The organism is Microbispora sp. NPDC046973 (genome assembly GCF_040644495.1).
Lineage (GTDB): Bacteria > Actinomycetota > Actinomycetes > Streptosporangiales > Streptosporangiaceae > Microbispora.
Map to the genome: position 1 here is coordinate 1 of NZ_JBEYWQ010000023.1, position 57671 is coordinate 57671.

Annotated in this window: 46 protein-coding genes and 1 pseudogene (1 of these 47 running past the window's edge); 27 read left to right on the forward strand and 20 right to left on the reverse strand. The window is 72.4% G+C overall.

Annotated elements, in window-relative coordinates; genetic code table 11:
* A pseudogene (locus tag ABZ860_RS32060) lies at positions 1 to 94 on the reverse strand (DNA-binding response regulator); the annotation flags it as partial.
* Positions 95 to 188: 94 nt separating this feature from the next.
* Here ABZ860_RS32060 and ABZ860_RS32065 point away from each other — a divergent pair.
* The 3 genes from ABZ860_RS32065 to ABZ860_RS32075 are packed head-to-tail and all read left to right on the forward strand — an operon-like array spanning position 189 to position 4480.
* On the forward strand, positions 189 to 2636 hold the full coding sequence (locus tag ABZ860_RS32065) for a cation-translocating P-type ATPase (RefSeq protein WP_357227242.1): 2448 nt from the start codon (positions 189 to 191) through the stop codon (positions 2634 to 2636).
* Entirely contained in the window at positions 2633 to 3478 is an 846-nt protein-coding gene (locus ABZ860_RS32070) for a universal stress protein (protein WP_357227245.1), read from the forward strand. The genes ABZ860_RS32065 and ABZ860_RS32070 overlap by 4 nt, the downstream gene beginning before the upstream one ends.
* 15 nt (positions 3479 to 3493) lie before the next feature.
* Entirely contained in the window at positions 3494 to 4480 is a 987-nt protein-coding gene (locus tag ABZ860_RS32075) for a lactonase family protein (RefSeq protein WP_357227248.1), read from the forward strand.
* 13 nt (positions 4481 to 4493) lie between these two features.
* On the opposite strand, the gene ABZ860_RS32080 is transcribed toward ABZ860_RS32075, so the two are convergent.
* From ABZ860_RS32080 to ABZ860_RS32090, 3 genes are read right to left on the reverse strand one after another with little or no spacing between them, the layout of a single operon-like run.
* Positions 4494 to 5342 carry an SAM-dependent methyltransferase gene (locus tag ABZ860_RS32080; RefSeq protein ID WP_357227251.1) on the reverse strand — a complete coding sequence of 283 codons (849 nt, stop codon included), beginning with the start codon at positions 5340 to 5342 and terminating at the stop codon, positions 4494 to 4496.
* Positions 5343 to 5358: 16 nt separating this feature from the next.
* A complete protein-coding gene (locus ABZ860_RS32085; RefSeq protein ID WP_357227254.1) occupies positions 5359 to 6174 on the reverse strand; it encodes a DUF4253 domain-containing protein in 816 nt (271 codons plus the stop codon).
* Positions 6175 to 6223: 49 nt separating this feature from the next.
* Positions 6224 to 7195: a LuxR C-terminal-related transcriptional regulator gene (locus ABZ860_RS32090; protein ID WP_357227257.1), complete on the reverse strand. Its 972-nt coding sequence runs from the start codon at positions 7193 to 7195 to the stop codon at positions 6224 to 6226.
* 120 nt (positions 7196 to 7315) lie between these two features.
* Here ABZ860_RS32090 and ABZ860_RS32095 point away from each other — a divergent pair, with 120 nt between their 5' ends.
* The 5 genes from ABZ860_RS32095 (at position 7316) to ABZ860_RS32115 (ending at position 14351) form a co-directional block, all read left to right on the forward strand.
* Positions 7316 to 8911 carry an ABC transporter substrate-binding protein gene (locus tag ABZ860_RS32095; protein WP_357227260.1) on the forward strand — a complete coding sequence of 532 codons (1596 nt, stop codon included), beginning with the start codon at positions 7316 to 7318 and terminating at the stop codon, positions 8909 to 8911.
* Between the two features lie 7 nt (positions 8912 to 8918).
* The gene (locus ABZ860_RS32100) at positions 8919 to 9848 is read left to right on the forward strand and encodes an ABC transporter permease (protein ID WP_357227263.1); all 930 of its coding nucleotides are present in this window, start codon (positions 8919 to 8921) and stop codon (positions 9846 to 9848) included.
* Positions 9835 to 10674, forward strand: a complete 840-nt coding sequence (locus ABZ860_RS32105) for an ABC transporter permease (protein ID WP_357227265.1) — start codon at positions 9835 to 9837, stop codon at positions 10672 to 10674. Before ABZ860_RS32100 ends, ABZ860_RS32105 begins: the two co-directional genes overlap by 14 nt.
* A gap of 115 nt (positions 10675 to 10789) precedes the next feature.
* Positions 10790 to 12973: a tetratricopeptide repeat protein gene (locus tag ABZ860_RS32110; protein ID WP_357227267.1), complete on the forward strand. Its 2184-nt coding sequence runs from the start codon at positions 10790 to 10792 to the stop codon at positions 12971 to 12973.
* An 88-nt stretch (positions 12974 to 13061) separates the two neighbouring features.
* The gene (locus tag ABZ860_RS32115; RefSeq protein ID WP_357227269.1) at positions 13062 to 14351 is read left to right on the forward strand and encodes a hypothetical protein; all 1290 of its coding nucleotides are present in this window, start codon (positions 13062 to 13064) and stop codon (positions 14349 to 14351) included.
* Positions 14352 to 14357: 6 nt separating this feature from the next.
* Here the strand turns inward: ABZ860_RS32115 and ABZ860_RS32120 are convergent, their stop codons facing one another.
* From ABZ860_RS32120 to ABZ860_RS32130, 3 genes are read right to left on the reverse strand one after another with little or no spacing between them, the layout of a single operon-like run.
* Positions 14358 to 15638 (reverse strand): M20/M25/M40 family metallo-hydrolase, encoded by a 1281-nt coding sequence (locus tag ABZ860_RS32120; RefSeq protein ID WP_357227272.1) that lies wholly within the window; start codon positions 15636 to 15638, stop codon positions 14358 to 14360.
* Entirely contained in the window at positions 15635 to 17464 is a 1830-nt protein-coding gene (locus tag ABZ860_RS32125; protein ID WP_357227275.1) for a prolyl oligopeptidase family serine peptidase, read from the reverse strand. The genes ABZ860_RS32120 and ABZ860_RS32125 overlap by 4 nt, the downstream gene beginning before the upstream one ends.
* Positions 17461 to 18582, reverse strand: a complete 1122-nt coding sequence (locus tag ABZ860_RS32130; RefSeq protein ID WP_357227278.1) for a C39 family peptidase — start codon at positions 18580 to 18582, stop codon at positions 17461 to 17463. Before ABZ860_RS32130 ends, ABZ860_RS32125 begins: the two co-directional genes overlap by 4 nt.
* 160 nt (positions 18583 to 18742) lie before the next feature.
* Between ABZ860_RS32130 and ABZ860_RS32135 the strand changes: the two genes are divergently transcribed.
* The gene (locus tag ABZ860_RS32135; protein ID WP_357227280.1) at positions 18743 to 19450 is read left to right on the forward strand and encodes an alpha/beta hydrolase; all 708 of its coding nucleotides are present in this window, start codon (positions 18743 to 18745) and stop codon (positions 19448 to 19450) included.
* A gap of 17 nt (positions 19451 to 19467) precedes the next feature.
* Here ABZ860_RS32135 and ABZ860_RS32140 read toward each other — a convergent pair whose 3' ends face one another.
* Complete coding sequence (locus ABZ860_RS32140) at positions 19468 to 20589, reverse strand: DUF5925 domain-containing protein (protein WP_357227283.1); 1122 nt, start codon at positions 20587 to 20589, stop codon at positions 19468 to 19470.
* A 162-nt stretch (positions 20590 to 20751) separates the two neighbouring features.
* Between ABZ860_RS32140 and ABZ860_RS32145 the strand changes: the two genes are divergently transcribed.
* From ABZ860_RS32145 to ABZ860_RS32170, 6 genes are all read left to right on the forward strand, one after another.
* Positions 20752 to 21537 (forward strand): N-acetylmuramoyl-L-alanine amidase, encoded by a 786-nt coding sequence (locus ABZ860_RS32145; RefSeq protein ID WP_357227285.1) that lies wholly within the window; start codon positions 20752 to 20754, stop codon positions 21535 to 21537.
* Positions 21538 to 21944: 407 nt separating this feature from the next.
* Positions 21945 to 24587 (forward strand): RICIN domain-containing protein, encoded by a 2643-nt coding sequence (locus ABZ860_RS32150; protein ID WP_357227287.1) that lies wholly within the window; start codon positions 21945 to 21947, stop codon positions 24585 to 24587.
* 105 nt (positions 24588 to 24692) lie between these two features.
* The gene (locus tag ABZ860_RS32155) at positions 24693 to 26534 is read left to right on the forward strand and encodes a methylmalonyl-CoA mutase family protein (RefSeq protein ID WP_357227290.1); all 1842 of its coding nucleotides are present in this window, start codon (positions 24693 to 24695) and stop codon (positions 26532 to 26534) included.
* Entirely contained in the window at positions 26531 to 28672 is a 2142-nt protein-coding gene (gene scpA, locus ABZ860_RS32160) for a methylmalonyl-CoA mutase (protein ID WP_357227293.1), read from the forward strand. The genes ABZ860_RS32155 and scpA overlap by 4 nt, the downstream gene beginning before the upstream one ends.
* Entirely contained in the window at positions 28672 to 29673 is a 1002-nt protein-coding gene (gene meaB / locus ABZ860_RS32165; RefSeq protein WP_357227511.1) for a methylmalonyl Co-A mutase-associated GTPase MeaB, read from the forward strand. Before scpA ends, meaB begins: the two co-directional genes overlap by 1 nt.
* Positions 29674 to 29772: 99 nt before the next feature.
* On the forward strand, positions 29773 to 31737 hold the full coding sequence (locus ABZ860_RS32170; RefSeq protein WP_357227295.1) for a CehA/McbA family metallohydrolase: 1965 nt from the start codon (positions 29773 to 29775) through the stop codon (positions 31735 to 31737).
* A gap of 27 nt (positions 31738 to 31764) precedes the next feature.
* On the opposite strand, the gene ABZ860_RS32175 is transcribed toward ABZ860_RS32170, so the two are convergent.
* The 5 genes from ABZ860_RS32175 to efeU all read right to left on the reverse strand — a co-directional run bounded on the left by ABZ860_RS32175 (position 31765) and on the right by efeU (position 36789).
* Complete coding sequence (locus tag ABZ860_RS32175; RefSeq protein ID WP_357227298.1) at positions 31765 to 32889, reverse strand: MFS transporter; 1125 nt, start codon at positions 32887 to 32889, stop codon at positions 31765 to 31767.
* A gap of 102 nt (positions 32890 to 32991) precedes the next feature.
* On the reverse strand, positions 32992 to 33468 hold the full coding sequence (locus tag ABZ860_RS32180; protein WP_357227301.1) for an Rrf2 family transcriptional regulator: 477 nt from the start codon (positions 33466 to 33468) through the stop codon (positions 32992 to 32994).
* Between the two features lie 46 nt (positions 33469 to 33514).
* Positions 33515 to 34798 (reverse strand): iron uptake transporter deferrochelatase/peroxidase subunit, encoded by a 1284-nt coding sequence (gene efeB, locus ABZ860_RS32185; RefSeq protein WP_357227303.1) that lies wholly within the window; start codon positions 34796 to 34798, stop codon positions 33515 to 33517.
* Positions 34795 to 35931 (reverse strand): iron uptake system protein EfeO, encoded by a 1137-nt coding sequence (gene efeO / locus ABZ860_RS32190; RefSeq protein ID WP_357227306.1) that lies wholly within the window; start codon positions 35929 to 35931, stop codon positions 34795 to 34797. The genes efeB and efeO overlap by 4 nt, the downstream gene beginning before the upstream one ends.
* 15 nt (positions 35932 to 35946) lie before the next feature.
* Positions 35947 to 36789, reverse strand: a complete 843-nt coding sequence (efeU, locus tag ABZ860_RS32195; RefSeq protein WP_357227309.1) for an iron uptake transporter permease EfeU — start codon at positions 36787 to 36789, stop codon at positions 35947 to 35949.
* A 411-nt stretch (positions 36790 to 37200) separates the two neighbouring features.
* Between efeU and ABZ860_RS32200 the strand changes: the two genes are divergently transcribed.
* Together ABZ860_RS32200 and ABZ860_RS32205 are read left to right on the forward strand one after the other, a co-directional pair.
* Complete coding sequence (locus ABZ860_RS32200) at positions 37201 to 38784, forward strand: ABC-F family ATP-binding cassette domain-containing protein (protein WP_357227312.1); 1584 nt, start codon at positions 37201 to 37203, stop codon at positions 38782 to 38784.
* Positions 38785 to 38827: 43 nt separating this feature from the next.
* A complete protein-coding gene (locus ABZ860_RS32205; protein WP_357227315.1) occupies positions 38828 to 39793 on the forward strand; it encodes a hypothetical protein in 966 nt (321 codons plus the stop codon).
* Between the two features lie 79 nt (positions 39794 to 39872).
* Here ABZ860_RS32205 and ABZ860_RS32210 read toward each other — a convergent pair whose 3' ends face one another.
* The gene (locus ABZ860_RS32210; RefSeq protein WP_079319226.1) at positions 39873 to 40130 is read right to left on the reverse strand and encodes a zf-TFIIB domain-containing protein; all 258 of its coding nucleotides are present in this window, start codon (positions 40128 to 40130) and stop codon (positions 39873 to 39875) included.
* A 19-nt stretch (positions 40131 to 40149) separates the two neighbouring features.
* Positions 40150 to 40995 (reverse strand): phosphotransferase, encoded by an 846-nt coding sequence (locus tag ABZ860_RS32215; RefSeq protein ID WP_357227319.1) that lies wholly within the window; start codon positions 40993 to 40995, stop codon positions 40150 to 40152.
* 23 nt (positions 40996 to 41018) lie between these two features.
* Between ABZ860_RS32215 and ABZ860_RS32220 the strand changes: the two genes are divergently transcribed.
* Positions 41019 to 41912 (forward strand): TIGR03619 family F420-dependent LLM class oxidoreductase, encoded by an 894-nt coding sequence (locus ABZ860_RS32220; protein WP_357227322.1) that lies wholly within the window; start codon positions 41019 to 41021, stop codon positions 41910 to 41912.
* 106 nt (positions 41913 to 42018) lie between these two features.
* On the opposite strand, the gene ABZ860_RS32225 is transcribed toward ABZ860_RS32220, so the two are convergent.
* Together ABZ860_RS32225 and ABZ860_RS32230 are read right to left on the reverse strand one after the other, a co-directional pair.
* Positions 42019 to 42339, reverse strand: coding sequence for a hypothetical protein (locus ABZ860_RS32225; RefSeq protein ID WP_357227325.1), 321 nt, complete (start codon positions 42337 to 42339; stop codon positions 42019 to 42021).
* A gap of 131 nt (positions 42340 to 42470) precedes the next feature.
* Positions 42471 to 43532 carry an LLM class flavin-dependent oxidoreductase gene (locus ABZ860_RS32230; protein ID WP_357227328.1) on the reverse strand — a complete coding sequence of 354 codons (1062 nt, stop codon included), beginning with the start codon at positions 43530 to 43532 and terminating at the stop codon, positions 42471 to 42473.
* Between the two features lie 89 nt (positions 43533 to 43621).
* Between ABZ860_RS32230 and ABZ860_RS32235 the strand changes: the two genes are divergently transcribed.
* Both ABZ860_RS32235 and ABZ860_RS32240 read left to right on the forward strand, forming a co-directional pair.
* On the forward strand, positions 43622 to 44401 hold the full coding sequence (locus ABZ860_RS32235; RefSeq protein WP_079319985.1) for an HAD-IIA family hydrolase: 780 nt from the start codon (positions 43622 to 43624) through the stop codon (positions 44399 to 44401).
* Between the two features lie 41 nt (positions 44402 to 44442).
* Positions 44443 to 45078 (forward strand): hypothetical protein, encoded by a 636-nt coding sequence (locus ABZ860_RS32240; RefSeq protein WP_357227331.1) that lies wholly within the window; start codon positions 44443 to 44445, stop codon positions 45076 to 45078.
* A 9-nt stretch (positions 45079 to 45087) separates the two neighbouring features.
* On the opposite strand, the gene ABZ860_RS32245 is transcribed toward ABZ860_RS32240, so the two are convergent.
* Positions 45088 to 46269, reverse strand: coding sequence for a helix-turn-helix domain-containing protein (locus ABZ860_RS32245; protein WP_357227334.1), 1182 nt, complete (start codon positions 46267 to 46269; stop codon positions 45088 to 45090).
* Positions 46270 to 46391: 122 nt separating this feature from the next.
* Here ABZ860_RS32245 and ABZ860_RS32250 point away from each other — a divergent pair, with 122 nt between their 5' ends.
* From ABZ860_RS32250 to ligA, 6 genes are all read left to right on the forward strand, one after another.
* Complete coding sequence (locus tag ABZ860_RS32250; RefSeq protein WP_357227337.1) at positions 46392 to 46958, forward strand: urease subunit gamma; 567 nt, start codon at positions 46392 to 46394, stop codon at positions 46956 to 46958.
* Positions 46955 to 48622 (forward strand): urease subunit alpha, encoded by a 1668-nt coding sequence (locus tag ABZ860_RS32255; protein ID WP_357227340.1) that lies wholly within the window; start codon positions 46955 to 46957, stop codon positions 48620 to 48622. Before ABZ860_RS32250 ends, ABZ860_RS32255 begins: the two co-directional genes overlap by 4 nt.
* A gap of 19 nt (positions 48623 to 48641) precedes the next feature.
* Positions 48642 to 49931: an MFS transporter gene (locus tag ABZ860_RS32260; RefSeq protein WP_357227343.1), complete on the forward strand. Its 1290-nt coding sequence runs from the start codon at positions 48642 to 48644 to the stop codon at positions 49929 to 49931.
* Positions 49932 to 49952: 21 nt separating this feature from the next.
* The gene (locus ABZ860_RS32265; protein WP_357227346.1) at positions 49953 to 51587 is read left to right on the forward strand and encodes an amidohydrolase; all 1635 of its coding nucleotides are present in this window, start codon (positions 49953 to 49955) and stop codon (positions 51585 to 51587) included.
* A 269-nt stretch (positions 51588 to 51856) separates the two neighbouring features.
* Positions 51857 to 52843 (forward strand): endonuclease/exonuclease/phosphatase family protein, encoded by a 987-nt coding sequence (locus ABZ860_RS32270; protein WP_357227513.1) that lies wholly within the window; start codon positions 51857 to 51859, stop codon positions 52841 to 52843.
* 50 nt (positions 52844 to 52893) lie between these two features.
* Positions 52894 to 54987: an NAD-dependent DNA ligase LigA gene (ligA, locus tag ABZ860_RS32275; RefSeq protein WP_357227349.1), complete on the forward strand. Its 2094-nt coding sequence runs from the start codon at positions 52894 to 52896 to the stop codon at positions 54985 to 54987.
* 44 nt (positions 54988 to 55031) lie between these two features.
* On the opposite strand, the gene ABZ860_RS32280 is transcribed toward ligA, so the two are convergent.
* The gene (locus ABZ860_RS32280) at positions 55032 to 56246 is read right to left on the reverse strand and encodes a histidine kinase (protein ID WP_357227352.1); all 1215 of its coding nucleotides are present in this window, start codon (positions 56244 to 56246) and stop codon (positions 55032 to 55034) included.
* Between the two features lie 264 nt (positions 56247 to 56510).
* On the opposite strand from ABZ860_RS32280, the gene ABZ860_RS32285 reads away from it, so the two are divergent.
* The gene (locus ABZ860_RS32285) at positions 56511 to 57371 is read left to right on the forward strand and encodes a helix-turn-helix transcriptional regulator (protein WP_357227354.1); all 861 of its coding nucleotides are present in this window, start codon (positions 56511 to 56513) and stop codon (positions 57369 to 57371) included.
* 4 nt (positions 57372 to 57375) lie between these two features.
* Here ABZ860_RS32285 and ABZ860_RS32290 read toward each other — a convergent pair whose 3' ends face one another.
* Positions 57376 to 57671: the final stretch of a hypothetical protein gene (locus ABZ860_RS32290; RefSeq protein WP_357227357.1), read on the reverse strand. The gene runs 1954 nt beyond the window's last position; 296 of the gene's 2250 nt are visible here — the last part of the coding sequence; its start codon lies off the right edge, out of view; it ends in the stop codon at positions 57376 to 57378.

Sequence of the window (57671 nt, forward strand, 5' to 3'; positions counted from 1 at the left end):
CGCCGACGACCTCGATGTCGTCCTCGGCGTCCAGCAACGCCGCCACACCACGCCGTACGACCTCGTGATCGTCCACAAGAAACACCCGAATCATGTATCCACGCTAAGCCGTCGGCGGGCCGAAGGTCCCGCAGGCCGGTGGCTTTCGCCCGGCGTCCCCGCCGGGGCCCGGGTGATCTGCTGGGGACATGGAATCCGCTGTGCGCACGCTGCGCGGGCTGCCCGAGGAGGAGGCCGCGCGCCGGCTGGCCGAGCACGGGCCCAACGAGATCCCCCAGCCCCGGCCGCCGGCCCTGCCGGTGCGGGCGGCGCGTCAGGTGGCGGATCCGCTGTCGATCCTGCTGCTGGTGGCCGGCCTGGTCACGCTCCTCGTCCTCGGCGAGGTGCCCGAGGGCATCGCGATCCTGGCGATCCTGCTGGTGAACGTGCTGATCGGGACCGGCCAGGAGACCAGGGCCGACAGGGCCGTGCGTGCGCTGCGCGCGCTCACCGCGCCCATGGCCACGGTCGTGCGCGGCGACGCCGTACAGCGGGTGCCCGCGGCCGAGGTGGTCCCCGGCGACCTCGTCGTCGTCGCGGCCGGCGACCGGGTGCCCGCCGACGCCCGGCTGGTCGAGGCCGAGGCGCTGGCGGTGGACGAGGCGCTGCTGACGGGGGAGTCGCTGTCGGCGGCCAAACGGGCGGGCGGCCCCGGCGGCCCGGACGTGCCGCTGGGCGACCGCGACGGTGAGATCTTCTCCGGCACGCTCGTCGTCCACGGCCGCGGGACGGCCGAGGTGCTGCGCACCGGCGCCGCGACCGAGGTCGGCCGCATCGCCTCGGCCCTGCACGGCGGCGGCAAGGGACCGCTGGAGGTCGAGCTCGGCCAGGTGTCGCGCCGCGTCGGCCTGCTCGCGGTGGCGGCGGGAGCCCTGATGATCCTGATCGGGCTCACCCGGGTCAGCCGGGGCGAGGCGTCGCTGGTCGACATCATCCTCGCGGGGGTGGCGCTCGCCATCGCCGCGGTGCCGGAGAGCATGGCCGCCGCCGTCACCACCGCGCTGGCGCTGGGCGCGCAGCGGATGGCCCGGCTGGGGGTGATCGTGCGCAGGCTGCCCGCCATCGAGACCATGGGCGCCACGACCGTCATCGCCGCCGACAAGACCGGCACGCTGACCACCGGCCACCTCACCGTGGCCGAGCACGTCGCCGCGCCGGAAGCCGGCGCCGCCGAGCTGTTGCGGGCCGCGCTGCGCTGCAACGACGCCCACGACGGGCTGGGCGACGCCGTGGACGTCGCGCTGGCCGCCGCGGCCGCCCGCGAGGGCGTACGACTGCCGGCGGGGGAGACCCGGCTCGGCACCCGTCCCTTCGACGCCGAGACCCGCTCGATGGCGGTGGTCACCACCGTGGACGGGGCGGGCCCGCTGCTGACGGTCAAGGGCGCCCCGGAGGTGGTGCTGGCCCGCTGCGCGCCCGGCGCGCCGGCCGACCGGCTCGCGGAGGCCGTGCCCGGCCTGACCCGCCGCGGGCTGCGGGTGCTCGCGCTCGCCGAGGGGACGACCGGCGACCCGGACGCCACCGGGCTGCGCCCGCTCGGCCTGGTCGCGCTGCGGGACGAGATCCGGCCCTCCGCGCGCCGGGCCGTGGCCGACTGCCGGGACGCGGGCATCCGGGTCGTGATGGTGACCGGCGACCACGCCGACACCGCCCGCGCGGTCGCCGCCGAGGTCGGCATCGACCCCGACGCCGTGGTGGCCCGGGTGGACCCGGCCACCAAGCTCGGCCTCGTACGCGCGCTGAAGGAGCGCGGCGAGGTGGTGACGATGACCGGCGACGGCGTGAACGACGCCCCGGCCCTGCGGCACGCGGACGTCGGGGTCGCGATGGCCGGGGACGAGGGCACCGACGTGGCCCGCGAGGCCGCCGCCGTCGTGGTGACCAACGGCGAGCTCGGCACGATCGTGACCGGCGTGCGCGAGGGCAGGCGGCTGCGCCACAACGTGTCCTCCATGATCGGCTATCTGCTCGCCGGCAACCTCGCGGAGATCCTCATCGTCCTGACCGGTTTGATCGTCTGGCCCGACCTCGTCGTGCCGCTGCTCCCGGTGCACCTGCTCTGGATCAACCTGGCCCTGGACGGGATCCCCGCGATCGCGCTCGGCGTCGACCGCCCGGCGGGCGACCCCCTCACGCTGCGGGGGCGCGAGGCGCTGCTGTCGTGGGGAGTGCTGACCCGCATCGGGATACGCGCCGTGGTCGTCGCGGTGCTCGTCTTCGCCGTGGTGGAGACGGCACGCAGGCTCGGCTGGAGCGACGAGCAGGTCCGCGCGCAGGCCGTGCTCGCGCTCGTCTTCGCCCGGCTGACCCTGGCGTACGTGACCCGGGCGCGCCGCGCGACCTTCGAGCGCGGCTGGTGGCGGGGCCGCCCGGTGCTCGTCGCGGTGTCGGCCACGCTGGCCCTGCAGACCCTCGTCACCGCCGTGCCCTTCCTGGGTGCGCCGCTCGCGCTCGTGCCGCTGCCGCCGCTCGGCTGGGCGATGGCCCTGGGCGCGGCCGTGCTCACCGTGGCACTGTGCGACGCGTTGGCACTGTGCGACGCGTTGCGACGCGTTGCGGCGCGCTGCGGCGCCCCGGACCGGGACGTGATGCGATGAAGCAGGAGATCGTGGTCGCCTACGACGGCACGCGGCAGAGCCGGGCCGCGATCGAGTGGGCCGCGGCGGAATGCCGGGTCCGCCACCGTGCGGGCGTCACGGTCTGCCAGGTGTGGAACGGCCCCTACCCGGAGCGCGCCGAGGCCGTCGCCGCCGAGGAGCGCCGCCTGGCGGGGCTGCGGCTGTTCGAGGGGGTACGGCTGGCCGAAAGCCTGCTGCCGGGCCGTGAGGTCCGCCCCGTGCTCGTGCGGGGGGACCCCAAGGACACGCTGGTCAGCGTGAGCAGGAACGCCGCGATGCTGGTCCTGGGCCACCGGAGCGTGAGCGGGCTGGCCGGGCTGCTGCGCGGCTCGGTCAGCGCGTACGCGGCGGCGCACGCCGCCTGCCCGGTCGTCGTGGTCGGCGCGCAGGCGTCCGCGCCGCCCGGCGGCGGGGTGGTGGCGGGGATCGACGCGGCGCGGCAAGCCGGTCCTGAAGCGGACTCCGTCCTGCGCTTCGCCGTGGAGGTCGCCCGCGGCAGGTCGCTGCCGCTGACCGCCGTGTACGCCACACGAGGGCGGGAGCCGGAGGGCGAGCGGGCGCTGGCACGGATCGTCGAGCCGTGGCGGCTGCGCTGCCGAAGCCGGCCCGCGATCGAGACCAGGGTCGTCGAGGCGCCGGCGCTGCCCACCCTGGTGGCGTGCGCCCGGGAGGCCGGGCTGCTGGTCGTGGGTGCGCACAGAACAGAGGCCCGGCTGCTCGGTTCGGTCGGGCAGGGCCTGCTGCGGCGCGCCCCCTGCCCGGTGGCGGTCGTCCACCCGGCCCCCGTCTGGCCGATACCATGCGATATCCCGACGGTCTGAGCCTATGGAGCGCGAATGTCCCGACCCGGTCTGGTGATCGGCGGATACACCCCCGACACGGAGGGGTCGGGCCCCGGCCTGACGGTGGCCCGGGCGCACGCGGACGGACGGCTGGAGGCGGTGGCCGAGACGAGCGTGTCCGGGCCGTCGTTCGTCGTCGCGCACCCGCGGCTGCCGCTGCTGTACGCCGTGCTCGAACGCGCCGCGGACGGGGGGCTCGCGGTCTTCGCCGACGACCCCACACCCCGGCTGCTGGCCGAGCACCCCAGCGGCGGCTCGCTGCCGTGCCACCTGGCGGTCGACCCGGAGGGCCGGTGGCTGGCGATCGCCAACTACGGCGACGGGACCGTCACGGCCTACCGGCTGGGTGAGGACGGGATGCCCGAGCCCGGCCCGCTGACGTTCCCCCACGAAGGCCGCGGTCCCCACCCGGAGCGGCAGGAGGGCCCGCACGCGCACCAGGCGGTCTTCGGGCCCGGCGGCGTGCTGCACGTGACCGACCTCGGCACCGACGAGGTGCGCCGCTTCCTGCCCGGCATGCGCCCGCACCCGGACGGCCCCGTACGGCTGGTCTCCGGCAGCGGCCCCCGGCACTTCCTGCACCACGAGGGCCACTGGTACGTCACCGGCGAGCTCGACGGCACCGTGCGCGTCTACGACGGCGAGTGGCGGGAGGCGGGCGCGGTGCGGGCGAGCGGCGCCGAGGGCGACAATCTGCCCTCCCACATCGCGCTGTCCGCCGACGGCCGCCACCTGTACGTCGCCAACCGGGGGCCGGACACCGTGGCCGTCTTCGAGGTGGACGGGCCGCGCCTCACGATGGCGGCCGAAGTGCCGTCGGGCGGAAGCTGGCCACGCCACTTCGCCGTCGACGGCGACCGCCTCTACGTCGCCAACCAGCGCTCCGACTCCGTCACCGTGCTGGCGCTCAAGGACGGGCTGCCAGAGCCGGCGGCTCAGGCGCTGGCGGTGGGCACCCCCTCGTGCGTGCTCATCCGATAGGCCGGGGGACGGGTCAGGAGACGCGGCCGACGCCGCCGACGATCCACACCCGCTGGGCCTGCCCGGTGGTCTGCGGGACGTCCGGCCGCCACTGGCGGATGTAGACGAGGCCGGGATCGACGAGTTCGGTGCCGTCGAAGAAGCGCAGCACCTTCTCCCGGTCCCGCGTCGCGTCGTCGGCCTGCGGCACGATCTGCCGGAACAGATCGACGATCGGCGCGGCCAGCTCGGGACGGCTGTCGAAGACGGCGTGACCGATGGCCAGGTAGCTGCCCCGGGCGAGGTGGTCGCGCACGTGGGCCACGCACTTGTACGGCTCGACGGCGTCGGGGAGGTACTGCAGCCGGGCCGGGATCAGCACTCCGACCGGCCGCTCGAAGTCGATGAGCCGGACCATCTCGGGGTCGGCCAGCATCTCCGCCGGGCGCAGGATCGAGCCGTCGACCACCCCCGTGCCCGGGTTGCGGGCGAGCATGGCCCGCGCGTGGTTGAGCACCACCGGGTCGTCGTCGACGTACACCACGCGGGCGTCGGGCGCGAGCTCCTGGGCGACCTCGTGTGTGTTGCGCCGGGTGGGCAGCCCGGACGCCACGTTGAGAAACTGCCGCACGCCCTGCTCGACGAGGAAGCGCACCACCCGCTCCAGGAACTCGCGGGTGTCCACGGCCATCGTCTTGACCTCGGGCGCGATGGCCGTCAGCTGCTCGGCGAATCGCCGGTCGGCGGCGAAGTTGTCCTTGCCGCCGAGCAGATAGTCGCTCATCCGGGCGATGTTCGCGGTGCTGGTGCTGAGGCCCGCCACCTTGGCGGGCTGTTCGCCCCCGCCCAGCTCCGTGCCGCCCAAACCGCTTCCCTCAGTCACACGGGTAATTATCGTCTTAATCCCACCAGAACGACCATGCGTTCTGGCCAATGATCTGCTCGGCGTAGTCGGCCAGCGTGCCCGGGCCCTGCAGGACGCTGTCGGGGCAGAACGTCCAGTGCTCCGCCGCCACGTGCAGCGCGTGCGCGGGGGTGGCGGGCGGCGCGGCGACGCTGAGGTCCAGCGTGTTGAACCCCATGCCGACCACCCGCGCCCCGAACCGCTCCTCCCAGCTGCGCACGACGGCCGCCAGGGGCACGGTCCACTCGTTGTGGTGCAGCGCCCCCTGCCAGCCCATGGCGACCATCGCGTCGGCGCCGCGGTTCACCGCGGCGAGCCCCAGCGGCGTCATCCGCTCGGCCACCACGTCCGCGTACCAGTCGGCGACCACGTCGGGGTCGGCCACGAGCGCGGCGGGCGGCGCGATCCCCGGGCACTCGGCCCCGAACGGCGCGAGGTACGCCTCGTGGCCCAGCAGCAGGTCCTGCCACGCCTCGGCCATGAACCCGGCCGCGCTGTAGTAGTCGACCTGGGCGGGCGAGTCGGGCGCGATCTGCCCGGCCGACCAGGGCTGCACGCCGTCCTCCAGCAGCACCGGCCACAGGCCCGACCGGGGGTGCTCGGCGCGAAGCCGGGCCCACAGCCCGGCCGGCACCGGCTCGTCGCTCAGCCAGAACGAGGGGCGGTGATGGGTGCGCAGCCTGTCGTAGTCGGGGTCCGGCCACACGAGGGACCCGGACGGCAGCTCGACGGACAGCACCCGGTCGTCGCCGCCGTCACCGAACAGCAGCTCCAGGCCCGTGGGGAGCCGCCGACGCTCGTGAACCGACATGCGCCAATAATGTCGGACCCGGCCTCGGCGCGTCCCGTGAGGGCGATCATTACGGGATGTCGAGCCGGCACAGCCCCTCGGCGAGAACCTTCGTGGTCAGGCGCGTACGGCTGTCGCAGCCCAGCTTGGCGAAGATGTGCTCCAGATGGGTGGTCACGGTGCGCACGCTCAGGACGAGCGCGGCGGCGATCTGCGGGTTGGAGTCGCCCTGCGCGACCCGGGTGAGCACCTCGATCTCCCGCGAGGTCAGGTCGTACGGCAGGGCGCACGGGCGCTCGGCGATGACCGCGCCCTGGATGGAGCCGTGGAAGCCCACGCCGGCCCGGTGGAGACGCAGCTCGCGCCACTGGCCGGTGCCGTCGAGCCACAGCCCCCGGCGCGACAGCTCGCGCGAGTCGATGAACGCCCTGGCCAGCTCCGCCATCACCGGCTCGGCCGCGAGCGCCTCCGACGGGGGCCAGCCGGCCACGTCCCTGCGCCGCCCGCCCCGTTCGTACGCCACGGCGTGGAAGCCGGGCGGCAGGCCGAGCGGGTCGATGACGCAGCGGGTCACGTCGGTGAGGTGGGCCAGGGCGGGGGAGACCGCGCTGATCACCGCGGGCGCCTCCGGCGGCAGGTCCGCGCGTGAGCTGACGTGCAGCAGCCCGGTGTAGCGTCCTCCGGTCAGGAACAGCGGCGTCGTGATCCCCGTGCGCCAGCCGTACGGCTCGAGGTGGCGGCGGAAGTAGCGCTCGGTGCCGGGGGAGCCCATGACGACGGGCGTGCGCAGCGACATGGCCCGGCGGTAGGCGTCGAGCCGGGCGTACTCCTCGGCGGCGTCGTCGTCCACCCGCGTGTACCCCGACGACACCAGCGAACGGTGCCGGCCGGTCGCCGGGTCGAACGCGACGAACTCGTAGGCCTCCACGGGGACGACCTCGCCCAGCGCGGTCATCGCCCCGTGCGCCCCCTGCCGGGCCACCTGGAAGCCCAGTTCGGCGACGGCGTGCAGGCTCCGCGCGCTGAGGCTGATTGCATTCATGGATCCTCCATGCTCAGCGTGCCGGGTAAAGGTTGTGCAAGGAATACGTAAAGTCTCCGATGCAGTCGGCGGCCCCGTTTCCTACCCTCACCCGCAACACGACGGAGAGGCGGAGGACCAGTGAGGGTCACGAGAAGCCGGGCGGCCGCCCTCGCTGTGGCGGCCATCATGCTGAGCGGCGGGTGCGGGGGAGGATCATCGCCGGCGGGCGGCGGCAAGGAGGCGAACGCGTTCTCCGTCGCGCTGACGGAACCCGACCATCTCACCCCGGGCAACACCTCCAGCGATTACTCGATCACGGTGCTGGACGCGCTCTTCGAGACTCCGGTCTCCATCGACGCCGCCAGCGGCAAGCCCGTGATGCGGGCGGCCGAGTCGGTGAACAGCACCGACCAGAAGGTCTGGACGATCAAGTTCAAGCCGGGCCAGAAGTTCAGCAACGGCGAGCCGGTCACGGCCCAGAGCTTCGCCGACTCCTGGAACGCCACGGCCTACGGCCCCAACGGGTGGACCAACAACTACTACTTCGCCAACATCGAGGGCTACGACAAGCTCAACCCCGAGAAGGGCGACCCGTCCACGGACAAGATGAGCGGCCTCAAGGTGGTGGACGACACCACGCTCGAGGTGACGCTCACCGCGCCGTTCAGCCAGTTCCCGATCACGCTCGCCTACATCGCGTTCGCGCCGATGCCGAAGGCGGCGTTCAGCGACCTCAAGGCGTTCGACCAGGCCCCGGTCGGCAACGGCCCGTTCGTGCTCGACGGCGCCTGGGAGCACAACAAGCAGATCAAGCTCAAGCGGTCGGCGTCGTACGCGGGCGAGCGCAAGGCCAAGGCCGACGCGGTGACCCTCAAGATCTACGCCAGCCGCGACACGGCGTGGACCGACCTGCGGGCCGGCCGGGTGGACCTGATGACGACGGTCCCGCCGGCCAGCACCGCCGAGGCCAAGCGGCTGCTCGGCGACCGCTTCGTGCAGACCCCCGACGGCACGATGGACTACCTGGGCTTCCCGACCTTCGACAAGCGGTTCGCCAACGCGGACCTGCGCAAGGCGTTCTCCATGGCCATCGACCGTCAGGCCATCGTGGACGCGGTGTACGACGGCGCGTTCAAGCCGATGTCGTCGCTGCTGGCGCCGCTGGTGCCCGGCTACCGGGAGAACGCCTGCGGCGAGGCCTGCACCTACGACCCGGCCAAGGCCAAGGCGCTGTTCGACCAGGCCGGCGGCTTCAGCGGCACGCTGAACCTGTGGTTCTCCAACGCCGACCCGAGCTACGAGCAGTGGATGACCGCCGTCGCCAACCAGCTGAAGCAGAACCTCGGCATCTCGGACATCAAGTTCCGCAAGATCCCGGCCGCCGACTACCTGTCGACCCTGCGCCAGCGCAAGGAGGACGGTCCGTACCGCAACAACTGGGTCATGGACTACCCGAGCCCGCAGGACTACCTCGAGTACATGTGGGGCGCGGGCAACCGGATGGGCTGGGAGAACAAGGAGTTCGACGACCTGATCAAGCAGGCGAACTCGGCGCCCAGCCTGGACGCGAGCCTGCCGCTCTACCAGAAGGCCGAGGACGTCGCGCTGGCCGAGATGCCGATGATCCCGCTGTGGAACTGGCAGAACCAGATCGGCTTCACCAGCCGGCTCACCGGCGTGAACGTGACCCCGTACAGCAAGAACCTGTACACGATCAGCGTGAAGCAGGGGTGACACAAGGGTGAGGTACGCCGCGCAGCGCCTGGCCCAGGCGATCCCGGTGTTCTTCGCGACCACCTTCCTGATCTACACGATGGTGTTCGCGCTGCCGGGCGACCCGATCCTGGCGCTCGCGGGCGACAAGCCGGTGCCCGCGCAGGTGCTCGCGGTCATGCGGGCGCGCTACCACCTGGACGACCCCCTGCTCGTGCAGTACGGCCGCTACATGCTCGGGGTGTTCCAGGGCGACCTGGGGGAGACCTTCACCGGCCAGCCGGTGAGCGAGCTCCTCCAGGACCGGTGGGCGGTCACCGCGCAGCTCGCGCTGACCGCCTGGGTCTTCGAGCTCGTCGTCGGCATCGGCCTCGGCGTCCTGGCCGGGCTGCGCCGCGGCGGGGTCGCCGACACGGCGGTCCTCGCCGGGACCACCTTCGTCATCGCGGTCCCGGTGTTCGTCGTCGGGTACACGGCCCAGATCGTGCTGGGCCTCAATCTGGGGCTGTTCCCGACCGCGGGGACCGAGGAGGGCTGGCCGGGCAGTTACCTGCTGCCCGGCATGGTCCTCGGCTCGTTCGGCCTGGCGTACGTGGCCAGGCTCACCCGCACCTCCCTCGTGGAGAACCTGCGCGCCGACTACGTCCGCACGGCGACCGCCAAGGGCCTGACCCGGCGGCGGGTGGTGGGGCTGCACGCGCTGCGCAACTCGCTCATCCCGGTCGTGACCTACCTCGGCGTCGACTTCGGCAACCTCATGGCCGGTGCGGTCGTCACCGAGGGCATCTTCAACCTGCCCGGCATCGGCCAGCAGGTGTTCCAGTCCATCCAGCTCCAGGAGGGTCCCGTCGTCGTCGGCGTCGTCACCCTGCTCGTCATGATCTTCATTCTCGCCAACCTGGCCGTCGACCTGCTGTACGGCGTGCTCGACCCGAGGATCCGCCGTGCTCGCGCGTGACGCCTGGCTGGAACTGCGCGGCCGGGTGGTCTTCTGGTTCTCCGCGGCCGTCCTGCTGGTGGCCGTGGCGATGGCGGCCTTCCCCGGGCTGTTCGCCCGCCTCGGCCCCAACGAGGCCTGCGACCTGCGCATGTCGAAACGCGGCCCGGCGAGCGGCGCGCTGTTCGGGTACGACCTGCAGGGCTGCGACTACTGGTCGCAGGTGGTGCACGGCACCCGCGCGTCCATCGTGGTCGGGGTCTCGGTCACCGTCTTCGCCCTGCTCATCTCCATCCTGCTGGGACTGGTGGGCGGCTACTACGGGGGCGTCGCCGACGCGCTCATCTCCCGGCTCACCGACGTGTTCTTCGGCATCCCGTTCGTGCTGGGCGCGACCGTCGTGCTGGTCGCCTTCCCCGACCACGGGATATGGGCGATGACGCTGGTCCTCGTGCTGCTCGGCTGGACGACCATGACCCGGCTGATGCGCGGACAGGTCATCGCGGTCAAGGACATGGACTTCGTCGCCGCGGCCCGCATGCTGGGCGCGAGCGACCGCAGGCTCATGCTGCGGCACATCCTGCCCAACTCCGTCGCGCCGGTCATCGTGGTGGCCATGCTGAACGTCGGGAACGTCATCGCGGGGGAGGCGACCCTCGACTACCTCGGCGTCGGCCTGCAGTACCCCGACGTGTCGTGGGGCCTGCAGCTGAACATCGCCCAGACCTTCTTCGCCGAGCATCCCCACCTGCTGGTCTTCCCCGCGCTGTTCCTCACCGCGACCGTGCTGAGCTTCCTCATGCTCGGCGACGTGGTGCGCGACGCCCTCGACCCCCGCCTGCGCTGAGCCGTCGCGTGGCGGCGGATGCCAACTTATCCGTCGAAGCGTACGGTATTCTCCGTCATTCGTCGTGAATCGCTGCCTGCTTGTACCCGAACAACGACGTCTTTAGCCTGGCATGGTGGACGCTGGACTGTTGTTGACGCTAATCGGGACGGCGGCCGGCGTGATTGCCGTGATACCGGCATTCCTGCAGCTCAGGCGGCATAACTCGGAGAAAGCGACCAAAGTAGAAGTTGCGGATGGCGACGCTGTCGGGAGCGCGGCGCTGGACCCGCGGACGATTCTCAGGCCACCCGTGGGGCGGCTGCCCAAGGTATTCAGAGACCGGGAGACCGTGCGCCGGCGGCTTCGGCAGATCGTGCGGCGGCCCGACGGAAAGGCTCACCTGCTGTACGGCCTGGGCGGTTCGGGCAAGACGGCGATAGCCATCAAGACGGCCCAGGAAGCCGCCGACAGGGGGCGGATGGTGTGGTGGGTCTCGGGCGTGTCCTCGTCGGAATTCGTCACCTCCATGGTGCACATCGCGCGAGCGCTCGGGGCGAGGGAAAGCGAAATCCAGGAGGTGCTGGCGGGGCGCGGCAAAACGCCCGACCTCGTCTGGAAATATTTGGAGCAGCAGGAAAAGTGGCTGCTGGTCATCGACAACCTCGACGACATACGGGTCCTCGACGTGGCCGACACCAGGGCGCGCGACGGGAACGGCTGGCTCCGCCCGACGAGAAAGGGCGTCGTGCTCGTGACAAGCCGGCTGGGTGACCTGTCGCAGTGGGGAACCTTCACCAGAGCCCATGAGATCGGGCCGCTCGATCCGCGCGACGCGGCGCTGATGCTGCGGGACCTCGCGCCGTCGTCGGGTTCCTACGAGGAGGCCGAGACGCTGGCCGGCAGACTGGGGTTCCTCCCGCTGGCCCTGCACCACGTCGGCTCGCTCCTGTCGTCCCCGTTCTCGCCTGAGCGGACTTTCGCGGCCTACTCGTCCTCGCTGAAGAGCGGCTTGGCCGCACTGATGAAACGAGGCGAGGACGATCGCGACGTCCTGGCCAGAACCTGGGAACGATCGCTCGACATGCTGACCGCGCAGGGAAGGAGTCAGGCCCGTCAGATCCTGCGAACTCTGTCGTGTTTCGCGCCTTCGATACCGATTCCTGGCGTCATGCTGGACAATGCCATCCTGGCGGACCTGTCCGGAGGGGATGCCGAAGCCGCGGTTGAGGGGATGCGGGCGCTCAAATCGGTCGGGCTTATCGACATACCGGAAGGGCCCTCGGCCGACGGCCTCGCCATCCAGGTCCATCCGCTCATCGCGGAGGCCAACCGCCTCCATCTGGACGAGGGGCAGGACACCCTGCGCGTCACGGGAGTCTCCGTCGCGCTCGTCCTTCGTGCCGTCGAAGGGCTGAAGATGGAGGACCCTCTCGACTGGCCCCGGTGGTTCGAGATCCTGCCCCACGCGATGTCCGTGCTGGAGCAGATCGGCCGGCGTCCGGCGAGCGGGTATCTCCGCGAGGCGGCGAAGTGCGTGGCGCGCGCGGCCTCCGCTCTCGTCTACGCGGGCCACTACACGACCGCGCTCGATGTCACGCGGGCCGCGCTCTCGCACGCGAGCGGGCTCGGCGAACTCGATCCGGGGCTTCTGGACCTCAGGCACGAGCTGGCGGGGGCGCTGTATTTCACCGGGAACGCCGCCGATGCGGAGCGGGAATACCGCGCTGTGGCCGAGGCCAGGTCCAAGACATTCGGCGAAGAACATCCGCAAACGCTGATCAGCCTGTTCCAGGTGGCGTATGTGCTGGCGATGACGGAGCGGCTCGACGAGGCCGAGAAAGTCGCTCGACGGGTGCTCGAGATCAGGGTCAGGGTGCTCGAACCCGGCGATTACTATACGCTCGTCACGCGTTACATACTCGATTACATATTTTTCCGGCAGGGGAAAATAGAGAAATGCCGGCAGCGCTGTGTCACGTTGCTCGATGATGTGCGCCAATTCCTCAGCGCCGACCATTTCCTGGCCGTCACCACGCAGCATCTTCTCGCGCGTGTGCTTCTCGAGCAGGGGGAATTGCGGGAGGCGGAGGCGGAGCTGCGCGCGGTGCTGAACACCGGGCGCGGGACGCTCGGCGACAGGCATCCCGAAATGCTGAGCACCCGGCTGACGTTGGCGCGCACGCTGGCGTTGACGGGACGGAAGAGGGACGCCCGGGCCGAACTCGATCGTGTCCTCACCATGATGGGCGGTTCGGTCGCGGAAGCTCACCCGCTGTTCGAAGATTTTCGGCTCGCGGGAGACGCCCTGGAGCGGTGACCCGGGTTCGACTCCCGCCTGCGCTGAGGCTCCAGCTTCGTCACCTGAAGTAGCGAAATGGACACGGTAGGTGAGTTAACGTGCGCCCGTGTCCACCGATCTTCCCGCCCGGCACGACCCGGGCGCCTTCGACCTCGCCAGGGACGCGGCCCCCGGCCTGCCGCTGACGCTGATCGAGCAGTGGCGGGCGAGCGGCCGTACCGCCGCCGACGCCCGGCGCCTGCTCGGCGCGCACGTCACGACCGGATACAGCGTGGTGTCGGACTCGGCCGGGCTGACCAGGCTGAGCCGCAGTCTCGGCCTGCTGGAGGTGCTGGCGCTCATCGACGGCCCGAAGCGGGTCCTGCACGCGTACGCGACCGGCGTGGGCGGCCGGGCCGTGGGCGTCTGGGCGGCCGACAACGCGCAGATGTTCCATCCCGCCACGACCGACGCGGGAACGCTGCTGTCGGCGCTGCTGCGGGCGCAGGACGAGATCGCGCGCACCTGCCGGATCCGCGTCGGCATCGGCGTCCACCACGGCGACTACTACGACCTCGACGGCGGCCTTTACGGCGCCGAGGCCGACGCGATCGAGCACCTCGCGGAGAACGACACCGAGGGCGGCGAGATCGCGGTCACGGAGGCGGTGGCCGAGCGGCTGCCCGCCGGCCACGGCTTCGTCCTGCGCCGCAAGGAAAGGCAGGACAGGCAGGGCGGGCACGATGGGAAGGACGGGCCTCTGGGCGCCGTCTACCGGGTGCTCGACGGCCCGCGCGCCGGCGACGCGACGCCCCCCGGCGGGTGGTACCCCATCCCCTATCCGGCCGCCTTCTACGAGGACCTGCTGCGCCTCGATCCACAGGACGCCGGGGCACAGGACGCCGGGTTCGCCGCGACGCTGGCGGAAAAGCACCTGCGGGAGCGGACGGTGGTCCTGGTCGAACGCGGCGAGGCCGGGACGGGGAACGGCGTCTCCGAGGTCGAGCTGCTGCGGAGTCTGGACCTGTCGGCCCGGATGCGGGAGCTCGGCCTGCGTCTCCTGCCCGACGAGGGCGCAGTCGAGGTCAAGGTCGCGGGCCCGCTGGCCATCTACCTGTTCGACGATCCCCGCCCCGCAGTGCCCTTCGCCCTGCAGTTGCGCGCCGCCCTCGCCGACGCCGGGATGACCTGCCGCATCGGGCTGGACAGCGGGCCGGTGCTGTCCGGGCGGACGCCGGGCGGCGGCCGCGACGTGGCCGGCGCGCCGGTGAACCAGGCCTCCAAGATGGCCCAGGACCTCGCCGCTCCCGGTCTGGTCTGCCTGAGCGAGGCGGTCGCCGCGCACGCCGACCTGGGCGGGTTCGCGCTCGTCCGGCACACCGTCTCCGGCGTGGACCTCATCTTCTACCAGGGCTGACAGGCTCTACGACGGCGCGACGAGCAGCCGGTCGAGGACGCGGACGCCGAACTCCAGGCCCTCGACCGGCACGCGCTCGTCGAGACCGTGGAACATCCCGAAGTAGTCGAGGTCCGGCGGCAGCAGCAGCGGCGCGAAGCCGTACCCCCTGATGCCGATCCTGGCGAACCACTTGGCGTCGGTGCCGCCGGTCATCACGTACGGCACCGGCCTGCCGGCGGGGTCCTCGGCGAGCAGGGCGGCCGTGAGCTCGTCGAACAGTCCTTCGGCGGGGGAGGAGACGGCCTCCTCGAAGCTGACGAACTCGCGCGTGACCTTCGGCCCGAGCAGCCGGTCGACGGTCTCCAGGAACTCCTCGCGCTGCCCCGGCAGGAACCGGCCGTCCACGTGGGCCTCGGCCGTGCCGGGGATGACGTTGACCTTGTATCCCGCGTCGAGCATCGTCGGGTTGGCCGAGTTGCGCAGCACGCCCTTGAACAGGGCGGCCGCGCGGGGGATCCGCTCGAACTCCTCCTCCAGGCGGTCGACGTCGATCGGCCGGCCGAGCGCCCGCGCCAGCTCGTCGATCAGCCGGGCCACCTCGGGCGTCAGCCGTACGGGCCAGGGGTGGTCGGCGAGGCGGGCGAGGGCCCGGGCGAGCTCGGCCACGGGGTTGTCCACGGCGGGCTTGGACCCGTGACCGGGCACGCCGCGGGCCGTCAGGCGCATCCAGGCGGTGCCGCGCTCACCGACGGCCACCGGATAGATGCGGACGTCGCCCTCATACCAGGAGAAGCCGCCGGACTCGCTGATCGCCTCCGTGCAGCCCTCGAACAGGTCGCGGTGCCGCTCGACCGCGTGGCCCGCGCCGTACTCGCCGGTGGACTCCTCGTCGGCGAGGAACGCCAGCACGAGGTCGCGCCTGGGGCGCACGCCCCCGCGCGCGTTCTCGCGGGCCCAGGCGAGGGTCATGGCGAGCGTGCCCTTCATGTCGACCGCGCCCCGGCCGTGCACGCAGCCGTCCTCGATCTCCCCCGAGAACGGGTGCGTACGCCATTCGGCCGGGTCGGCGGGCACGACGTCGAGGTGCCCGTGCAGGAGCAGCGCGTCGGGGCTGTCACCGGGGATGCGGGCCACCACGCTGGTGCGGCGCGGCGCCGACTCGAACACCACCGGCTCGATGCCGACCTCGGCGAGCAGGGACGCCACGTATTCGGCGGCCCGCCGCTCGCCCGGCCCGTCGCCGGACCCGTCGTTGGTGGTGTCGATCCGCAGCAGTTCCGAGCAGATCTCGGCGACCTCGCTCATGCCATCTCCCCGTCGTGCAGCTTCAGGGGCGGGACCTCCGGCGTCGGGAAGCCGAAGACGATCCCGTAGAAGGCCAGCTCGGCCTCCAGAGCCCGGACGATGGTCTCCTCACGCCGCCACCCGTGCTGTTCCCCCTCGAACGTGAGGTACGCCCACCGGTGCCCGTGGCGGGCCAGTGCGGCGGCGAAGCGCTCCGACTGCGCCGGATCGACCACCTTGTCCTCCAGGCCGTGCAGGAGCAGGGCCGGGCCGGACGCCCGCTCCGCGTGGAGTTCGGGCGACCTGTCCACATAGCGCTGCCGGGTCTCGGGGAGCGGGCCGATCAGACCGTCGAGGTAGCGCGACTCGAAGTCGTGCGTCTCCGCCGCCCAGTGCGCGGGGTCGGAGATGCCATAGTGGGACACCGCGCCGCAGAACACGTCGCTGTGGACGAGCGCGGCCATCGACGTCCAGCCGCCCGCGCTGCCGCCTCTGATCGCCACCTTCTCGGCCCGCCCGCTGTCCAGCAGCCACCGCGCCACCGTCTCGCAGTCGCGCACGTCCACCACGCCCCAGCTGTGGCGCAGCCGCTCCCGGTAGGCCCGGCCGTAGCCGGTGGAGCCGCCGTAGTTGACCTCGGCGACACCGATGCCCCTGCTGGTGAAGTAGGCGATCTCCAGGTCGAGCACCGGCGGGGCCGAACTCGTCGGCCCGCCGTGCACGAACACCACGTACGGCGCGGGCCCGCCGCCCGCCGGGGCGTACAGGTGCGCGTGGACCCCCTCGACGGTGACCGCCTCGGGCGTGGGCAGCTCGGCGTCCTCGGGCAGCGGCTTGCCCGGGGACAGCACCTCGTGCGCCCCCGTGTCCAGGTCGACCCGCACCACCTCGTACGGCCGGTGCGGCGAGGCCGCGACGCCCACGACGTGGGAGCCCCGGGCCGACAGGGCCGCCGCCCAGTAGGTGTAGCCGCCGCCGACGTCCCTGAGGGAGCCGGTCGCGGCCGGGTCGTCGAGGACCCCGAGCCGCCGCTCGTCGGCCGTGCCGTACACGGTGGCGATCCGCCCGTCGGCGACGGAGAAGAACGTGCCGCCGATCTTCCAGGTGGCGTCGCCGAACTCCAGCGCCACCGGGGTCAGGTCGCGCGCCGTGCCGTCCAGGCCGACCAGGTGGATGTTCCACCAGCCGGTGGGGTCGGTGACGGCGTACAGGCTCTCGTCGTCGCGCCACTCGGCCTGGCAGGTGGACGCGCCGGACAGCAGGACGCGATGGGAGCCGCCGTCCACGGATCCGACGCAGAGCTCGGTGGCGTCCCACGGCATGTCCGGATGGTTCCAGCCGATCCAGGCGAGCGACCGTCCGTCCGGCGAGACGCGCGGGTTCATCAGGAAATGATGGGTCCTCACCACGCTGCGCAGGGGGGAGCCGTCGAGCGGCACCGCGACGATGTCGCGCTCCCCGCTGCGGGCGTCACCCCGCTCGCGCACGCACCACACCTCGCCGCCGTGGACGACGAGGTCGGCGTAGCGGGCGGGCTCCTCGGGGGTGAGCGGGACCGGCTCCCCGCCGGGGGAGCACAGGTAGATCCGGCCGTCCGCCCAGTTGGTGAACACCAGACGGCCCTCGTGCGCCCGCCAGGACCGCCCGCCGTACTCCATGACCCGGTTCCTGGCGTTCCAGCCCTGCGGGAGCACGTCCTCGATCACGCCGTCGGCCCTGCGCCGCACCACGCAGCGCCGGCCGCCCTCCCGCGGGCGCGGCTCGTCCCACCAGACCTCGTCTCCCGAGATCTCCACCCACAGCGGGCGGTCGTCCACCCGCGCGACGTCGACGGCCCGAATGGTCACCAGTTCCCCCCGGAGTCTGGAAGCGGAGTGCCGGGGGGATGCACGATGTGCGCGATCCCCCCACTGCTCGTGGCGCGCAGCCAGACGCTCTCGAACGCCGCGCGCGGGTACACCCGCCGCACGCCGCCGTCGTCCGGCGCGGCCGGATCGTTCGCGATCACGTCTCCCTCCGCCGTGAACCCGGTGACGACCATGAGGTGCCCGCCGGTGGAGTATCCGGCGCCGGGAAGCTCGTGATCGCGGAACGCCTGAGAGGTGATCACCGGGATCCCGGCGTCGACGAACCGCTCCAGCTCGTCCAGCGAGCGCAGCCGCGTGACGAAGCCGTCCAGCCCGAACCGCCCGGCGTAGGCGACGCCGAAGGGCCAGTTGCCGGTGCCCTGGTAGCTGTGGTCGTACATGTCGCGCGCGGCGTGGTCGACCGCCGGGCACGGGTCGCCCGGGGCGACCCAGGCGAGGTCGGCCGGGGCGGGCCCCAGCCCCCAGTAGCCCAGCACCATCGTGAACGACGCGGGGCTGCACCAGGACTCCCCGCCGCCGTCCCACTGCGGATAGTGCCCCACGTGGACCTTCTGCGAACGGCGCGGCACGTCGAGCTCGACCGCCCGCAGCCGCGGCGGGCCGCCCCTGCCCGCCTGCCCCACGGCCGAGGCCATCACGGTGAGCGAGCGCACGCCGCCGCCGCTGCCGTACAGGGTGGCGCGCACGCGGTACGACGTCACGGGGCGGGCGGCGACGAAGGTGTCCACGGCGACGTCCCCGTCGGCGTCCCCCTGGCCGGGCAGCGACGTTCGGTGGATGTCGGCGTCGGTCTCGGCCCACCGGCCCATGACGTACCACTTGGTCAGGTCGCCGGTGACGGTCCGCGCCTGGATCTCGATCTCCAGCCAGGCCCCGGGTGGCGCGGCGGCCGTCCACGACGGCACCAGTTCGGTGGCGGCGAACCCGATCTCCCGCTCCGGCGACGTCCAGCGGAGGTAGGGCCACTCCCGCTCACCGCCGGGAGCGAACGGATCCAGATATTTCGCCGTCCCCGTCTCCCGGGCCTCGACGGACCACCGGTGGAGGACGACGGGGCTCACCTGGGGGCTCGGTCCGGCCGACAGCAGGGTGACCACCTCGCCGATTGTTGTTACCGCCCCGACCTGGCACATCGGATGGTTTACGTATCCGACACATGGGACGCTACGCCATCGGCGACCGTGCTCGGTTCGTCCGCCCGGCCTGTGGTAGATCGGTAGGCGTGCCCACGCGCCGCCTCGCGAAAGGGGAACCGTCGTGCATGTCGTGTTCGTCCACGGAGCTTGCGTACGGGACGGGGAGTGGTGGTGGCACCGGGCCGCCGCCCTCCTCGAAACCGCGGGGGTGACCAGCAGCGCGCCGCCGCTGCCGAGCTGCGGGGAGACCGGGCTGCGGCCCGGTGCCGACGGGCCGTCCCTACCCGACGACGTCGGCGCGGTCCGCGCGCACCTCGAGTCCCTGGCCGGGCCCGTCGTGGTGGTGGCGCACAGCTACGGGGGCGTCGTCACGGCCGAGGCCGCCGCGGGGCTGCCGGAGGTGCGCCACCTGCTGTTCGTGACGAGCTTCCTGCCGGAGCCGGGCGAGAGCCTGGCGTCCTTCGGGGACGGCGCCCCCGCGCCCTATCTCGACTTCGGGACGGACGGGACGTTCGGGGTCCGCCCGGAGACGGCGACGCGGACCTTCCTGCAGGACTGCGACGAGGAGGCCGTCGTGGGGGCGCACGACCGCCTGGTGCGGCAGAGCGCCGCCGTCACCGTGCGGCCGGTCGGCGCCGCCGCCTGGAAGGAGATCGCCTCCACCTACCTCGTCTGCGCCCGTGACAACGGGACACCGCCGGCCGTGCAGCGCGCCCAGGCCGCGCGGGCGGGCCGAGTGGTGGAGATCGACGCGGGCCACCACCCGTTCCTGTCCCGGCCGCGTGAGGTCGCCGACCTGGTCCTCGGCCTTGCCCAGAGCCAGAAGTAGGGAGATCAGAGGCAGGGTCAGAGGTAGAGGCCGGTGGCGGGGGCGGGTTCGGCGGCGACCGCCGGGCGGCCGTCCCGCAGGGCGAACAGCTCGGCCAGCGTGGCACCGCCTGAACCGGCTCCTTCGGCGCGGCCCAGCCACTCGGCCGCCTGCCCGGCGTCGAACCGGCCGACCTCGATCTGCGCCAGGCACCGTCCTGGCCGTACGACGGCGGGATGGAGCCTGCTGAGGTCCTCGTTGGTCGTGATGGCCACGAGCACGTCCCTGCCCTGGCCGAGCAGTCCGTCGGTCAGGTTGAGCAGGCGTGACAGGCCCTGCCCCGTCGACTGCTTGGCCTCCGCGCGGATCAGTTCGTCGCAGTCCTCCAGGACGAGCAGCCGCCAGCGGGGCTCGTCGTCCTCGCCCGGGCCGTCCCAGCCGACGGCGACGTCCATCAGGTAGCCCGGGTCGTTGAACAGCAACTCGGGGTCGAGCACGCAGTCGACCTGGCACCAGGACGCCCACTCGCGCGCGAGCGTGCGCAGGAGCGTCGTCTTGCCGGTGCCGGGCGGGCCGTGGAGGAGGACCAGCCGGCCCGTCACGCCGGCCGCGGTCGTCGCCATGAGGGCGTCCAGGCGGCCGACGGCGGCCGTGGGGTAGTTCTGCCTGATCTCCTGCCAGGAGGAGGTCGTGATGGGCTTGGCGGAGCGGTGCGGCCCGTGGCTCGACCTCCACCAGAAGCCCATCCGCACGTGGTCGGCGTCGGGGGCCGCCTCCTCCGCGTCCCTGGTCGCCTGCTCCAGGACCGAACCGGCCAGCTCCTCGCTCACCGCCGTGGCGGTGAGCGTCGCCGACCGGTTGGCGCCGCGGACCACCCGCAGCGTCCATCCCTCGCCCGCGATCAGCCGGGTCTCGTACCCGTCGGTGTGCTGGGCGACGCGCAGCAGCCGGCCGCCCTCGGCGGTCAGCGGGGCGTCGGCGCGGACCCGGCCGAGGCTGGTGGTGCGCGACCAGGGCTGCTCGCCGGTCGCGAACGGCGACAGCGCCATGGCGTCGATCACGTCGGCCGGGCTGTCGGCGTCGTCGAGCCAGATCCGCATCGGCACCGGCGGCGGGGGCTCGGAGTGAGGAGAGAAGTCGACCTCCTTGACAACGGACATACAGTGATGATCTCGACGTACGACTCGCTCTGTCGAATGGATTTATGGGCCTATTCAGTTTGCTTGCCGTTTAAGCACTTTCATATGGGCAAAAGGCGGTAGCTGTTGGGGCGTTACCGCTACGCTCGGTGTCCAGTCGTACGGTTTTCAACGGAGAGCACTGTGGCCATCGATCTCGTGTCCCGCGCTGAATGGGGCGCGCGTCCTCCCCGGGGCTCGTACTCGTCGCTGACCTCCACGCGCGGCGTGAAGGTCCACTACACCGGCGGCCGGGTGGACCCGGGCATCGTCGCCGACCACGCCAAGTGCGTGGCGATGGTGAAGTCCATCCAGAACTTCCACATCGACGGCAACGGCTGGGTCGACATCGGGTATTCGATGGTGGCCTGCCCGCATCGGAAGGTCTTCGTCGGGCGCGGGCCGGGGCACCTGCCCGCCGCCAACGGCCCCGGCCTGAACTCCGGCCACTACGCCGTGCTCGGTCTCGTCGGCAACGCCGGCCTGGTCCAGCCGACCGACGGCATCCTGCACGCGATCCTGGACGCGGTGGAGTATCTGCGTGCCAAGGGCGGCGCGGGCAAGGAGATCAAGGGCCACCGCGACGGCTACTCCACCGACTGCCCCGGCGACCCGCTGTACGCCTGGATCAAGAAGGGCGCGCCGCGCCCCGGCACCACCCAGCCCCAGCCTGAGCCCGAACCGGAGCCGGAACCCCAGCCCACCCAGAAGTGGCCCGGCCGCCTGCTCAGGTATCCGCCGGTGATGCGCGGCGACGACGTGCGCACCTGGCAGGCCCGGATGAGGGAGCTCGGCTACGACATCGTCGTGGACGGCGCGTACGGGCCGGACTCCCAGGACGTGTGCCGCAGGTTCCAGAAGGACCGGCACCTCGACGTGGACGGCGTCGTCGGCCCGGAGACCTGGAACGTCGCCTTCGCCACGTCCTGAGAAGCCCGGCTCGGGGCCGGGGAGGACCACGCCCGACGGTCCGACGGCATCGAATCGAGTCGCCGGACAAGGTCGGCGCAGTCCGGATGTTCCCGCCGCATGCGCTGGCGGCTGCCGATCGTGGAATCGCTGACACATCCCATGTGCCAGGCATCCGACGCGGTCTGAAAGTTGCATCACGGCCGGGGTGCCTCGGCTGGATCGGCTGTAGTGGAACCGCATGCCCGAAGTGATCCCATCTCCGCTGCGCCGCGAGCCTTGACAGGAGGAACCCCGGGGCTTACGTGTGATGTCCGGACCTGTCGTCGAATCGATACGACATCCTCTCACCAGGAGACAGCGTGCCCCCTACGAAGCGGAGCGATCCCTCCTCTCGTCCTCGACGTCCGGCGAGCAGGTGGCCGGCTGTGCTGGCGGCCTTTCTGCTCGCGATGACCGGGGCTCAGCCGGCTGTGGCGGCACCGCGGTCTGCGCCGTCGGAGTCCACCGCGACGGTCGCCGCCGCCGCTGGGGATGTCGACGGCGTCACCGCGGGCAACGCCGCGATCGCCTCGGTCGATCTCGCCGGGACGTGGAGCTTCACCCCGGCGGGCCGGTCGACGACGTCGATCAAGGTGCCCGGAGGCGGCTGGTACAAGCAGGGCTTCACCGATGTGTCCCAGGCGGTGTACTCGCGTACGGTGACGGTGCCGGACTCGGGGCAGCCGCAGTCGACGTGGATCGAGTTCGGCGCCGTGAACCACCAGGCGACCCTGTCGGTGGACGGCCGGGTGGTCGCGACGCAGACCACGGCCTTCACCCCGTCGAAGTTCGACATCAGCGCCTACGCCGCCCCGGGCACCACCCATACGATCAGCGTCGACGTGAAGGGCCGCGGCGCGCTGAAGAACCCGGCGAACGGCAAGTACATCGTGCCCGTGGCCGCCGACTGGTCCGAGGCGGTCCCGCAGGGCATCTACCGCTCCGCGTTCCTGCGGGTGTATCCGGCCGTGTACGTCAGCGACGCGTTCATCCGCACGTCGGTGGCGAATCAGACCCTCGGCTACGACGTGTGGGTGACCAACACCTCGGGCAGCGCTCGATCGGTGACGCTGACCGGCGAGCTGTCCTCGGACGGCGGCGGGACGTTCGATTACCCGGCGCTGCCGTCCCGCACCGTGACCGTGGGGGCGCGGTCGACGGCCAAGGTCACGGTCGATTCCGTCGCGTGGAACCTCGGCACCGCCTCGTACTGGTGGCCGAACGTCCCCTACCGGCAGGGGTATCGGGCCCAGCTTCACCGTCTCAAGGTCCACGCGGCGACCGACGACGGCCGGACAAGCGACGCGACGTACCGGTTCGGGTTCCGGGAGACCACCCAGAACGGCGAGTACTACTTCATCAACGGCGTCCGGGTGAACTTCCGCGGTGACAACCTGCAGGGTGCGGACTACGACCGGGTCGACTACGGAGGCAAGGGCGACGCCTACGACACGCTGCCCGGCTTCCTCCCGCCTTCGGCGGGCAACGGCGGCTGGCCGCAGGCCGTGGACAACTACCAGCGGCTCAACTACAACGTGGTGCGCATCCACCAGGAGCCGGCCAGCCCGTACATGCTCGACGTGGCCGACGAGACGGGCCTGATGATCATCGACGAGACCGGCGTCCGCGGCAGCGCGCAGGACTTCGTCGCAGGGCACGACCACATGGTCGCGCACGCCCGCGCACTCACGGTGCGAGACCGCAATCACCCCGCCGTCATCCGCTGGAGCCAGGCCAACGAACCGACCTTCGGCAACGACTCCGAGCAGTTCGAGCAGGATCTCTACGCGGCGATGAACGGCAACGACGGCACCCGCCCGGTCAGCCTCGACGCCGCGCCCGGCGCCGACTCACCCAGCCGGTACCCGAACATGAGGTACGGCAACTTCGCGATCTTCGCGCACTACCTCGACGGCGTCGGACAGTACGGGGAGCGGCTGGCTCCCGTGTCCGGCCGGCCCGACGGCGAGGGCGAGTACGTCTGGAACAAGTGCAACACCAAGCAGGGCTTCATGTGGTTCGCCACGGCGACGGCCGCCAAGCGGGGCAAGGACGCCGCCGACCTGCGCCCGTACACGCTGCTGTCCGCGTGGGCCGGTTTCGTGCCCGGCGTGCGTACGACGGACTTCGTGCCGGAGGAGGGCGGCCATCCGCTCTACGGTGCCGACAACCTGTCCGATCCCTGGAGCAACCCCCAGATCCAGCGCGTCCAAGCCGCGTTCAACCCGGTCGCGGCGATCGACCTGCCCTACTGGTCGGCGTCCGGGGTCTCCGACGCCAACGGCGACTTCCCGCTGCCGCAGGCCGTGAACACCTACGCCTACAACGCCTCCGTGACCCGCGACATCACCGTCTTCAACGACGACCTGCGCGACACCTCCGTCGGATTCTCCTGGTCGGCGCGGCTCGACCGGCCCGACGGCCCCGTCGTCGCGTCGGGGCAGACCACACTGAACATCCCACTCGGCTCGCGGGTCACCCAGCCGGTCACCTTCACCACACCGGCGAGCGGCTCACGCGTGTACCTGCTCCTGACGACCACCAAGTCGGGCGCCACGACGTTCACCGACGCGGTCGAGTACTTCACCCTCGGGTCCGGTTCGGGCGGCCCGGTGTCCGGCGCGGCCTACCGCATCGTCAACCGCAACAGCGGCAAGCCGCTCGCCGTGGCCGGCGGCTCCACCGCCGACGGCGCCAAGGCCGTGCAGCAGACCGGCGCCGCCGCGTGGACCGTCACCAGCGGTCAGGGCGGTGCGTACACCCTGCGCTACGTCCCCACCGGCAAGGTCCTCGACGTCAACGGCAGCAGCACGACTCAAGGGCTGCAACTGCAGCAGTGGACCGCCAACGGCGGCGCCAACCAGCTGTGGTACCTGCGGCCCACCGGCGACGGCTATTACACGATCGTCAGCTACAGCAGCGGGCTGTTGGCGGACGTGTACGGCGCGTCGACCTCCGACGGCGCCCAGGTCGTGCAGTGGAGCGCCAACGGCGGCGCCAACCAGCAATGGCAGTTGGTCCCTGCCTGAGACCACCCGGGGACGGCCCGGCCACGGCGGCCGGGCCGTCCGCGTTGTCCACAGACCGGGACCCCGGGGCCCCGAGGCCGGGCCGGTGCATTTAGCATCCGGTTCATGACGGTGCCGCCTGTTGAACTCGACGATCTCGCCGATCCCGCAGCGGGATTCCCGCAGGCCACGCGGGAGCAGTGGAGGACGCTCGCGGCCGAGGTGCTGCGCAGATCCGGCTGGGACGGTTCGCCGGACGAGGCCGAGGCCGCCCTGACCACCATGACCTATGACGGCGTGGCGGTCGCCGCGCTGTACGACGCCGCCGACCTGCCGGCCGCGCCGCGGACGACGCGCGCACCGGGCCCGTGGGACGTGCGCCAGCGGCACGCCGACCCCGATCCGGCCGCGACCCGGGAGGCGATCCACGCCGACCTGGAGAACGGCGTCACGTCCCTGTGGCTCGACTTGAACGCGATCGACCCGGCCGCGCTGCCGGCCGTGCTCGACGGCGTCCTGCTCGACCTCGCCCCGGTCGTCCTCGACGCCGGCCCGCGTACGGCCGAGGCGGCGGAGACGTTCCTGCGCCTGATAGAGGGGATGGCCGGGGGGACGGCGCCGCCCGGGGGCAACCTGGGCGCCGACCCGATCGGGCTGGCCGCCCGCACCGGCGCCACCGTGGACACCGGCGCCACCGTGGACACCGGCGCCGCCGTGGCGCTCGCCCGCCGCTGCGCCGCGGATCACCCCGGCCTGCGGGCGATCACCGTCGACGCGCTGCCCTACCACGACGCGGGCGGCGCGGACGCCGAGGAACTCGGCTGCTCGGTCGCGACCGGCGTCGCCTACCTGCGGGCGCTGACCGGCGCGGGCCTGACGGCCGAGCAGGCGTTCGGGCAGCTCGAGTTCCGCTACGCCGCGACCGCCGACCAGTTCCTCACGATCGCCAAGCTCCGGGCCGCCCGGCGGCTGTGGGCGCGGGTCGCCGAGGTCACCGGGGTCGCCGGGGAACCCGGCAGGCAGCTTCAGCACGCGGTCACCTCGTCGGCGATGATGACGGTCAGGGACCCCTGGGTGAACATGCTGCGCACGACCGTGGCCTGCTTCGCGGCCGGGGTGGGCGGGGCGGACGCGGTCACCGTCCAGCCGTTCGACGCCTGCCTCGGACTGCCCGACGCGTTCGCCCGCCGCATCGCCCGCAACACCCAGTCGCTGCTGGTGGAGGAGGCGAACGTCGCCCGGGTGGCCGACCCGGCCGGCGGCTCCTGGTACGTGGAACGGCTCACCGACGACCTCGCCTCCCGGGCCTGGGAGTGGTTCCGGGAGATCGAGCGGGCCGGCGGCATGGCGGCCGCGCTGGAGCGGCTGGTCCCCGAGCGGCTGGCGGCGACCCGGGCCCGGCGCGCGGACAACCTCGCCCACCGCCGCGACCCGATCACCGGGGTCAGCGAGTTCCCCGACCTCAAGGAGAGACCGGTGTCCCGGCGGCCCGGCCCCGGGCTCGCCGTCACCTCCGGCGGCGTGTCCGGCGGGGGACTGCCGGTGATGCGCTACGCCGAGGAGTTCGAGGCGCTGCGCGACCTCGCCGACGCCCAGCCGAGCCGGCCCACGGTGTTCCTCGCCACGATCGGGCCGGTCGCCGCACACACCGCGAGGGCGACGTTCGCCGCCAACCTGTTCGCCGCGGGCGGCGTCACGACCGTCACCAGCGGCCCGGGCACCGACCCGGCCGCGATCGCCGCGGCCTTCCGCGACTGCGGCACCCCCGTGGCCTGCCTGTGCTCCAGTGACCGGCTGTACGGCGAGCACGCGGCCGCGGTCGCCGCGGCGCTGCGGGAGGCCGGGGCGCGCAAGGTCTGGCTGGCGGGGAAGGGGGAGTATGAGGGGGTGGACGCCACCCTGTACGCGGGCTGCGACGCGCTCGGGGTGCTCCGCGCGACGTTCGACGATCTGGGAGTGGACCGATGATTCCGGATTTCTCGGAGATTGACCTGGGATCGGGCGCCGCGGAGGCGGACGTCCCCGGCGGCCCGGCCCGGGAGAGTCCTGCGTGGGAGACGCCGGAGGGCATCACGGTCAAGCCGTTCTACACGGCGGCCGACCTGGAGGACGGTCCGTCCCTCGAGACCTACCCGGGCATCGCGCCCTTCCTGCGCGGCCCCTACCCGACGATGTACGTCACCCAGCCGTGGACCATCCGGCAGTACGCCGGGTTCTCCACGGCCGAGGAGTCCAACGCGTTCTACCGGCGCAACCTGGCGGCCGGGCAGAAGGGCCTGTCGGTCGCCTTCGACCTCGCGACCCACCGGGGCTACGACTCCGACCACCCCCGCGTCGCCGGCGACGTCGGGATGGCGGGCGTGGCGATCGACTCGATCTACGACATGCGGCAGCTGTTCGACGGGATTCCGCTCGACCGGATGAGCGTGTCGATGACGATGAACGGCGCGGTGCTGCCGATCCTGGCGCTCTACATCGTCGCGGCCGAGGAGCAGGGCGTGACGCCCGACAAGCTGGCGGGGACCATCCAGAACGACATCCTCAAGGAGTTCATGGTCCGCAACACCTACATCTACCCGCCGGACCCGTCGATGCGGATCATCTCCGACATCTTCGAGTACACCTCCAGGAAGATGCCGAAGTTCAACTCCATCTCGATCTCCGGCTACCACATCCAGGAGGCCGGGGCGACCTGCGACCTGGAGCTCGCGTACACGCTGGCCGACGGGCTGGAGTACCTGCGCGCCGGGGTGCAGGCGGGGCTCGACATCGACGCCTTCGCGCCGCGTCTGTCGTTCTTCTGGTGCATCGGCATGAACTTCTTCATGGAGGTCGCCAAGCTCCGCGCCGCCCGGCTGCTGTGGGCCCGCCTGGTCAAGGGCTTCAACCCGGCCAACCCCAAGTCGCTGTCGCTGCGCACGCACAGCCAGACCTCCGGATGGTCGCTGACCGCGCAGGACGTGTTCAACAACGTCGTGCGGACCTGCGTCGAGGCGATGGCGGCCACGCAGGGGCACACCCAGTCGCTGCACACCAACGCCCTGGACGAGGCGCTGGCGCTGCCGACCGACTTCTCCGCGCGGATCGCCCGCAACACCCAGCTCCTGCTCCAGCAGGAGTCGGGCACCTGCCGGGTGATCGACCCGTGGGGCGGCTCCTACTACGTCGAGCGGCTGACCCGGGAGCTGGCGCGGGCGGCCTGGGGCCACATCCAGGAGGTCGAGCGGGCCGGCGGCATGGCCAGGGCCATCGACCAGGGGCTGCCCAAGATGCGCATCGAAGAGGCGGCGGCCCGCACCCAGGCCCGCATCGACTCCGGCAGGCAGCCGGTGATCGGCGTCAACAAGTACCGCCCCGAGGCCGACGAGCCGATCGAGGTGCTCAAGGTCGACAACACGGCCGTGCGCAACCAGCAGATCGACAAGCTCCGCAGGCTGCGCGAGGAGCGCTCGGCCGCCGCCGTCGACGAGGCGCTGGAGGCGCTGACCAAGGGCGCGGCCGGCGGGGAGAACCTGCTGGAGCTCGCGGTGAACGCCGCCAGGGCCAAGGCCACGGTCGGGGAGATCTCCGACGCGCTGGAGAAGGTCTTCGGACGGCACGCCGCGCAGATCCGTACGATATCGGGCGTGTACCGCACGGAGGTGGGCGGCGCCGCGGACCGGGTCCGGGAGGCGTGCGCGCGGTTCGAGAAGGCGGAGGGCCGCCGGCCACGCATCCTCGTCGCGAAGATGGGCCAGGACGGCCATGACCGGGGCCAGAAGGTGATCGCGAGCGGCTTCGCCGACCTCGGCTTCGACGTCGACGTCGGCCCGCTGTTCCAGACGCCCGAGGAGGTCGCCCGGCAGGCCGTCGAGGCCGACGTGCACGTGGTCGGGGTCTCCTCGCTGGCGGCCGGGCACCTGACGCTGGTGCCCGCGCTGCGGCAGGCGCTCGCCGACCTCGGCGCGGAGGACGTCATGATTGTGGTCGGCGGGGTGATCCCCCCTGGCGACGTCGGCGAGCTGCGGGCCGCGGGCGCCTCGGCGATCTTCCTGCCCGGCACGGTGATCGCCGACGCCGCCCTCGAACTACTGCGCGAGCTGTCCGCCCGGCTGGGTCATCGGTGATCGCATCGGTGATCGAGGACTACGTCAAGGGCGTGCTGTCGGGCGACCGGCGGTGGACCGCGCGGGCGATCACGCTGGTGGAGTCGACCAGGGCCGATCACCGGGAGATGGCGCAGCGGCTGCTGGTCGAGCTCACCCCGCATGCCGGCAAGGCCCGCAGGGTGGGCGTGTCCGGAGTGCCCGGGGTCGGCAAGTCGACCTTCATCGAGGCGCTCGGCACCCATCTCACCGGGCAGGGGCACCGGGTGGCCGTGCTGGCCGTGGACCCCTCGTCGCGGCGCTCGGGCGGCAGCATCCTGGGGGACAAGACCCGGATGGCCAGGCTGTCGGCCGATCCGAACGCCTTCATCCGGCCGTCCCCCACGGCCGGGACGCTCGGCGGCGTGGCGAAGGCCACCAGGGAGGCCATCGTCGTCGTGGAGGCGGCGGGCTACGACATCGTGCTCGTCGAGACGGTCGGGGTCGGCCAGTCGGAGACCGCGGTCGCCGACATGGTCGACACCTTCCTCCTGCTCACGCTCGCCCGCACCGGAGACCAGCTCCAGGGCATCAAGAAGGGCGTGCTGGAGCTGGCCGACGTCATCGCGGTCAACAAGGCCGACGGCGAGCACGAGACGGCCGCACGCAAGGCGGCACGCGAGCTGTCCGGGGCGCTGCGGCTGCTGCGCTCGGCCACGCCCGTGCTGACCTGCAGCGGACTCACCGGTGCCGGGCTGGAGGAGCTGTGGGCGCACGTCGTGCGCCACCAGGAGGGCGCCGACCTCGCCGCCAGGCGCAGCCGCCAGCAGGTCGAGTGGACGTGGGCACTGGTCAGGGAGCGGCTGCTGGCCATGCTCCACGACGCCACGGGGGAGATCGCGCCGGAGATCGAACGGCAGGTCCTCGACGGCACCCTCACACCGGCGCTGGCCGCCGACCGCATCCTGGCGGCCTTCCTGCCGACCGAAGACCAGATGGACGCCTCTCATGACACCCGGGGGATCACCTTTCCTCCCGGGTGAGAAAGATCGCTACCCGTGTGACCGGGAATGCACTGTTGCACGTTTTCCCGCGCCGAAACCGTGCCACCATGTGGCCGCTTTCGATTACGGGGAGGTGCGATGAACCACGATCCGATGATGCCGCCGCAGGTGGAGCGCGCTCTGCGGGAGTACCGCGCGTTACTGTCCGCACACGGGATCACCTGGGGAGAGCCGCCGCTGGGCTACGTCCGGATGATGCCGTTCCTGCGGTTTCCCGAGGAGGCCGACCGGATGAGCGTCAGGCCCGACCTCGACGCGGAGTTCCGTGACACGCTGGACGGCCAGGTCCCCCGGGGCCTGGTGGCGCTGCGGCTGACCGCGGACGGCGACCGACTGAAGCACCGCCTGGAGCACGGCCCGGCCCGGCCGCTGCTGTCCCCGGGGCCGGCGTCCGTCATCCTGCTGGTCGACTCCGCGCTGCCGCACCCGGTGGAGGTGGCGGCCGACGGCGTGCCGTACGGGATCGCGGCGGGCGGGGCCAAGCTCCTCGACGTGACGACCGCGACCGTGCTCACGGTGGACGGCGAGGAGGTGGACCTGTCGGGGCTGACCCGGCCCGCGCCCGCCGCGCGGCTGCGGTTGCGGGCGGGCTTCCCGTGCCGGTGGAGCGTCACGTCGTCCGACGGCCAGGGGTGGTATCCGGAGGGAGTGCCGGAACGGCGCGACAACGACGACATGCCGTTCTTCCACGGCGACGACATCGTGCTCGCCGTGCCCTGCGAGCCGGTCACGATCCGGGTCACGCGCGGCATGGAGTACGGCATCGCCGAGACGACGGTCGTCCCCAGGACGGGGGAGGAGACGCTGGTCGGGCTCGCGCCGCAGCGGCTGTACGACGCCGCCGCCCGCGGCTGGTACGGCGCCGACCTGCACGTCCACATGAACTGGGCGGGCGACCTCGTCGCCGCCCCGGCGGAGGCGGCCGCCGCGCAGCTCGGCGAGGACCTGCATCTGCTCAACCTCGTCGCCGGGAACGTCGCGGGCGACCGGGTCTACGACCGGGAGGCGCTCCAGCACTGGGCCGGGCGCGACCTGCCGTGGTCGGACGCCGGGCACGTGGCCCGGATGGGCGTGGAGTATCGCAACGACCTGTTCGGGCACGTCCACGTCTTCGGCGTGGCCGCGCCGCCCGCCGTCTACCACACGGGCTTCGGCGCCGACGCCGACTGGCCGCCCAACGCGGCGGTCTGCGGCGACCTGCGGGAGCCGCGCGCGGTGCTGGGGTACGCCCACCCCTTCCACGGCCCGGTCTCCTCACCGGAGGACGTGGCCGCGAACGGGGCGAGGAACTGCACCGGCCGCGCTCTGGTGGTGGACGCCGCGCTCGGCCTGGTCGACGGAGTGGAGGTGCTGCACTTCAGCGACCTGTCGCCCGCGCCGGGAACCGCCGAGGTCTACCGGAGGCTGGTCGGCGCGGGCAACCGGCTCGCCGCGCTCGCCGGCACCGACACCATGCTGTCGTTCACCCGCCAGGACACGGTCTCCAGCCCCCCGGGCTGGGAGCGCGTCTACGCCCGCGTGGACGGGCCGCTCAGCGCCGAGTCGTTCGCCGAGGCCGTGCGCCGGGGCCGCACGTTCGCCACCACCGGCCCCTGGCTGGAGCTCACGGTGGACGGCCTGGGGCCGGGGGAGACGCTCGGCCTGGAGGGCGGCGAGATGGTCGAGATCCGGGCCAGGGCCGTCGGGCCGGAGGTGGAGCACATCGAGATCAGGACCGCGGCCGGCGTGCTCGCCGAGGGGCCGGGCCAGGAGATCACCGCGTCGCTGTCCGTGGCGGACGCCACCTACGTGGTCGCCGTGGTCCGCGGCGGCCCCCATCCGCGCTCCCCGCGCGGGCGCGCGTACGCCCACACCAGCCCGGTCTACCTCGACGTGCGCGGACGGCACGTGGCGAGAGAGGAGGACGTGCGCTGGTGCCTGCGCTGGCTCGACCTGCTCGACGAGCTGGTCAGGGGCAGGGCGCGGCTGCGGACCAGGGCCCAGCTTCGCGACCACCTCGACCTGATCGAGAAGGCCAGGGCGGTGTACGAGTCGCGCCTGTGACGATCGGTAGTGATCAGCGGTAGGTGATCAGCGGTAGCGGCGGGTGGCGCCCAGATAGGGCAGGCACACCAGGGCCAGCCCCGCGCAGACGGCGAGCGCCACGGGCGGGCCGACCGGAAGCAGGGCGCCGGCCAGCGCCGTGCCGAGGCCGATCCCGGCGTACAGGGCCGAGGAGTTCAGGCCGACGACCACGGCGGTCTCCCCGGGCGCCGCGTTGATCAGCCGGACCTGCTGCGCCGGGGTCTGGAACCAGGTCGCCGCGCCCCAGGCCGTCATCAGCACGGCGGCCAGCGGCAGCCAGTGCGTGCCCGCCCCGGCCGCCCAGGCGGAGACCGCCAGCGTCCCGGTCAGCACGGTGAACCCCACGGCCTGCACGGGGATGGGGCCGTGCCGGTCCACCATGGCGCCCGCCACCAGGTTGCCCGCGACCGCGCCGACGCCGTACAGGAACAGCAGCCAGGTCTCCGCCCGCACCCCGGCTCCCAGTGCGTGCATCACGGGAACGGCGAAGGCGTAGAGCCCGTAACTGGCGGCCAGTCCGAGCACGGTCAGCGGCAGCACGGCGACCACCCCGGGCTGCCGCAGCGCCGCCAGCCGCTCCCGCAGCGGGATGCGCGGATTGCCGGGCAACGCGGGCATCGCGGCGAACACGCCCAGCGCGCAGACCCCGCACAGCGCCGCGACCAGGCCGAGCGCGGCTCGCCAGTCGAGGATCTTCCCGGCCAGGTTGCCCAGGGGCACGCCGAGGGCGGTGGCGACGGTCAGGCCGCCGACCACCACGGCCAGCGCCCTGGCCCGCTGCGCGGGCGCGACCAGCGACGCGGCCACCGCGCCCGCGTTCGGGGTGAACGCGGCCGCGCCGGACGCGGCCAGCACCCGCGTGACCATCAGCGCGCCGAAGTCCGGCGCCAGCGCCGAGGCGAGGTTGGCCAGGGCGAGCACGGCCAGGGCGCCGACCAGCAGGGCCCGGCGCGGCACGCGGGCCAGCGCCGTGGCCAGGACGGGCGACAGCACGGCGTAGGCGATGGCGAACGCCGTCGCCGACTGCCCGGCGGTGCCCTCCGTCACGCGCAACGAGTGCGCCATCGCGGGCAGGAACCCGGCAACCACGTACGCGTCGGTCCCGACCGCGAACGTCCCGAGGGCCAGCACGAGGGCCGAGTTCAGTCCTCGCGGCGCGGCCTCACGCCGGCTAACGGGGATATGCAATGTCCCGGTTTTGTCCATGAAAACGCTCCGTGCCAAAGTGGGGGATCAGTCGGTCATGCGGCCGTAGTTGCGGCGGGTGCGCGCCGCACCTGCGGGGGCCTGCTCCATCAGGTCGGCGATCGTCCGGCCGGCCAGTTCGCGCCGCCACGCCAGCTCCGCCCGGCGCATGAGCCCGGAGATGCCGCAGGGCCGGTCGAACTCGGGGCCGGCGTCACGCCCGCTCACGCCACGCTTGCGGATCTCCGTGCAGCGGAACGCTTCGAGCGGCCCCTCCACCGCGGTGACGACGTCCATCACCGTGATCCGCTCGGGTGGCCGGGCGAGCGACCAGCCGCCCCGGACGCCGGGGGTGGAGACGAGGATCCCGGCGCGGGCGAGTGGCTGCAGCCGCTTCTTCAGGTACTCCTGCGGCAGGTCGAACCAGGCGGCCAGCCGGCGGATCGACACGGGGGCCTGATCGTCGAGCCAGCCCAGCGTCACACAGCAGTGCAGTCCCCACTCGACGCCCTCGCCCATCCGCATAACCGGGACTATACACATCCCGGTTGACGTGGAAGGCGGCGGAGCGTCAGGCGAACAGCGTGCGGCCCCAGTAGTCGCCGCCGTCGACCACTCCGGGCGGGCAGGCGAACAGGCCGCTGGAGACGTGCTTGATGTACTCGTTCAGCGCGTCCTTCTGCGACAGCATCCGCTGGATGGGGACGAACTGCTTGCGGGGATCGCGCTGGTAGGCCATGAAGAACAGGCCCGCGTCGAGCCGCCCGAGGCCGTCGGAGCCGTCCACGAAGTTGTAACCGCGCCGCAGCAGCCGCGCGCCGCCGTGGGCGTCGGGGTGCGCGAGCCGTACGTGCGCGTTGGCGGCGATCACCGGAGTTCCGTCCGGGCCCTTCTTGGCGAAGTCCGGCGCGTCGAACTCCTCGCGCCCGGTGAGCGGCGCGCCCTTGCCCTTGTCGCGGCCGAAGATGGCCTCCTGCTCGGCCAGCGGGGCGCGGTCCCAGGTCTCGATGTGCATCCGGATCTTGCGGGTCACCAGGTAGGTGCCGCCGTCCATCCAGGCCGGGCCGTCGCCGGGCGCGGCCCACAGGTGGTCGCGCAGCATGGCCGTGTCTTCGAGCTTGAGGTTGTTGGTGCCGTCCTTGAAGCCCATGAGGTTGCGCGGCGTCGCCTGCGCCCGCGAGGTGGACGAGGTGCGCCCGAACCCGAGCTGCGAGTAGCGGACGGAGACCTTGCCGAAGCCGATCCTGGCGAGGTTGCGGATGGCGTGCACCGCCACCTGCGGGTCGTGCGCGCACGCCTGCACGCAGATGTCCCCGCCGGAGATCTCGGGCTGCAGGTCCTCACCGGGGAAGGCGGGCAGGTCGGCGAGCGCGGGCGGCCTGCGGTCGGCGAGGCCGAACCGCTCGTCGAACAGCGAGGGGCCGAAGCCGATGGTCAGCGTCAGGCCGGAGGCGGGCAGGCCGAGCGCCTCGCCCGTGTCGTCCGGCGGCGCCTCGGGCGCCCCGCCCACGGCGCCGAACGTGCCGGCGTCCTTGCCCTGGGTCATCCGGGCCGCGGCGGCGGACCACTCCTGGAGCAGCTCCACCAGCTCGGCCTTCTTCTTCGTGATCACGTCGAACGCCACGAAGTGCAGCCGGTCCTGGGCGGGAGTGGTGACGCCCGCCTGGTGCGGGCCGTAGAAGGGCACGGGGTCGGTGGCCGAGGCCGCGTGGGCGACCGGCTCCTGCGCGAACGACCGGGTGACGACGGCGCCGGCCCCGACGGCGGCCACCCCCGCGGCGCCGAGGCCGAACAGCCGCCTGCGGCTGATGCCGCTGTGCCCCGAGTCGCCGTCCTGCGAGGTGCGCGGGCTCATCGGGCCACCACCGAGGCCACCTTGCTGATCGGCTCGGCCAGGGCGTTGATCGCGTCGGACAGCGCCTTGAGATCGTCCTTGGACAGGTCCGTGTGCAGCTTCCAGCCGTCGCCGCTGCGGTGGGCGGCGAGCGTTTTCTCGGCGTCGGCGAACTTCGCGTCGAGCGTCTTCACCAGCTCGGCGTCGCGCTCCTCCAGCACCGGGCGCAGCGCCTGGACGGCGGCCTTCGAACCCTGCAGGTTGGCGTCGAAGTCCCACAGGTCCGTGTGCGAGTAGCGGTCCTCCTCGCCGGTGATCTTGCCGGTGGCCACCTCGTCGAGCAGCCCCTTGGCGCCGTTGGCGAGCTGTATGGGGGACAGGTCGACCGTCGCGGACTTCGTCACGATCGTGTTCACGTCGGCCATCAGCTTGTCGGCGATCGGACCGTCGCCGCCGACGTCCTTCTTGACCCACAGGTCCTTCTCGATGCGGTGGAAGCCGGTCCACTCCTCGCCGTCGGCCACGTCGTTCTCCCGCGCGTCGATGGCCGGGTCGAGGTCGCCGAAGACCTCGGCGACCGGCTCGATCCGCTCCCAGTAGGTGCGGGCGACCGGGTAGAGCTCCTTGGCCTTGGCCACGTCGCCGGCCTTGACGGCCTCGGTGAACTCCTTGGTCTTGTCGAGCAGCGTGTCGGACTGGCTCTTGATGTAGCGCTTGTAACTGGCCACGGCCTCGGCGAGCTTGGCGTCGCCGGTCAGCGGCTTGTGCTCGCCGCTGACCTTGAGGGGGCCGCGGATGCCCTTGCCGGTCATCCCGGGCTTGCAGGCGGTCTCGTACACGCCCGCGGGAAGCTCCACCACGACCTCGCGGGTCAGACCGGGCACGATGTTCTCGACCTCGCCCATGACGCGGTCGCCGGCCGCGTACACGTAGAACTCGGTCACCTTCGTGCCGTTGTTGGTGATCGAGAAGGTCGAGGTGCCGGCGGCCAGGTCGGACTTCGCCACCTTGCACTCGGTGTCGGTGGCGGCCACGGTGATCTTCCCGTCGCCGGCCGCGGTCGCCTCGGTCGTGGTGCCGGCGCCCGTGGACGAGCAGGCGGTGAGGCCGGCGAGGGCCAGCGCCGCGGCGGCCAGGACGGTGGGGGTGCGCATGTCGGTGGACTCCGGTCAGGAAGCGGGCTGGGGAGACTTGGAAGCGGGGCTCGCCGGCGTCTTGGCCGCGGGCCGCAGGAACAGGATGAGGACGGGAACCAGGTAGACGACCCAGGCGACGGCCTCAAGCACGCTGGGCTGCGGGGTGATGTTGAACATCCCGCTCAGCAGGGTCGAGTACCAGGCGGTGGGGTCGAGCACGCCGCTGATGTCGAAGGCCTGGGTGCTCAGGCCGGGCACCAGCCCCGACTCCTGCAGATCGTGGACGCCATACTTGAAGATCCCGGCGGCGACCAGGACCAGCAGCAGGCCCGTCCAGGTGAAGAACTTCGTGAGGTTGATCCGCAGGGCGCTGCGGTAGAGCCCCCAGCCCAGCGCGACCGCGGTCAGCAATCCGAGCGTGATGCCGATCAGCGGGCTCGCGCTGCTGGTCGCGCCCTGGACGGCGGCGAACCACAGCAGCGCGGTCTCCAGGCCCTCGCGCGCGACGGACAGGAACGCCACCACGACCACGGCGGTGGCCCCGAGTTCCAGGGCCGCGCCCATCTTCTCCCGCAACTCGCCCGACATCTTGCGGGCCGCCGTGCGCATCCAGAAGATCATGAAGGTGACGAAGACGGTCGCCGCCAGGGACGTCACGGCGTCGAACATCTCCTGCTGCTGAGTGCCGAGGTGCGCCGCGGTGAAGGTCAGCAGCGCGCCGAACGCGACGGACAAAGCGACGGCGGCGCCGACACCGGCCCAGACCATGGGCAGCCGCTCGCGGCGGTCGCTCTTGACGAGGAAGGCCACCAGGATGGAGACCACGAGAGTGGCCTCGAGGCCCTCTCGAAGGCCGATGAGGTAACTCGCGAACACATCGTCCTCCGGACGGTCGGTAAGCCTAACCTAACTTAGGGCAGGTTCACCTTACCGACAAGGTCCCGAACCCGTGGAGCGGGGTAGGTCTTTTGTCACCTCGAGGGACGGGTGAGACTACGGCCCGCCCTCGCCGGCAAGGAGGCCGCCGGATGGCGGCCCGGTGGCGGCTCCGTGCCCGGCCGATTAATTCGGTGGCATTACTTCCCCCGCCCGCGTTACGGTGACGGACGTCCTGCCGCCGCACCCTGGAGGGTCATTTGGAGCTCTGAGGTCTCGACACCGCGCCCACGGCCGCCATCGGTGGTCCGGCGCAGCGACCTCAGGCAGACCCTCGCCTCGCGGCCCGTGCCCGCGGTGTCTCCACGGTTCGTTCGCCATTTCACCCTTGGGGATACCCGGAGCCGCCTCATGTCTTATTCCATTGTCTGTACGGATCTGTCGTTTTCCTGGCCCGACGGGACGTCCGTCTTCGAGGAGCTCGACTTCGCTTTCGGCCCCGGCAGGACCGGGCTCATCGGCGTCAACGGCAGCGGCAAGTCCACCCTGCTCAAGCTGATCGCCGGAGAGCTGACGCCGACGGACGGCTCTGTGTCGGTCACGGGGCGGCTGGGCTACCTGCCGCAGAACCTCCCGCTCGGCGCGAGCCGTACGGTGGCCGACCTGCTGGGGATCACGCCCGCGCGGGAGGCGCTGCACGCCATCGAGCGGGGCGATCTGAGCGAGGCGAACTACGACGCGGTGGTCTGGGACGTCGAGGAGCGCGCCCGGGCCGAGCTCGACCGCCTCGGGCTGACGGCGGTGGACCTCGACCGGACGGTCGCGACGCTCTCGGGCGGCGAGACCGTCATGGTCGGCCTCGCCGCGCGCTTCCTCGCCGAGCCCGACGTGCTGCTGCTCGACGAGCCGACCAACAACCTCGACCTCGACGCGCGGCGGCGCCTGTACGACGCCGTCTCGTCGTGGGCGAGGACGCTGGTCGTCGTCAGCCACGACCGTGCGCTGCTCGACCTGGTGGACCAGATCGCCGACCTGCCCGCCCGCCGCACGTTCGGCGGCCCGCTCAGCGAGTATGAGGAGGTGCTCGCGGTCGAGCGGGAGGCCGCCGAGCGGATGGTCCGCGTGGCCGAGGGCGACCTGCGCCGCCAGCGTCGCGAGCTGGTCGAGGCGCAGACCAAGCTGGCGCGGCGGGTGCGCTACGGCAACAAGATGTACGAGCAGAAGCGCGAGCCGAAGATCATCATGCAGGAGCGCAAACGCCAGGCCCAGGTCGCGGCGGGCAAGCACCGCACGATGCACGAGGGGAAGGTGGCGGCCGCCCGCGAACGGCTGGCCGAGGCGGAGGAGGCGGTGCGCGACGACGCCGAGATCCGGGTGGCGCTGCCCGCCACCGAGGTGCCGGCCGGGCGCACCGTGCTCGAACTGGACGGTCTGCGCACCGCCGCCGGGCCGATCGGCGACCTGGTCGTCCGCGGCCCGGAACGGGTCGCCCTGCTGGGACCGAACGGCTCGGGCAAGACGACGCTGCTGCGCACGATCCTGGGGGAGATTCCGCCGGGTGAGGGCTCGGTCCGGCTCAACGTTCCGGTGCGCTACCTGCCGCAGCGGCTCGACGTGCTCGACGACGAGCTCAGCCTGGTCGACAACGTGCGGGCGGTCGCACCGGCGGCGTCGGTCAACGCCGTCAGGGCCGGGCTCGCCCGGTTCCTGTTCCGGGGCGCACGGGCCGAACGGCCGGCCGGCACGCTCTCGGGAGGCGAGCGCTTCCGTGCCGTGCTGGCCTCGCTGCTGCTGGCCGAGCCCGCGCCGCGGCTCCTGCTGCTGGACGAGCCGACCAACAACCTCGACCTGGCCAGCGTGCGCCAGCTCGGGCAGGCGCTGTCGGCCTACCGGGGAGCGCTCGTGGTGGTCTCCCACGACCTGCCGTTCCTGGAGTCGATCGGCATCACCCGGTGGCTCACCCTGGGCCCGGAGGGGGTGACGTCGTCGGCATGACCCCGTGTTGACAGCGTCCGCTCACCGGCTGACAGTGTTTCGCGTGATCTCCCCCCGGACCTTCTCACGCATCGTCCCGGCCGGCGCCGTGCTGGCCGCGTCCGTCACGCTCGCGGCCTGCACGGGATCGCCCGGCGGCTCGGGAAAGGCCGCCTCCGACGAGGAGACGGCGCCGTCCGCCGCCGCCTCCGCCTCCGGGCCGCCGGCGTTGACCCCGGAGGCGTACCGGAGCGCGCTCGACGCCGCCGGCCGCCCGGCCCGCACGACGCTCGCCGCCATCGCCAAGGCGCGGACCTTCCGGTCGCTGCACCAGCGCATCAGCCGGGCGGAAAGCGCCGTGGAATCCGCGTTGGACCGGCTCGGCGGCCTGCGGCCTCCCGCGGACGTCGCCCCCGAGCACGCCGACTACGTCGCGGCGCTGCGCGGCCTGGGCGGCAGGCTCGGCTCGCTGGACGAGGACGTGACGTCGCACGCCCTGTGCAGCGGGACGGCCGTGCTGGCCAGGCTCGGCCGGTCGGGCGAGTTCACGGCGCTCAAGGCGTCCGCGGGCGACCTCGCCAAGGCCGGGGACTATCCGGTGGTCCAGATCAAGCCGCCGGCCCAGCGCGCCCGCCGCCCCGGCAACGGCACGGTGCTGCTCTCGGCGATCCGCGGCGGCCGGGGCAGCCTGACCGTGAAGAACGGCGGCACGCAGGACGGGGTCGTGACCCTCGTGCGCGGCGGTCGTAAGGCGGTCAGCTTCTACGTGCGCAAGGGGTCGACCGCGAAGGTCGCGAACATCAAGGACGGCACCTACCGCGTCTATTTCACCACCGGAGTGGACTACGACAGAGGCATCCGTGCCTTCACCAGGGACTGCGGTTTCTCCAAGTTCGACGACGCGCTGAAATTCCACACCGTCTACTCCGGCTACAGCGTGAGGTGGAGCGACTGGACGCTCACCCTCGACGCCGTGTTCGGCGGGAACGCCACCACGAGCGAGGTGGACCCGGACGCCTTCCCGGCGTGACCGGACACCGCGGACGGCACGGCGGAGGCCGCGACCCGGACCCGGGCCGCGGCCTCCGTCTGAAGCCTCGGTGAAGGGGTCAGCTGGAGAACAGCATGCCGACCCAGCTGTTGCGCCGGTGGCCGTAGTGGCCTCCGTGGTGGCCGCCCCAGGCCGGCCCTCCGTGCGCCGGCGGCGGGGGAGCGTAGTGCTGCTGGGCCCACTGGGACTCCATCCGGGTCAGCGTCTCCAGCTCGCCGTAGTCCAGGAAAATCCCCCGGCAGTTGTCGCACTGCTCGATGTGGACCCCGTTGCGGTCGAACGTCCGCATCCGTCCACGGCACTTGGGGCACTCCATGTGACGAACTCTCCCTCGGTCAGGTCTCGGCCTCCGTGGCCGCGACGATCCTCCCACAGGCGGACACCAGGGCCCCGGCGGCGTCGTCGGGCGGTTCCCCCGCTCGCGCCGCCGTGGCCACCGCCGTCGCGGCCAGTTGGACGGTCAACGCCCGGGCCGGCGCGTCGAGTTCCCGCCACGGGTCGTCCGCGGAGACGGCGGTCCCGCCGGCCGCGAGGTAGGCGGTCAGGAAACGCTCCCAGTCCCGCGGGTCGAGCAGGCCGGCGGCGTACCACGCGGCCGGGCGGGCCAGGTCCCACGCGGGGTCGCCCGCGCCCAGGTCGTCGGGGTCGATCAGCAGCCACGCGCCGTCGTGCCGGACGATCTGGCCGAGGTGCCAGTCGCCGTGCGTCAGCGTGCCGCCCTCCCGGACCGGCGGCAGCGTGGCGTACGCCGCCCGGATGGGCGCCGCGACGGGGTCGGGGACGCCTGCCGCCGCCAGGTCGGCCATCGCCCGGGGTAACCGTGACGGTCCTCCGGCGGGCGGCAGCTCCGGGGGCGCCGGCCGGGAGTGCAGCAGGGCGAGCAGCCGGCCGCCCTCCTCCCACGGGGTCGTCCCCGCGTCGACGTCGGCGATGGTCAGCGGTTCGCCGGCGGGCCAGATCGTGACGAGCCTGCCGTCCAGCCGTTCGAGGCCGAGAGGGGCCAGCATGACGCCGGGCAGGTTCGCGGCGGCGTCGAGGCGGGCGCGCAGGGCGCGTTCGTCGGTGCCGGGGGGATGGGCCTTGACGACGACGTCGCCTGCCCTGACGACGAGCACGCGGGTCTGCTTGAGCACCGTCACCGGCCCGTCGCGGCGCGCCAGCCGCGCCAGTTCCTCGATCACGGAGGACACCCTAGGGTGCCGTTATGAGGATTGGGTTTTCGGTGCCGGTGTCGGGCTCGTGGGCGACGCCGGAGAATATGAGGCGGATCGCGCGCCGCGCGGACGAGCTCGGCTACCACGGGGTGTGGACGTTCCAGCGCGTGCTCTATCCCGTCGGCAACCCGATGGGGCCGGTCTACCGGAGCGTGCACGACCCCGTCGTCGCGCTCGCCTACCTGGCGGGCGTCACCGAGCGGGTACGGCTCGGGGTGGCCGTGCTCAACCTGCCCTTCGTCTCGCCGGTGCTGATGGCCAAGCAGCTCGCCTCGCTCCAGGAGGTGTCGGGCGGCAGGCTCGACGTGGGCCTGGGGCTCGGCTGGCTGCCCGAGGAGTTCGCCGCCTCCGGCGTGCCGATGGAACGGCGGGGCAGGCGCGGCGAGGAGTACGTCGGCCTGCTGCGGCGGCTGTGGACCGAGGACGTCGTCGAGCACAAGGGCGAGTTCTACGAGGTGCCGCGCTCGCACCAGGACCCCAAGCCGGCCACGCCGCCGCCGGTCATGCTCGGCGGCACGGCCCGGGTGGCGCTGGAGCGGGCCGGGCGGATCGCCGACGGCTGGATCAGTTCCAGCCGCGCCGACCTGGGCTCGATCGACCAGCAGATCGCCATCGTCAAGGATGCGGCCCGGCAGGCGGGCCGCGACCCCGACGCGCTGCGGTTCGTCGTCCGCGGCGTCACCCGTGTCCGCCCGGAGGACGAGGGCCCGCTGACCGGGTCGTACGACAAGATCCGGCGGGACGTCGAGGCGCTCGCGGCCAAGGGCGTGACCGAGGTCTTCCACGACCTCAACTTCGACCCGGAGATCGGCAACCCCGAGGCCGACCCCCGCGACTCCATGCGCCGCGCGGAGGAGGCCCTGGAAGCCCTCGCCCCCCGGTGAGTCCACCGGTGAGCCTCACGGCCTGAAGCCTTCCGCTCCGCCTCCACTCCCGGGCGTCGTCGTTATGGGCGGACGCCCGCCGGAGCGGGCGTCCGCGAGGCGAAGCTCAGGAGCAGTTCCACCTGATGCCCTGGTAGTTCAGCCCGTTGCCCCACTTGTACGTGCGGTAGTGACCAGGGCGGACGATGTAGCAGGGACTGTCGGGCCCCACGCGCCGGACGGAGAAGGAGACGGTGTAGCCGCAGTTGTTGGTCACCTTCACGGTCTGGGTGACGTAGCCGGACGAGTGGTTGACGCGGGCACAGCTCGCGGCGCTCACGGACGCCGGGGCGGCGGACGCGGCGCCGGCCTGAGCGGCGGCGGCGACGGTCAGCAGCGCCGCCGCGGACAGGGCCAGGGCGCCGTTGCGGATCCCCCGTAGGATCATGGTCATTCCTTTCCCGAACCCCGGAGGAGCCCCTCTCCTCCGGTCTTCGGTGATTTGGATGACCGGCGGGCCGCGGATGTTCGCGGTCTCCGCGATTCGTCCCGCGACCGCTTCCGCCGGAGATCGGGGGATCAGGGGATCATGCCGTACGCGCGGGCGATGAGCTCGTAGGAGCGCAGGCGCGCCGCGCCGCCGTGGACCTGCGTGGTGATCATCAGTTCGTCGGCCCCGGTGCGCTTGCGCAGCTCCTCCAGCCCGTCCCGCACGGTCTGCGGGTCGCCGTGCACCACCGTCGAGAGCCGTTCGCGGACGAACTCCCGCTCCATCGGGGTGTACGGGTACGCCTCCGCCTCCTCCGGAGTGGGCGTACGGCCGGGCCGGCCCTGGCGCAGGCGCAGCCACGACAGCGCGCCCGGCATGGTCTGGCGCAGCGCCTCCTCGTCGGTGTCGGCCGCGACGGCCGCGACCCCGATCAGCGCGTACGGCCGGTCGAGCACCTCCGAGGGCCGGAACGAGGAGCGGTAGAGGTCGAGCGCGGGCTCGGTGTTGGCGGCGCTGAAGTGGTGGGCGAAGGCGAACGGCAGCCCGAGCAGCCCGGCCAGCCTGGCGCTGAACCCGCTGGAGCCGAGCAGCCAGATCGGCGGCCGGCCCGTGGTCGCCGAGTCGGCGCCGCCGGGCACGGCCCGGATCCTCTCGTACGGATGGCCGGGCGGGAAGGAGCCGTCGAGGAAGCCCGTCAGCTCGGCCACCTGCTGGGGGAACTCGTCGGGATCCACTTCGGCCGAGCGGCGCAGCGCGTTCGCCGTGGCCATGTCGGTTCCCGGGGCGCGGCCAAGGCCGAGGTCGATGCGGCCGGGGTGCAGCGCGTGCAGCGTGCCGAACTGCTCGGCGATCACCAGTGGGGCGTGGTTGGGCAGCATCACGCCGCCGGAGCCGATCCGGATCGACCGGGTCGCCGCCGCGAGATGCGCGATGAGCACGGCCGGGGAGGAACTGGCCACTCCGGGCATTCCGTGGTGTTCGGCGACCCAGATGCGGTGGTATCCCCACTCTTCGGCCCGGCGGGCCAGTTCGGTGGCGTCGCGCAGCGCCTCGGCGGGCGTGGAGCCCTCGCCGACGGTCGCGAGCTCCAGGATCGACAGCGGCACCTCGGCCGTCCCGCGCGGCACCCCGCGAATGATGTCCTCGCTCATGCCACCCCCAACCTGAGGTCGCATCAGGATATTTCTGGACACGGTGAGGGATGTGCTTCGCCGTGCCGTCACCTGCCATGCTTGGACACATGAGCGAGCGAAAGCCCATCGAGTCGTGGCTGTCCGACATGGACGGGGTGCTGGTCCACGAGGGGCAGCCGGTGCCGGGTGCCGACGAGTTCATCAGGCGGCTGAAGGAGTCGGGGAAGCGGTTCCTGGTCCTGACGAACAACTCGATCTACACCCCCCGGGACCTGTCCGTACGGTTGCGCGCGGCCGGGCTGGAGGTGCCGCCCGAGGCGATCTGGACCTCCGCGCTGGCCACCGCCAAGTTCCTCGCCGACCAGCGGCCCGAGGGCTCGGCGTACGTGATCGGCGAGGCGGGGCTGACCACGGCCCTGCACGAGGTCGGCTACGTGCTGACCGACCTCGACCCCGACTACGTGGTGCTGGGCGAGACCCGCACCTACAGCTTCACGTCGATAACGCGGGCGATCCGGCTGATCGACAACGGCGCCCGCTTCATCGCGACCAACCCCGACCCCATCGGCCCCTCGACCGAGGGCTCGCTGCCGGCCTGCGGCGCGGTGGCCGCGATGATCACCAAGGCCACCGGGGTGGAGCCCTACTTCGTCGGCAAGCCCAACCCGATGATGATGCGCAGCGCGCTCAACCGGATCGACGCGCACAGCGAGACCACCGCGATGATCGGCGACCGCATGGACACCGACGTGGTCTGCGGCATCGAGGCCGGTCTGCACACGATCCTGGTGCTGACCGGCGTCACGCAGAAGGACCAGATCGACCGGTATCCGTTCCGGCCCACCCAGGTGGTCAACTCCGTGGCCGACCTCATCGACCTGGTCTGAACCTGACAGGTTCTGTCACGTACGGGTGCCATGCTGACGGCATGAACCATCGCGTCTACCTGGAAATCGGCCCCAAGAAGGTCTTCGCCTGCTCGATCGACTGGCCGGGCTGGTGCCGCATCGGCAGGACGGAGGAGGCCGCGCTCGACACGCTCGTGGACTACACGCCGCGCTTCCGGGTGATCGCCGAGCGGGCGGGGCTGGAGTTCGCGCCGGGGGACCCGGCGGTCGTCGAGCGGGTCAAGGGCGACAGCACGACGGACTTCGGCGCGATCTCCGCCATCCCGGGCTTCGACCGGGAGCCGGTGGACGCGCCGGAGGCCGCGCGTGCGGCCGCCCTGGCCCGGGCCGCGTGGGCGGTGCTCGCCGAGACGGCCGCGGCGTCCCCGGAGGAGCTGCGCAAGGGCCCCAGAGGCGGCGGCAGGGACAGGGACAAGATGGTCGCCCACGTCGTGGAGGCCGAGCGCGCGTACGCCCGGAAGATCGGCGTGCGGTACAAGCCCTTCACGGGCGAGGCCGATCTGACCGCCATGCGCGAGGACATCGCGCGGGTGCTCGAACGGCCCGCGGAGGCCTTTCCTCCCGGTGGTGAGGGCTGGCCCGTCCGGTACGCCGCCCGCCGCATCGTCTGGCACGTGGTCGACCACATCTGGGAGATGGAAGACCGCAGGCTCTAGGACAGGCGGCTAGGAGAGCGCGTCGGCGGCGCGCAGCGCGAGGGCGACGACGGCGGCGTCCTCGGGGACGCGCACGTCCCGGCCGGTGAGCTCGCGGAAGCGCGCGAAGCGGTGCTGCACGGTGTTGCGATGGCAGTAGAGGGCCGCGGCCGTGTCGGCGACCGAGCCCGAGCCGGCCAGATGGATTCGCACGGTCTCCAGCAGCCGCTCGCCCTCCGACCCGCCCAGGGCGGACAGCGGGCCGAGCACCTGCTGGGCGAGCTCGGCCGCCAGCTCCCGGCCGCCGGCGACGAAGACGTCCAGCCAGGCGTCCTCCAGCCGCCGTGGTCCCGCACCGGCCCGCGACGCCCCCGCGGCCGCCGAGGCGAGCCGTACGGCGCGGGGGACCTCCGACAGGCCGGGGACGACGGGGGAGACGCCGCAGCGCACCCCCGCGAGCGCGGCGAGGACCGACCGCGGCGGATCGGCTGCCCGGGCCGGCGGCTGCACGATCAGCACGTCGCCGGTCGGCGACTCGTGGCGGTAGCAGTGCACCCTGCTTCCTGCCGTGCCCGCGGCCATTCCCGACGCCGCCGCGCGCAGCGCCGCCCCCTCCCCGGGATGGGCGACCACGGCGAGGAGCGGCAGCGACGGGTCGAACCCGAGGACCCGGCCGGCGTCGCGCACCACGTCGGGGTTGCGGCCCTGGTTGTCCATGAGCCGGGTGAACCAGGCCCTGCGCTGGTCCTCCCGCTGCCGCCCCATCTCCAGCACCGCCCGCTGGTAGCCGGTCATCAGCCCGGTCACGTGCTGCTCCACCGCCTCCCAGACCAGGTGGGCCCCGGCGATCAGGCCGGGCAGCGCCTCCGGCGTCGCCCGCGCGTTCATGGCCTGCCAGAGCACCCGGGCGTCGAGCCGCGCGGCGGCCAGCAGCGACTCCAGCGGCACCCCCTGGCCGGCCCTGCGCTCTCCGACGCGCTCGGAGACCCCCGCCATGCCGGGGGCGACCGATCCCGTGGCGATGTGCCGCAGCAGCATGTCCAGCCCGGTCAGCGCCGTGCCCCGCAGTTCGTCACGGGAGACGGGCGGGTCGGGTGACCCGTAGGGGTCGACGAGCTCGACCTCGGCCAGCCACCCCTCGACGATGTCGTCGATGTCGTCGAGGCAGCGCAGCGCGAGCTCGGTCACCGGGGCCGGAGGGGGAGTGTTCACCTGCACAATCTAGCCGCCGATTTCCGCGACGGAATGCCGTTGGGCAAGCCCCTGGCCTGCGCCTACGGTTGACTCGCCCGCAAGGACGGGCCATCGAGCGGAGACGAAAGCGAGGGCGGACTGTGCACCTGACGCCTCGCGAGCAGGAGCGGCTCACCCTCTTCACGGTCGCGGAACTGGCGCGGCGGCGCCGGGCCCGGGGCAGGCGGCTCAACGCCCCGGAGGCCATCGCCCTGCTCTGCGACGAGATCCTCGAACGCGCCTGGGACGGCGCGTCCCTGGAGGAGGTCGTGGCGGCGGCGAGGTCGCTGCTCACCGCGGACGACGTGATGGAGGGCGTGCCCGACCTGGTGCCGCAGGTGCAGGTCGAGGCGCTGTTCCCCAACGGTACGGCCCTGGTCTGCGTCGACACCCCCTTCGGTGTGGGGGACGGGCGCGGCCCCGGCGCGGTGGAGACCGCCGACGGGGAGCTGTGCCTCAACCCGGGGCGCGACCGGGGGCGGCTCACCGTGCGCAACGAGGGCGAGCAGATCGTCTACGTCTCCTCGCACTTCCCGCTCGACCAGGTCAACCCCGCCCTGTCCTTCGACCGGGCGCAGGCGGAGGGCATGCGCCTGGACATCCCGGCGGGCACGGCGCTCGCCTTCCCTCCCGGAGTGGAGCGGCTCGTGGAGGTGGTGAAGGCGTGACGACCATCCCGAGGGAGACCTACGCGAGGATCTACGGCCCGACCACGGGCGACCGCGTACGGCTCGGCGACACCTGCCTGTGGATCGAGGTCGAGCGCGACGACACGCCGTACGGCGACGAGTTGCTGGGCGGGTGCGGCAAGACGCTGCGGGACGGGCTGCTGGCCTCGCCGCGCGCCGACAGGGAGTCGGCGCTCGACCTGGTCGTCACCAACGTCGTGCTGCTCGACCCGGTGCTCGGCGTGCGCAAGACGGCCATCGGCGTCAAGGACGGCCGTGTCGTCAGCATCGGTGTCGGGGATTTCGCGATCGACTCCCACACGGCGATCGTCACCGGCGAGGGCCTCATCGCGACGCCGGGCGTCATCGACTCGCACGTGCACCTGTCCTCGCCCGAGATCGCCCCGGCGGCGCTCGCCTCCGGCGTGACGACCGTCGTGGGCATGGGCCTCGGCGGCGTCTGGGACGTGGGCTGCAACCCCGCGCACAACCTGCACACGCTGATGAGCGCTTGGCGGGGCACCCCGATGAACGTCGCCTTCCTCGCCCGCGGCTCCTCCAGTTCGCCCAGGCTCCTTGAAGAGGCCGTGCTCGCCGGCGCCGGGGGCTTCAAGATCCACGAGGACTTCGGCGCGACGCCCCGGATCGTGGACACCTGCCTCGGGGTCGCCGAGCAGGCGGACCTGCCGGTCGCGCTGCACACCGACTCGATGAACGAGTCGGGCTACCTCGCCGACACGGTCGCCGCCACCCGGGGCCGCACGGTGCACGCCTACCACGTGGAGGGCGGCGGCGGCCACCCCGACCTGCTCAAGATCCTCTCCGAGCCGAACATCCTGCCGTCGTCCACGACGCCGACCATCCCCTACACCACCAACACGGTCGGCGAGCTGTTCCCGATGACGATGACCGTCCACCGGCAGAACCACCACATCGGCAGCGACGTCGAGGTGACCCGCAGCCGGATCAGGGCGCACGCCATCGCCGCCGAGAACGCGCTGCACGACCTCGGCGCCATCAGCATCGTCAACTCCGACTCGATGGGCATGGGACGGGTCGCGGAGACGATCCGCAGGACCTGGCAGCTCGCCCACCTGCAGGCGCTGCGCACGGGGGCGACGCAGCCGGACACCGCGCAGCCGGACAACGCGCGGGTCCTGCGTTATCTGGCCAAGCTCACACTCAACCCCGCCGTCGCCCACGGGATCGCGCACGAGGTCGGCACGCTCCAGCCGGGGCGGCTGGCCGACATCGTGCTGTGGAACCCGGCGTGGTTCGGCACCAAGCCCGAGCTCGTGATCAAGGCCGGCTTCGTCGCCTGGGGCGTGTCCGGCAGCGGCTCGGGCTCGACCCGGCTGACCCAGCCCCGCGTCTACCGCCCGTACTTCGGCGGGCTCGGCGACGCGCCGGCCCGCCTGTCGCGGATCTTCGTCGCCCACGAGGCGCTGGACTCCGCGGACGCCCGTGAGGCGCTGCCCGCGGGCCTGCGTTACGCGGCCATCCGCCGCGCGCGCGGCCTGACCAGGGCCGACATGTGCCGCAACACGGCGACGCCGCGGGTCAAGGTGTCACGGGAGCCCGGTCCCGTCCTGGTGGACGGGACCGAGGTCCACGTGGACCCCGCCACCGAGGTGCCGCTTTCCCGACTGCATCACTTCGCCTAGTCCCCCTGGTGATACGCAATTGAGTACGAGCAAGGCCCGCGGCGCGGGCATCGCCTCCTTCGTCGGCACCTCCATCGAGTGGTACGACTTCTACATCTACGGCACGGCCTCGGCGCTGGTGTTCAGCAAGCTGTTCTTCCCCGAGGCCAGCCCCACGGCGGGCGTCATGGCGTCCTTCGCCACGTTCTGGGTCGGGTTCCTGGCCCGCCCGCTCGGCGGTGTGATCTTCGGACACCTCGGCGACCGCATCGGCCGCAAGGGCACGCTCATCACCACGCTGCTCCTCATGGGCGGCGCGACGACCTTGGTGGGCGTGCTGCCCACGTACGCGTCCGTCGGCATGGCCGCGCCCGCGCTGCTGGCCGCGCTGCGCCTGGTGCAGGGCATCGCGGTGGGCGGCGAGTGGGGCGGCGCCGTGCTGATCGCCGCCGAGCACGCCGGTCCCAAGCGCATCTTCTACGCGGCGTTCGCCCAGCAGGGCTCGCCCGCGGGCTCGATCCTCGCCACCGGGATGTTCGCGCTGGTCAGCCTGCTGCCCGACGACGCGTTCCTGTCGTACGGCTGGCGCATCCCGTTCCTCGCCTCCGCCGTCCTGCTCGTGATCGGGCTCGTCATCCGGCTGCGGGTCGAGGAGTCGCCGGAGTTCGTGCGGATGCGCGAGCAGCGGGAGGTCGCCAAGCTCCCCGTCGCCGAGGTGTTCCGCACGGCCTGGCCGCTGGTGCTGCTCGGCATCGGGGCGAGCGGCGTCGGCATCGCGTCGGCGTACTTCACCAACACCTTCATCCTGTCGTGGGCCACCACCGACCTCGGCATCGCGAAGGGCACGATGCTGAACGTGCTGCTCGTCGTGGCGGTCGTGCAGTTCGTCACGCAGCCCGTGGGGGCCGTGCTCGGCCAGCGCTGGGGAGCCGCGAAGTTCATGCTGGCGGCGTTCACCGTGCTGATCGTCATGACGCCGGTGACGTTCCTGCTGGTCGGCACCGGCTCCGCGCCGCTGGCCACGCTGGGCCTCGCCCTGAGCATCGTGTTCGGCGGCGCGTCGTACGCGGCGCTGGCGGGCTTCCTCGCCGAGGCGTTCCCGGCGAGGGTGCGCTACACCGGCATCTCGCTGTCCTACCAGTTGTGCGGCGCGCTGATCGGCGGCACCACCCCGCTCATCGCCCAGGCGCTGCTGACCTGGTCGGGATCGATCTGGCTCGTCGTGGCGCAGTACATCGTGATCATCCTGCTGACGATGGCGTGCGTCGCCGGCCTGCGGCGCCGCTCCGCCGCCGCGGCGAAGGCCCGCACCGTCGCCACGGCCGCCTGAGCGACTTCGAAGGGAAGCACCATGCGTCTGGACGTCCTGTTCGTCAACGGCCGGTTCACCACCCTGGACCCCGATCGGCCCGCCGCGACCCGGCTCGGCGTGTTCGCCGGGAGGATCGCGGGGCTGGACGAGGACCTGGACGGGCTCACCGCCGACGCCGTCGTCGACCTCGGCGGGGCGCCGGTGGTGCCGGGGTTCAACGACGCCCACCACCACCTGAGCATGCGGGGCCAGCGGCTGCGCGAGCTGGACCTGCGCGACGGTCAGGTGCGGACGCTCGGCGAGCTGTACGCGAAGGTCGCCGAGCGCGCCGCGGGCCTGCCGCAGGACGCGTGGGTCAAGGGCGCGGGCTACGACCAGAACAAGCTGGGCGGGGCGCACCCGAGCCGCGAGGCGCTCGACCGGGCGGCCGGCGGCCGGCCCGTCTGGCTCCAGCACGTCTCGGGCCACATGGGCGTGGCGAACACCGCGGCGTTCGCCCGCATGGGCTTCGAACGCGTCGAGGACGTGCCGGACGTCCCCGGCGGCACAGTCGGGCGGGACGCCGGCGGCCGGCCCGACGGGCTGCTGGCGGAGCAGGCCCAGGGCCTGGCGGACGCCGTGCTGCGCCCGGTGCCGTTCGAGGACTTCGTCGAGGGCATCGCGCTGGCCGGCCGGGTGGCGGCCGGCGAGGGCCTGACCAGCTTCACCGAGCCGGGGATCGGACGCGGGCTGGCCGGCAACGGCGCCTGGGACCTCGCGGCCTTCCAGGAGGCCGTGCGGCGGGGCGTGCTGCCGCAGCGCGCCACGCTGATGCCCGGCTCGCCCAACCTGCACGACATCGGCGACGACTGGTTCGGGCTCGACCTCGGATTCCGCACCGGCATCGGCGACGAGCGGCTGCGGATCGGGCCGGTGAAGCTGTTCTCCGACGGCTCGCTCATCGGCCGCACCGCGGCCATGTGCTGCGACTACGAGGGGGAGCCGGGCAACCGGGGACTGCTGCAGGAGGACGCCGAGGCCCTGCGCGCCTTCATCCTGCGGGCGCACGCGTCGGGCTGGCAGATCGCCACCCACGCCATCGGCGACCACGCGATCGACGTGGTCCTCGACGCCTACGAGGAGGCGCAGGCCCGCCATCCCCGGCCCGACGCCCGCCACCGCGTCGAGCACTGCGCGGTGACCAGCGACGCCCAGGTGGCGAGGATCGCCAGGCTCGGCGTCATCCCGGTGCCGCAGGGCAGGTTCGTCTCCGAGCTCGGCGACGGCATGCTCGCCGCCCTCGGCCCCGAGCGCGCGCTCGGCTGCTACCGGCAGAGGTCGTTCCTGGAGGCCGGCATCGTCGTCCCGGGCAGCTCCGACTGCCCGGTGGCCGACGGCGCCCCGCTGCTCGGCATCCACGACCTGGTCAACCGCCGTACGGCGAGCGGCGTGCCGTTCACCCCCGCCGAGTCCCTCACCGCGGAGCAGGCGCTGCGCGCGTACACGATCGGCTCGGCGTACGCCGCCGGGGAGGAGCGGCACAAGGGCACGCTGTCACGCGGCAAGCTCGCCGACTTCGTCGTCCTGGGCGACGACCTGTTCGCGGTCGCCCCCGAGCGGATCAAGGACGTCGCCGTGCTCGCCACGGTCGTCGGTGGCGTCTTCGCCTTCGACGAGGCCGGTCTGTCCGCCTAGGAGCGGTGCCTGCGCTGCGGGCCGCCCGGGAGTCCGGCGCGACCGTGACACAACCATGACACGGCGCGGACGAGGCGGGGACACGGCCGGTCGACAGTGGACGGGGTCGACCGGCGGGCGTCCAGTGCTCGACGGCCGGCGGCCCCGGCGTGACCGGCAGCGAGCGAGGACAGACGATGACGACGGTGGACACGGCGGAGACCGGACAGAGCGACACCGGCCGCCGGGATCCCGGCGCGGGGACCCGGCGCGGGCGCATCCGCCGGGCGATGCGCGCCGTCTCTCGTCCGGGCCCCTGGAAGCGCGCCCCGGTGCTCGCGGCGCTGGCACTGCTGCTGGGCCTGTTCATGCTGCTGCACGCACAGATCCCGAACCGGATCGGAAACCTCGGCAGCCTGGTGGAGACCTTCCTGCCGTGGTTCGGCCTGTTCGTCCCGGTGCTGCTGGCCGGGGCGCTGTGGCGCCGCTCCGCCTCCGCGGTGCTCGCGCTGCTGGTGCCGGTCATGGTGTGGCTGAACCTCTTCGGCGGGCTGCTCGCCGGCAAGTCCCGCCCGGGCGGCGACCTCATCGTGGCCGGCCACAACGTCGGCGCGGCCAATCCCGACCCGGCCGGCACCGCCCGCGACCTGGCCGCCTCGGGGGCGGACGTGCTGGCCCTTGTGGAGGTGACCGAACAGGCCCGGGGCACGTACGAGAAGGAGCTGGCGACGGCGTACCCCTACCACACGGTGCGGGGCACGGTAGGGCTGTGGAGCAAGCTGCCGCTGTCGGGCACCCGGCCGGTCGACACCGAGATGGACTACGGGCCGCTGGCGGACACCAAGCCGGCCGGCGTCAAGCTGGCCTACAACCGGGCGCTGCGCACCACGGTGGCCACGGACCGGGGCCCTCTGGCGGTGTACGTGGCCCACCTGGGGTCCGCACGGGTGAACACCAGGGCGGGCTTCTGGACGGACTCGCGGGACAGGGGCGCGCAGGCACTCGGCGAGGCCATCGCCGCCGAGAAGAACGAGCGGGTGGTGCTCATCGGCGACCTGAACGGCACCATGGACGACCGGGCGTTCGCCGGCGTCACCTCGCAGCTGCGCTCGGCCCAGGAGGTGGCCGGGGACGGCTTCGGCTTCAGCTGGCCGGCGACGTTCCCGGTCGTGCGGATCGACCAGATCCTGGTCCGCGGCGTGAAGCCGCGGAGCTCGTGGGTGCTGCCCGCGACCGGCAGCGACCACCTGCCGGTGGCGGCCGCAATCAGCTGGTGAACCGCGCGTGACGGCCGCCTTTTGTCGGTCCCGCCCGGCACGATGACCGCATGACTGAAGCGCCCCCCATCGACGCGATCCTCGACGAGACCGCCTACGCCGAGGCGGTCCAGCTGGCGGCCGACGCGGCCGCCGCCTACTACGGTGACGGCACGTCCCCACTGGACGACGACGCCTACGACAGGCTCGTCCGCGGCATCGCCGCCTACGAGAAGGCTCATCCCGATCGGGTGCTGGAGGCCTCGCCGACGGGCAAGGTCGCGGGTGGCGCGGTCGTGGGCGACGTCCCGCACATCGTGCCCATGCTCAGCCTGGACAACGTGTTCGGGCCCGAGGAGCTGGCCGGCTGGACCGCCTCGCTGGAACGCCGGCTCGGCCGTCCGGTGACCTCGTGGTCGGTGGAGCCGAAGCTCGACGGGCTGGCGATCGCCGCCCGCTACCGCGACGGCCGCCTCGTCCAGTTGGTCACCCGCGGCGACGGGAGCGCGGGTGAGGACGTGTCGCACGCGATCGGCACGATCGCCGGTCTCCCCGGGCGGCTGGCCGACCCGGTCACCGTGGAGCTGCGTGGCGAGGTGATGATGACCGCCCGGCAGTTCGAGGAGGCGTGTGCGAAACGGCAGGCGCACGACGGCACCACGTTCGCGAACCCGCGCAGTGCCGCCGCGGGCACGTTGCGGGCGCAGGACCGGCCGTACGTGTGCGAGCTGACGTTCTTCGGGTACGGCGCGCTGCCGCTGCCCGATGACACGTCCGACCTCGCGACCCGGCTCCGGGAGCTGCCGCACAGCCAGGTGATGGACTGGGTCGCCGGGCAGGGCGTGCAGACCACCGCCGGGACGGCGGTCGCCGGGATCGTCGCGACGACCGTGGAGCGGGTGCAGCGGAGAGTCGAGGAGATCGCGGCCGCGCGCCCGGGGTTGCCGTTCGGGATCGACGGCATCGTGATCAAGGCGGACGACGCGGCGGACCAGGCGCAGGCGGGGTTCGGGTCGCGGGCGCCGCGGTGGGCGATCGCGTACAAGCTGCCCGCCGTGCAGAAGATCACGAAGCTGGTCGGGGTGGAGTGGAACACCGGCCGGACCGGCGTGATCGCCCCGCGGGCCGTTCTCGAGCCGGTGGAGCTGGACGGCTCCGTCGTGACGTACGCGACGCTGCACAACCCCTCCGACATCGAGCGTCGTGGGTTGATGCTGGGGGACAGCGTGGTCGTCTATAAGGCCGGCGACGTGATCCCGCGGGTGGAGTCCCCGGTGGTGCACCTGCGCACCGGCGACGAGCAGCCCATCGTGTTCCCGGAGGTGTGCCCGACCTGCGGCGGTGAGATCGACACGTCGCAGGAGCGGTGGAGGTGCGTGCGAGGCCGAGACTGCCGCGCGATCGCCTCGATCCGGTACGCGGTCGGCCGTGACCAGCTGGACGTGGAAGGGCTGGCCGACAACCGCATCCAGCAGATGCTGGACGCCGGCTTGATCGCCGACTTCGGCGACCTGTTCTTCCTCACCCGCGATCGGCTGCTGGACCTGGAGAGGATGGGGGAGGTGTCCACCGACAACCTCCTGAGCGCCGTCGGCAGGGCCAAGACCAGACCGCTCAGCCGGGTGTTCTGCGCGCTCGGGGTCAGGGGGACGGGGCGCTCGATGAGCCGCCGCATCGCCCGGCACTTCGGCACCATGGAGGCCATCCGTGCGGCCGACGCCGAGGCGTTCCAGGAGGTGGACGGCATCGGCCCGGAGAAGGCGCCCGTGATCGTCGCCGAGCTGGCCGAGCTGAGCGACCTCATCGACAAGCTCGTCCGCGCCGGGGTGAACATGGTCGAGCCCGGTGTGACGGCGGTGGCCGGTGACGAGGGCGGCATGACCACCCAGGCGCAGGGCGGCGACGAGCCGGGTGCTCTGCCACTGACCGGGATGACGGTCGTGGTCACGGGCGCGATGAGCGGGCCGCTGGCGGCACTGTCCCGCAACGAGATGAACGAGCTGGTCGAACGGGCCGGAGGCCGGGCGTCGTCCAGCGTCTCGGCGAAGACCTCATTGGTCGTGGCGGGAGAGAACGCGGGGTCCAAGCGGGCGAAGGCCGAATCCCTCGGCGTGCGGATCGTTTCCCCGGAGGAGTTCGCCGGGATGGTCGCACAGCTGTCGTAGGCGACGCGGTCCGGCCCGGCGTGGAGCTCGGCGAGCCGGCCGCCTCACGAGCTCTCGCCGCGTGCCGCCTCGTCGGCGAGGTCGCCGGAGAACCAGGCGTCGGCGGGGTGGAAGGGGATCCGCGCCACCAGCATGAAGCCGCCGTCAGGAGTCCCCCCTCTCTCCAACCGGCCGTTCAGGATCGCGACGCGCTCTTCGAGCCCCGCCAGGCCGAAACCCGAGTGGGGAAGCAGGCGCTGGAGGGACATCCGCGCTCGGCCCTCGTCCCTGCCGTTCACCACCGAGACGGTCACGACACCGTCGCGGGCCTCGCAGACGACACGCACCCGGGACCCGGGAGCATGCTTCCTGACATTGCTCAGCCCCTCCTGCACGACCCGGTAGCAGGCGTGCCCGACCTGGGCGGGGAGGCCGATGTCCGGCAGGTCGAAGTCGAGGCTGACCTGGGTGCCCGTGGCGGCCGCCTCCTCCACGAGGGCAGGGATCGCCCTCGCCCCCGTCGTCATCATCCGGGGCCCGTCCTCGCGCCGGAGCACCGCGAGCAGCTCGCGCAGCTCGCCGAGGGCCTCCACGCCCTTGTCCTCGATAGCGGTGGCGAGGCTACCGACCTCGGGGTCCGCTTCGTCGCGGATGATCCCCGCGTTGAGGACCATCACGGTGACCGCGTGCGTCACGGTGTCGTGCAGTTCTCGCGCGATCTTGCGGCGCTCCCGGAAGGCGGCCCGCCGCTCGCGTTCCCGCGTCCCCGCCCGCAACTCCGAGATCATCCCGCGATAGCCGCGCACCCACGTGCCGACCAGCGCGGGCAGGAAGATGAGCGCCAGCGCGCGCACCAGGCAGAGGTAAAGGAAGTCGTCCGTCCCGGGGTCCACGTAGTCGACGGCAGTGGCGGCCGCGATCAGAGGGATGGTCACCAGCTGCCAGTGACGCATCTTGCTGTCCGCCGTCATCGAGTACGCGGCGAAGGCCATGGGCACGATCTGCCCGGTGACGACGGCGCAGAGGATCGACGCGATGATCATGGGCAGTCCGGTGCGCCGGCGGATCAGCACGGTGCCCGCGGTGATCACCTCGATGGTGATCTCGATCCAATCCGGAATCGGGCCCCACAAGGAGAAGGACAGACCCAGGAGCGTCGTCGGGATGGTGAAAGAGAGGATCGCGGCCGCCAGCAGCGCGTCGACGATCTGCCGGCGGAGCGCTGTGATGAGTTCGGCCATGGACGAAGGGACGCAGGCAGGATTCAGGGTGTTTCGCACGAGAGGGCTCCTTCTGGGAGGCAACCCGACTCCGCGCCCTCGTAGCGCACGATGGTTGCTCCTCTTCACGGGAGGTCGCCCGCTGGGGCTGGGAGCCGTCTTTCCATGTACGCGGCCATCGTCCGTCCAGGGAGCCCACCTGGTTAAGGCTGTGGTCTTCCTATGAGCGTCCATCCTGGGTGTGACGCGGCCACCCAAACGCCGGTCGTCCTGACGGCCCGGAATGCTCTCGAAAATCGCCTATAAACGGCATATGCTGACAAAGTGGACCGTCAGCGACTCCTTGGAGATTTTCTCCGGGCTCGCCGCGAGGCCGCGAGCCTGGAAGACGCCGGGCTGACGCGAATGGGGCGCCGCCGTACCCCTGGACTGCGCAGGGAAGAGGTGGCCATGCTCGCCTGCGTCAGCAACGACTACTACGTGCGGCTGGAGCAGGGCAGGGAACGCCGCCCGTCCGAGCAGGTCCTCAACGCGCTCGCCCGGGTGCTGGACCTCGACGACGCCGCCACCGAGCACCTGTACGAGCTCGCCCACCCGCGGCCCCGGCCCCGGCCGGTCCGCCGGGAGGAGCAGGTCAGCCTCGGCCTGCTCCGCCTGCTGCGGCTATGGGACGCCACCCCGGCGTTCATCCTCGGCCGCTGGATGGACGTGCTCGCGACCAACGGCATGGCCGACGCCCTCTATGACGGCCTCGACCACAACGGCAACCTCCTGCGCCTGTGCTTCCTCAACCCCGAGGCACGCGCCTTCTATCCGGAATGGGAGAAGTCGGCGGCGATGAAGGTGGCGCAACTGCGCGCCACCGCCGGCACCGACCCCGAGGACCCCTTCCTGCCCCTGCTCGTGGACGAGCTGTCCGACCAGAGCGCCGATTTCGTACGGATATGGGCTCGCCACGACGTCCTGCCTCGGCGTGCGGAGCGTAAGCGCTTCCACCACCCCGTGGTGGGCGAGCTGACGCTCTCCTACGAGACCTTCACGGTCAACAGCGCCCCAGGCCAGCAGCTCGTCATCTTCCAGGCCGATCCGGGAAGCCCGTCGGAGCGGGCGCTCGCCATGCTCGCGCGCCTGCGGCCCGCGACAGGGGGAGCCGACCTTCCTGGCGGCACGGCGCCGGCCCGGTAGGCGGTCACACCCCCATCAGCCGGGACAGCCGGACGATCGCGCCGGCCGCCAGGTCCACGACCACCGGGCCGGTCGCCGCCGGCCGTACGGTGCCGTCGTCCCGCGTGAGCGTGACGGACACGGCGACCTTACGGTCGAACGTCGAACGGTCGGCGACCAGCGGCTGCACCAGGGTGACCTCGAGCGTGGGCGCGTCCGCGGGGAGGACGGCCCGCGCGACCTCGATGCCGGACACCGCGAAGACCAGTCCCACGCCGGCGACGCCCGCGGCCCGCAGGTCCACGTCCCGCCGGATGAGGA

Bases quoted from the DNA above. Each gene is read 5' to 3' on its own strand.
- ABZ860_RS32155 (WP_357227290.1), top strand. From the start codon at position 24,693: ATGACGGTGCCGCCTGTTGAACTCGACGATCTCGCCGATCCCGCAGCG.
- ABZ860_RS32240 (WP_357227331.1), top strand. From the start codon at position 44,443: ATGAACCATCGCGTCTACCTGGAAATCGGCCCCAAGAAGGTCTTCGCC.
- scpA (WP_357227293.1), top strand. From the start codon at position 26,531: ATGATTCCGGATTTCTCGGAGATTGACCTGGGATCGGGCGCCGCGGAG.
- ABZ860_RS32230 (WP_357227328.1), bottom strand. From the start codon at position 43,532: ATGAGCGAGGACATCATTCGCGGGGTGCCGCGCGGGACGGCCGAGGTG.
- ABZ860_RS32235 (WP_079319985.1), top strand. From the start codon at position 43,622: ATGAGCGAGCGAAAGCCCATCGAGTCGTGGCTGTCCGACATGGACGGG.
- efeB (WP_357227303.1), bottom strand. From the start codon at position 34,798: ATGAGCCCGCGCACCTCGCAGGACGGCGACTCGGGGCACAGCGGCATC.
- ABZ860_RS32170 (WP_357227295.1), top strand. From the start codon at position 29,773: ATGAACCACGATCCGATGATGCCGCCGCAGGTGGAGCGCGCTCTGCGG.
- ABZ860_RS32085 (WP_357227254.1), bottom strand. From the start codon at position 6,174: ATGTCGGTTCACGAGCGTCGGCGGCTCCCCACGGGCCTGGAGCTGCTG.
- ABZ860_RS32065 (WP_357227242.1), top strand. From the start codon at position 189: ATGGAATCCGCTGTGCGCACGCTGCGCGGGCTGCCCGAGGAGGAGGCC.
- ABZ860_RS32200 (WP_357227312.1), top strand. From the start codon at position 37,201: ATGTCTTATTCCATTGTCTGTACGGATCTGTCGTTTTCCTGGCCCGAC.
- ABZ860_RS32225 (WP_357227325.1), bottom strand. From the start codon at position 42,339: ATGATCCTACGGGGGATCCGCAACGGCGCCCTGGCCCTGTCCGCGGCG.
- ABZ860_RS32090 (WP_357227257.1), bottom strand. From the start codon at position 7,195: ATGAATGCAATCAGCCTCAGCGCGCGGAGCCTGCACGCCGTCGCCGAA.
- ABZ860_RS32210 (WP_079319226.1), bottom strand. From the start codon at position 40,130: ATGGAGTGCCCCAAGTGCCGTGGACGGATGCGGACGTTCGACCGCAAC.
- ligA (WP_357227349.1), top strand. From the start codon at position 52,894: ATGACTGAAGCGCCCCCCATCGACGCGATCCTCGACGAGACCGCCTAC.
- ABZ860_RS32120 (WP_357227272.1), bottom strand. From the start codon at position 15,638: ATGAGCGAGGTCGCCGAGATCTGCTCGGAACTGCTGCGGATCGACACC.
- ABZ860_RS32075 (WP_357227248.1), top strand. From the start codon at position 3,494: ATGTCCCGACCCGGTCTGGTGATCGGCGGATACACCCCCGACACGGAG.
- ABZ860_RS32180 (WP_357227301.1), bottom strand. From the start codon at position 33,468: ATGCGGATGGGCGAGGGCGTCGAGTGGGGACTGCACTGCTGTGTGACG.
- ABZ860_RS32265 (WP_357227346.1), top strand. From the start codon at position 49,953: ATGCGTCTGGACGTCCTGTTCGTCAACGGCCGGTTCACCACCCTGGAC.
- efeO (WP_357227306.1), bottom strand. From the start codon at position 35,931: ATGCGCACCCCCACCGTCCTGGCCGCCGCGGCGCTGGCCCTCGCCGGC.
- ABZ860_RS32270 (WP_357227513.1), top strand. From the start codon at position 51,857: ATGCGCGCCGTCTCTCGTCCGGGCCCCTGGAAGCGCGCCCCGGTGCTC.
- ABZ860_RS32220 (WP_357227322.1), top strand. From the start codon at position 41,019: ATGAGGATTGGGTTTTCGGTGCCGGTGTCGGGCTCGTGGGCGACGCCG.
- ABZ860_RS32140 (WP_357227283.1), bottom strand. From the start codon at position 20,589: ATGTCCGTTGTCAAGGAGGTCGACTTCTCTCCTCACTCCGAGCCCCCG.
- ABZ860_RS32070 (WP_357227245.1), top strand. From the start codon at position 2,633: ATGAAGCAGGAGATCGTGGTCGCCTACGACGGCACGCGGCAGAGCCGG.